This is a genomic window from Nocardia sp. NPDC050713 (assembly GCF_040654315.1).
Classification (GTDB): domain Bacteria; phylum Actinomycetota; class Actinomycetes; order Mycobacteriales; family Mycobacteriaceae; genus Nocardia.
On record NZ_JBFAHS010000021.1, the window covers coordinates 57,672 to 115,342 of the forward strand.

The 57,671-nt window shown below is 69.5% G+C and carries 45 protein-coding genes, 1 tRNA gene and 1 pseudogene (2 of these 47 cut by a window edge); 22 read left to right on the top strand and 25 right to left on the bottom strand.

Translation table 11 applies throughout. The features are described 5' to 3' along the window. The 3 genes in view from AB0H49_RS30555 to AB0H49_RS30565 are tightly spaced (at most 12 nt apart) and all read right to left on the bottom strand, a layout consistent with a single transcriptional unit that may run on beyond the window. A protein-coding gene (locus tag AB0H49_RS30555) for a VOC family protein (RefSeq protein WP_357256265.1) crosses the window boundary here: on the bottom strand, nt 1–513 show its 5' portion. Its footprint begins 237 nt before the window's first position; the window shows 513 of its 750 coding nt (coding positions 1–513); its start codon is at nt 511–513; the stop codon falls past the left edge of the window. Nucleotides 514–522: 9 nt separating this feature from the next. Then, nucleotides 523–843, bottom strand: a complete 321-nt coding sequence (locus AB0H49_RS30560; RefSeq protein WP_355003907.1) for an MGMT family protein — start codon at nt 841–843, stop codon at nt 523–525. A 12-nt stretch (nt 844–855) separates the two neighbouring features. After that, nucleotides 856–1,632 (bottom strand): alpha/beta hydrolase, encoded by a 777-nt coding sequence (locus tag AB0H49_RS30565; protein WP_357256266.1) that lies wholly within the window; start codon nt 1,630–1,632, stop codon nt 856–858. A 252-nt stretch (nt 1,633–1,884) separates the two neighbouring features. On the opposite strand from AB0H49_RS30565, the gene AB0H49_RS30570 reads away from it, so the two are divergent. Together AB0H49_RS30570 and AB0H49_RS30575 are read left to right on the top strand one after the other, a co-directional pair. Next, nucleotides 1,885–5,889 (top strand): PD-(D/E)XK nuclease family protein, encoded by a 4,005-nt coding sequence (locus AB0H49_RS30570; RefSeq protein ID WP_357256303.1) that lies wholly within the window; start codon nt 1,885–1,887, stop codon nt 5,887–5,889. Then, on the top strand, nt 5,886–9,479 hold the full coding sequence (locus AB0H49_RS30575; RefSeq protein WP_357256267.1) for a UvrD-helicase domain-containing protein: 3,594 nt from the start codon (nt 5,886–5,888) through the stop codon (nt 9,477–9,479). Before AB0H49_RS30570 ends, AB0H49_RS30575 begins: the two co-directional genes overlap by 4 nt. 7 nt (nt 9,480–9,486) lie before the next feature. On the opposite strand, the gene AB0H49_RS30580 is transcribed toward AB0H49_RS30575, so the two are convergent. Further along, a complete protein-coding gene (locus tag AB0H49_RS30580) occupies nt 9,487–9,888 on the bottom strand; it encodes a hypothetical protein (RefSeq protein WP_355003903.1) in 402 nt (133 codons plus the stop codon). A 140-nt stretch (nt 9,889–10,028) separates the two neighbouring features. Here AB0H49_RS30580 and AB0H49_RS30585 point away from each other — a divergent pair, with 140 nt between their 5' ends. Together AB0H49_RS30585 and nudC are read left to right on the top strand one after the other, a co-directional pair. Beyond that, nucleotides 10,029–11,090, top strand: a complete 1,062-nt coding sequence (locus AB0H49_RS30585; RefSeq protein ID WP_355003902.1) for a potassium channel family protein — start codon at nt 10,029–10,031, stop codon at nt 11,088–11,090. Nucleotides 11,091–11,115: 25 nt separating this feature from the next. Further along, nucleotides 11,116–12,015 (top strand): NAD(+) diphosphatase, encoded by a 900-nt coding sequence (gene nudC / locus AB0H49_RS30590; RefSeq protein WP_355003901.1) that lies wholly within the window; start codon nt 11,116–11,118, stop codon nt 12,013–12,015. A 3-nt stretch (nt 12,016–12,018) separates the two neighbouring features. Here the strand turns inward: nudC and AB0H49_RS30595 are convergent, their stop codons facing one another. Next, nucleotides 12,019–12,249: a mycoredoxin gene (locus tag AB0H49_RS30595; protein WP_067789586.1), complete on the bottom strand. Its 231-nt coding sequence runs from the start codon at nt 12,247–12,249 to the stop codon at nt 12,019–12,021. A 122-nt stretch (nt 12,250–12,371) separates the two neighbouring features. Here AB0H49_RS30595 and AB0H49_RS30600 point away from each other — a divergent pair, with 122 nt between their 5' ends. From AB0H49_RS30600 to AB0H49_RS30610, 3 genes are all read left to right on the top strand, one after another. Further along, complete coding sequence (locus tag AB0H49_RS30600; protein ID WP_355003900.1) at nt 12,372–14,525, top strand: ATP-dependent DNA helicase UvrD2; 2,154 nt, start codon at nt 12,372–12,374, stop codon at nt 14,523–14,525. 112 nt (nt 14,526–14,637) lie between these two features. Continuing rightward, nucleotides 14,638–14,994, top strand: coding sequence for a hypothetical protein (locus tag AB0H49_RS30605; protein ID WP_357256268.1), 357 nt, complete (start codon nt 14,638–14,640; stop codon nt 14,992–14,994). A gap of 140 nt (nt 14,995–15,134) precedes the next feature. Further along, a complete protein-coding gene (locus tag AB0H49_RS30610; protein WP_355003898.1) occupies nt 15,135–15,425 on the top strand; it encodes a WhiB family transcriptional regulator in 291 nt (96 codons plus the stop codon). 156 nt (nt 15,426–15,581) lie between these two features. Here the strand turns inward: AB0H49_RS30610 and AB0H49_RS30615 are convergent, their stop codons facing one another. The 3 genes from AB0H49_RS30615 to AB0H49_RS30625 all read right to left on the bottom strand — a co-directional run bounded on the left by AB0H49_RS30615 (nt 15,582) and on the right by AB0H49_RS30625 (nt 19,345). Beyond that, nucleotides 15,582–16,925 (bottom strand): AarF/UbiB family protein, encoded by a 1,344-nt coding sequence (locus AB0H49_RS30615; protein WP_357256269.1) that lies wholly within the window; start codon nt 16,923–16,925, stop codon nt 15,582–15,584. Nucleotides 16,926–16,983: 58 nt separating this feature from the next. After that, on the bottom strand, nt 16,984–17,850 hold the full coding sequence (locus tag AB0H49_RS30620) for a hypothetical protein (RefSeq protein ID WP_357256270.1): 867 nt from the start codon (nt 17,848–17,850) through the stop codon (nt 16,984–16,986). 88 nt (nt 17,851–17,938) lie between these two features. Further along, the gene (locus AB0H49_RS30625) at nt 17,939–19,345 is read right to left on the bottom strand and encodes a zinc-dependent metalloprotease (protein ID WP_357256271.1); all 1,407 of its coding nucleotides are present in this window, start codon (nt 19,343–19,345) and stop codon (nt 17,939–17,941) included. 160 nt (nt 19,346–19,505) lie between these two features. Here AB0H49_RS30625 and AB0H49_RS30630 point away from each other — a divergent pair, with 160 nt between their 5' ends. Further along, complete coding sequence (locus tag AB0H49_RS30630; protein WP_357256272.1) at nt 19,506–20,531, top strand: PDZ domain-containing protein; 1,026 nt, start codon at nt 19,506–19,508, stop codon at nt 20,529–20,531. 12 nt (nt 20,532–20,543) lie between these two features. Here AB0H49_RS30630 and AB0H49_RS30635 read toward each other — a convergent pair whose 3' ends face one another. Then, complete coding sequence (locus AB0H49_RS30635) at nt 20,544–21,134, bottom strand: PPA1309 family protein (RefSeq protein ID WP_067789502.1); 591 nt, start codon at nt 21,132–21,134, stop codon at nt 20,544–20,546. A gap of 202 nt (nt 21,135–21,336) precedes the next feature. Here AB0H49_RS30635 and AB0H49_RS30640 point away from each other — a divergent pair, with 202 nt between their 5' ends. Continuing rightward, the gene (locus AB0H49_RS30640) at nt 21,337–24,321 is read left to right on the top strand and encodes a UPF0182 family protein (RefSeq protein ID WP_357256273.1); all 2,985 of its coding nucleotides are present in this window, start codon (nt 21,337–21,339) and stop codon (nt 24,319–24,321) included. Between the two features lie 82 nt (nt 24,322–24,403). Here the strand turns inward: AB0H49_RS30640 and AB0H49_RS30645 are convergent, their stop codons facing one another. Beyond that, nucleotides 24,404–24,958 (bottom strand): transglycosylase family protein, encoded by a 555-nt coding sequence (locus AB0H49_RS30645; RefSeq protein ID WP_355003892.1) that lies wholly within the window; start codon nt 24,956–24,958, stop codon nt 24,404–24,406. A gap of 624 nt (nt 24,959–25,582) precedes the next feature. On the opposite strand from AB0H49_RS30645, the gene AB0H49_RS30650 reads away from it, so the two are divergent. Next, a tRNA-Met gene (locus AB0H49_RS30650) sits at nt 25,583–25,656 on the top strand. A 64-nt stretch (nt 25,657–25,720) separates the two neighbouring features. Here the strand turns inward: AB0H49_RS30650 and AB0H49_RS30655 are convergent. Beyond that, on the bottom strand, nt 25,721–26,326 hold the full coding sequence (locus AB0H49_RS30655) for a hypothetical protein (protein ID WP_357256274.1): 606 nt from the start codon (nt 26,324–26,326) through the stop codon (nt 25,721–25,723). 204 nt (nt 26,327–26,530) lie between these two features. Here AB0H49_RS30655 and AB0H49_RS30660 point away from each other — a divergent pair, with 204 nt between their 5' ends. From AB0H49_RS30660 to AB0H49_RS30680, 5 genes are all read left to right on the top strand, one after another. Next, nucleotides 26,531–27,265 (top strand): hypothetical protein, encoded by a 735-nt coding sequence (locus AB0H49_RS30660; RefSeq protein WP_357256275.1) that lies wholly within the window; start codon nt 26,531–26,533, stop codon nt 27,263–27,265. 94 nt (nt 27,266–27,359) lie between these two features. After that, nucleotides 27,360–27,866 carry a YbhB/YbcL family Raf kinase inhibitor-like protein gene (locus AB0H49_RS30665; protein WP_357256276.1) on the top strand — a complete coding sequence of 169 codons (507 nt, stop codon included), beginning with the start codon at nt 27,360–27,362 and terminating at the stop codon, nt 27,864–27,866. A 649-nt stretch (nt 27,867–28,515) separates the two neighbouring features. Further along, nucleotides 28,516–30,258, top strand: coding sequence for a fatty acyl-AMP ligase (locus AB0H49_RS30670; protein ID WP_357256277.1), 1,743 nt, complete (start codon nt 28,516–28,518; stop codon nt 30,256–30,258). Nucleotides 30,259–30,292: 34 nt separating this feature from the next. Then, complete coding sequence (locus tag AB0H49_RS30675) at nt 30,293–30,574, top strand: acyl carrier protein (protein ID WP_355003887.1); 282 nt, start codon at nt 30,293–30,295, stop codon at nt 30,572–30,574. Continuing rightward, the gene (locus tag AB0H49_RS30680) at nt 30,571–34,959 is read left to right on the top strand and encodes an aminotransferase class I/II-fold pyridoxal phosphate-dependent enzyme (protein ID WP_357256278.1); all 4,389 of its coding nucleotides are present in this window, start codon (nt 30,571–30,573) and stop codon (nt 34,957–34,959) included. Before AB0H49_RS30675 ends, AB0H49_RS30680 begins: the two co-directional genes overlap by 4 nt. Before the next feature lie 75 nt (nt 34,960–35,034). On the opposite strand, the gene AB0H49_RS30685 is transcribed toward AB0H49_RS30680, so the two are convergent. Further along, nucleotides 35,035–36,390 carry a lipase family protein gene (locus AB0H49_RS30685; RefSeq protein WP_355003885.1) on the bottom strand — a complete coding sequence of 452 codons (1,356 nt, stop codon included), beginning with the start codon at nt 36,388–36,390 and terminating at the stop codon, nt 35,035–35,037. A gap of 230 nt (nt 36,391–36,620) precedes the next feature. Between AB0H49_RS30685 and AB0H49_RS30690 the strand changes: the two genes are divergently transcribed. After that, on the top strand, nt 36,621–37,094 hold the full coding sequence (locus AB0H49_RS30690) for a DUF2231 domain-containing protein (protein ID WP_357256279.1): 474 nt from the start codon (nt 36,621–36,623) through the stop codon (nt 37,092–37,094). Here the strand turns inward: AB0H49_RS30690 and AB0H49_RS30695 are convergent. Then, the gene (locus tag AB0H49_RS30695; protein ID WP_357256280.1) at nt 37,089–37,898 is read right to left on the bottom strand and encodes a nuclear transport factor 2 family protein; all 810 of its coding nucleotides are present in this window, start codon (nt 37,896–37,898) and stop codon (nt 37,089–37,091) included. The two genes, AB0H49_RS30690 and AB0H49_RS30695, sit on opposite strands and share 6 nt — an antisense overlap. Before the next feature lie 111 nt (nt 37,899–38,009). On the opposite strand from AB0H49_RS30695, the gene AB0H49_RS30700 reads away from it, so the two are divergent. Then, nucleotides 38,010–38,801 carry a methyltransferase gene (locus AB0H49_RS30700; RefSeq protein WP_357256281.1) on the top strand — a complete coding sequence of 264 codons (792 nt, stop codon included), beginning with the start codon at nt 38,010–38,012 and terminating at the stop codon, nt 38,799–38,801. Nucleotides 38,802–39,063: 262 nt separating this feature from the next. Then, nucleotides 39,064–39,876 (top strand): amino acid-binding protein, encoded by an 813-nt coding sequence (locus tag AB0H49_RS30705; RefSeq protein ID WP_355003881.1) that lies wholly within the window; start codon nt 39,064–39,066, stop codon nt 39,874–39,876. A 111-nt stretch (nt 39,877–39,987) separates the two neighbouring features. On the opposite strand, the gene AB0H49_RS30710 is transcribed toward AB0H49_RS30705, so the two are convergent. Next, entirely contained in the window at nt 39,988–40,230 is a 243-nt protein-coding gene (locus tag AB0H49_RS30710; RefSeq protein WP_357256282.1) for a hypothetical protein, read from the bottom strand. Between the two features lie 27 nt (nt 40,231–40,257). Continuing rightward, a pseudogene (gene ctaD / locus AB0H49_RS30715) lies at nt 40,258–41,930 on the bottom strand (cytochrome c oxidase subunit I). A 181-nt stretch (nt 41,931–42,111) separates the two neighbouring features. Between ctaD and AB0H49_RS30720 the strand changes: the two are divergent. After that, a complete protein-coding gene (locus tag AB0H49_RS30720; RefSeq protein ID WP_355003879.1) occupies nt 42,112–43,407 on the top strand; it encodes a cytochrome P450 in 1,296 nt (431 codons plus the stop codon). Nucleotides 43,408–43,416: 9 nt separating this feature from the next. On the opposite strand, the gene AB0H49_RS30725 is transcribed toward AB0H49_RS30720, so the two are convergent. The 7 genes from AB0H49_RS30725 to AB0H49_RS30755 all read right to left on the bottom strand — a co-directional run bounded on the left by AB0H49_RS30725 (nt 43,417) and on the right by AB0H49_RS30755 (nt 51,960). Then, nucleotides 43,417–44,022 carry a DUF1963 domain-containing protein gene (locus tag AB0H49_RS30725; RefSeq protein WP_357256283.1) on the bottom strand — a complete coding sequence of 202 codons (606 nt, stop codon included), beginning with the start codon at nt 44,020–44,022 and terminating at the stop codon, nt 43,417–43,419. A gap of 130 nt (nt 44,023–44,152) precedes the next feature. After that, nucleotides 44,153–45,499: a DoxX family protein gene (locus AB0H49_RS30730; RefSeq protein ID WP_357256304.1), complete on the bottom strand. Its 1,347-nt coding sequence runs from the start codon at nt 45,497–45,499 to the stop codon at nt 44,153–44,155. 168 nt (nt 45,500–45,667) lie between these two features. Beyond that, nucleotides 45,668–46,555, bottom strand: a complete 888-nt coding sequence (locus AB0H49_RS30735; protein WP_357256284.1) for an alpha/beta hydrolase — start codon at nt 46,553–46,555, stop codon at nt 45,668–45,670. Between the two features lie 135 nt (nt 46,556–46,690). Beyond that, on the bottom strand, nt 46,691–48,367 hold the full coding sequence (locus AB0H49_RS30740; protein ID WP_357256285.1) for a class I adenylate-forming enzyme family protein: 1,677 nt from the start codon (nt 48,365–48,367) through the stop codon (nt 46,691–46,693). A 29-nt stretch (nt 48,368–48,396) separates the two neighbouring features. Then, nucleotides 48,397–49,437, bottom strand: coding sequence for an NAD(P)-dependent alcohol dehydrogenase (locus AB0H49_RS30745; protein WP_357256305.1), 1,041 nt, complete (start codon nt 49,435–49,437; stop codon nt 48,397–48,399). Beyond that, a complete protein-coding gene (locus tag AB0H49_RS30750; RefSeq protein ID WP_357256286.1) occupies nt 49,437–50,588 on the bottom strand; it encodes a serine hydrolase domain-containing protein in 1,152 nt (383 codons plus the stop codon). Before AB0H49_RS30750 ends, AB0H49_RS30745 begins: the two co-directional genes overlap by 1 nt. A gap of 4 nt (nt 50,589–50,592) precedes the next feature. Continuing rightward, entirely contained in the window at nt 50,593–51,960 is a 1,368-nt protein-coding gene (locus tag AB0H49_RS30755; RefSeq protein WP_357256287.1) for an NAD(P)-binding domain-containing protein, read from the bottom strand. A gap of 172 nt (nt 51,961–52,132) precedes the next feature. Here AB0H49_RS30755 and AB0H49_RS30760 point away from each other — a divergent pair, with 172 nt between their 5' ends. Both AB0H49_RS30760 and AB0H49_RS30765 read left to right on the top strand, forming a co-directional pair. Beyond that, nucleotides 52,133–52,774 (top strand): TetR/AcrR family transcriptional regulator, encoded by a 642-nt coding sequence (locus tag AB0H49_RS30760; protein ID WP_357256306.1) that lies wholly within the window; start codon nt 52,133–52,135, stop codon nt 52,772–52,774. 275 nt (nt 52,775–53,049) lie between these two features. Further along, nucleotides 53,050–53,805 carry a DUF6319 family protein gene (locus AB0H49_RS30765; RefSeq protein WP_357256288.1) on the top strand — a complete coding sequence of 252 codons (756 nt, stop codon included), beginning with the start codon at nt 53,050–53,052 and terminating at the stop codon, nt 53,803–53,805. Between the two features lie 156 nt (nt 53,806–53,961). On the opposite strand, the gene AB0H49_RS30770 is transcribed toward AB0H49_RS30765, so the two are convergent. From AB0H49_RS30770 to AB0H49_RS30780, 3 genes are read right to left on the bottom strand one after another with little or no spacing between them, the layout of a single operon-like run. Further along, entirely contained in the window at nt 53,962–55,515 is a 1,554-nt protein-coding gene (locus AB0H49_RS30770) for a GGDEF domain-containing protein (RefSeq protein ID WP_357256289.1), read from the bottom strand. Further along, a complete protein-coding gene (locus AB0H49_RS30775) occupies nt 55,515–56,084 on the bottom strand; it encodes a hypothetical protein (RefSeq protein ID WP_355003871.1) in 570 nt (189 codons plus the stop codon). Before AB0H49_RS30775 ends, AB0H49_RS30770 begins: the two co-directional genes overlap by 1 nt. A 5-nt stretch (nt 56,085–56,089) precedes the next feature. After that, nucleotides 56,090–56,674: a pyruvoyl-dependent arginine decarboxylase gene (locus tag AB0H49_RS30780; protein ID WP_355003870.1), complete on the bottom strand. Its 585-nt coding sequence runs from the start codon at nt 56,672–56,674 to the stop codon at nt 56,090–56,092. Between the two features lie 172 nt (nt 56,675–56,846). Here AB0H49_RS30780 and galK point away from each other — a divergent pair, with 172 nt between their 5' ends. Then, nucleotides 56,847–57,671: the 5' portion of a galactokinase gene (gene galK, locus AB0H49_RS30785; protein WP_357256290.1), read on the top strand. 285 nt of this gene lie beyond the right edge of the window; the window shows 825 of its 1,110 coding nt (coding positions 1–825); the start codon lies at nt 56,847–56,849; its stop codon lies beyond the right edge, outside the window.

The window sequence follows — 57,671 nt, forward strand, 5'->3', positions numbered from 1 at the left end:
CCCGAGTCCCGTCGCCGAACGCAGACCCGCCAACCGCGGGCCGCAGTGCGCGACCGGCCAGCCCGAGGCGGTCGACCAGAACGCGGCGAGCCGCGCCGGATCCAGCGTGTCCACCACGATGGCCGCCACCGCGCCGGTGTCCACGTACTGCTCTCTCGGCTCGAGCACGCAGAACTCGTTGCCCTCGGGGTCGGCGAGCACCACCCACGGCACGCCGCCCTGACCGATGTCGACGTGCCGCGCGCCGAGCGCCAGCGCCCGGTCCACCTGGACCCGCTGGTGGTCCAGCGAGCGACTCGCCAGGTCGAGGTGCAGACGGTTCTTGCCGCTCTTCGCGGTGTGCGCGGGCAGGAAGGTCAGTGCGATGTCGAGGCCGTCCGGGTCGGGCGCGGCGACGTCGACCTCGTCGGGCCGGTCGACGGTCACCGACCAGCCCAGCAGCTGAGCCCAGAACTCCGCGACGACGCGCGGCCGCTGCGCATCGAAGACGACACACACCAGGCGGGTGGACATGATTCCACGTTAACGCCTTGGCGCATCCCGAACTTCGGGAAACCGGAAACGCGCCTCACGCAGATTCACCCTGCCGTCCTCGATCGGCACGTCCTCGGCGGCGAGCAGGCGCAACTGACGGTCGGCCAGATGCGCGGCGGGCTTGCCGCCTGCCCGGAGCACGCGGTGCCACGGCAGGTCGGCGGCGTCGGTGCGCATGATCCAGCCGACCGTGCGCGGGGTCGAGAGCCCGGCCGCCGCTGCGATGTCGCCGTAGGTGGCGACCATGCCGGGCGGAATGCTCGCGACGAGCTCGCGCACCAGCTCGATCTGCGCGTCGGAAGTCGGCACGGCGCATTCCCCCTAAAGCGCTGCGCGGATCAGGGCCGCGGTCTCGGCCGGACGCGCTTGCGCGACCATGTGGTCGCAGTCGAATTCGTGCACGGTCAGCCGCGGCCCGAGGTGGGCGGCCAGGGCCGCGCGGAACTCGGCCGTCACGAACGGCGGCTGCACCTTCATCGCCTGCACGAGCACCGTGGGCAGCTCGGCGGGCGGCAGCACGAACGCACGCGCCAGCTGACCCCAATAGGAGATGACGGCGGGCAGGCTCAGCCGCCAGCCGACCCTGCCGTTCTCGGTGGGCACCAGGTGCTCGGCCAGCTCCGCCTCCAGCAGCCGGGATTCGACGTCGTGCCAGGCGCTGGCGAGCTTGTCCCTGCGCGCGTGCTCGATGTCGGCGTAGTCGGGGTACTCGACGGTCCGCGCCGCGATGTCGGAGAGCAGGCCCGCGTCCTCCGCGATCGCGGGATCCAGCAGGACGAGCCCGCGCACCAGCTCCGGGTGCCGTGCGGCCAGGTGCACGCCGACCGCGCCGCCGAAGGAGTGGCCCACCACCAGCACCGGCCCGTCGGCCTCGGCGGCGAGCAGTTCGACGAGGTCGGCGACGATGGTCTCGAAATCCCACGGCGGCAGCGATGTCGACCGGCCGTGTCCGCGCAGGTCCGGCGCTACGACGCGGACCTCGGGCAGGTGCTCGGCGGCCAGCGCGGCCCAGCGGTGCCCGTGCCCGGTGAGCCCGTGCAGGGCGAGCACGGTCGGTCCCGAGGCGGGACCGAAGCGGTGAACGTGGAGAGTCGACACCGGGCCATTCTGTCGGGTGGGGCGCGGCACGTCATCCCGGACGGTGGTCGGCGGTGGTCGACGCCCCGGTGTCGCGGAGGTGGCCGTGACGTGGACAACGTCCGGCCGGAGCGGGCCTGCGGCGTGTCGGCCCCGTCTGTTGCAATAGCCGACGTGGTGCGATCGGATAGCGCGGTGCGACTTGTTCGCCGGAACGCAACGGCACCCCGGGCGCGGCTCTGGGGCGCCGACGTGCGCCCACTGCTCGAGGCCATGGCGGGTCCCGCTCCCGCGCGCCCGGGGTGGCAGCCGTGGCAGGTGCTCGGCGGACCGGGTACCGGCAAGACCGCGCTGCTCACCGACCTCGCCGCCGCGCGTATCGCGGCCGGAGCCGATCCGGAATCGGTGCTGCTCCTCACCCATTCGAAGCAGGCGGCGGCAACCGTGCGCGACGCCATCACCGCGCGGCTGAGCGGGACCGGACCCGACGGCGAAGGCGGCGTCCCCGGTGCGACGAGAGAGCCGCTGGTGCGCACCCTGCACTCCTACGCCTTCGCGGTGTTGCGCAGGCACGCCGCCGCGCACGGTAATCCGCCGCCGCGTTTGCTGACCGGTGCCGAGCAGGATGCCGTGCTGCGCGAGATGCTGCGCGGCGACCTCGACGACATCGCCGACGGCGCGACCGGACTGTGGCCGGAGCGATTGCAGCCCGCGCTCGGCCTCGCCGGGTTCGCCGAGCAGTTGCGCAACCTCATGCTGCGGGCCACCGAGCGCGGCATCGGCCCGGAGGATCTGGTGGCGCTCGGCGGCGAGCACGGCAAGCCGGAATGGGTGGCGGCGGGCCGCTTCGCACAGCGCTACGAGCAGGCCATGCTGCTGCGCTGGTCGGTCGGCGTCGAGGCGCCCGAGGCCACCGCACCCGCGCTGGACGCCGCGGAGCTGATCGGCGCGGCCTTGGACGCGCTGGCCGCCGACCCGAACCTGCTTGCCGCCGAACGGTCGAGGATCGACTATCTGCTGGTCGACGACGCGCAGCATCTGGATCCACAGGCGGCGCTGCTGGTCCGCGTCATCGGGGCGGCGGCGCACTGCGCGGTGGTCGCGGGCGATCCGGATCAGGGCGTCTTCGCCTTCCGCGGCGCCGACCCGCGGTTCGCGGCCGACCCCGGTGGGCCGGAGGAACGGCGCATCGTCTTGCGGCACAACCACCGGTCCGGCCCGCAGGTGCAGCTGGCCGTCGCCAGGGTCGCGGCCAGGTTGCCCGGCAGTGCGCCGCAACGCTTTCCGCTGCCCGACCGCGCGTCGGCGCCCGCGGACGACGGCGCCGCGGTCCGTGTCCGCGTGCTCGCCACGCCCGCCAAGGAGGCGGCGCTGATCGCCGACCATTTGCGGCGCGCCCACCTGACCGGTGGGGTGCCGTGGTCGGAGATGGCCGTGATCGTCCGCTCCGTGCCGCTCTCGCTGGCTCCGCTGCGGCGCGCGTTGCTCGCGGCGGGCGTGCCGGTGCGGCAGCCCGCGCTGGATGTGCCGTTGGCGCGGCGGCGCGGCGCGGCGTGGATGCTGCTCGCGCTGCGCGCGCTGCTCGCGGGCGAACGGTCGCGCCGGGCAGGGGAGGAGATGTTCTCCGCCGAGGACGCGCTAGATCTGCTCTCCGGTCCGCTGGGCGGCGCGGACCAGATCACGCTGCGGCGATTGCGTCGCGGTGTTCGACGCGCGGTGCTGGAGGTGGAGCGTAGGTCGGCGAAGCGCGCGGAGGGGGAGGCGTGGGCCGCGGCGGTGGAGTCGGAGGAGGTGCCGCTGCCGGAGGGCGCGCCGCCGCCGGACGATGCGCCGCCGCCGGACGATGCGCCGCCGCCGGACGATGCGCCGCCGCCGGACGATGCGCCGCCGCCGGACGATGCGCCGCCGCCCGACGATGCGCCGCCGGACGATGCGCTGCCCGATGGGGCGTTGCCGCCGGAAGAGGCGCCGCCGGATTCACTGGCGCCGGGTTCGCTTCCGCCGGACGACGCGCCGTCACCGGACAACGCGCTGTGGCTGGACGAAATGCCCCGACAGGGGGACGCGCCGCCGTCGGACACTGGTCCGTCGGAGGACGCGCCATCGTCGGACTCGGCAGTGCGTCAGGACTCGCCAGACGATGCGCTGGCGCTCGGCGGGCGGTCGGGAGATGACGTGCCCCCGTCGAACGTACGCCGCCCCGCCGACACCCGGACCCACATGGCAACGAACTCCGCACTGCCGCAAGAGTTCCCGCCGGACGATGGCGATCCAGACGTCGACGACACGGAGTGGTCCGCCGTCGACCCCGACTGGATCGTCAGCGAATCCGAGTGGCGCGAAGCCGATCTCGAATGGGGCCTGGAGGTCGCCGAGCACGCGGACGACAGCTCCACGCCGAGCCGTCCCGGCCAGGACCGGCCCACCTCGGATCGTGACGGCGCGGCAAGCAGCGGCGAAACCACGAGCGACGTAGCACATCCCAGCCCGCTCGACCAGTCCTCGGCCGAGGTCCTGCGCGACCTGCTGGTCGGCATCGGCGATCGCGCACTGCTCGACCGCCTCACCGACGTCGAGGCCGCCCCGTTGCGCCGCGTGCTCGACGCCTTGGATCGCGGCCGCAAGGCGCGCAGGCGGGCCACCGGTCTGGAGGACGTGCTGTGGGCGCTGTGGACCGCCTCGCGCCTGGAACGGCGCTGGGTCGCCCAGTCCGAACGCGGTGGCGCGGTCGGCATGCAGGCCGACCGTGATCTCGACGCCGCAGTCGGCCTGTTCGACGCCGCGGCCGCCTACGTCGATCGTATTCCCAGGGCCGGTATCGAAGGTTTTGTGGAATACCTTGTGCAGCAGGAGATTCCGCAGGACACCGCCCCGCTGACCGCGCCGGGTGACGCGGTCGCCCTGCTCAGCGCGCACGCCGCGGCGGGCCGGGAGTGGGACGTGGTCGCGGTCGCGGGCGTCCAGGAAGGCATCTGGCCCAACCCCAGGCCGCGCGGCACCCTGCTGCACACCGAGGATCTGGTCGATCTCGGCGCGGGCATCGGCCTGGCGGGCGAGCAGGTCAGCCGCGCCGCGCCGATCCTCGCCGAGGAGCGCAGGCTGCTGCTCGTCGCGTGCAGCAGGGCCCGGCGTTCGCTGCTGGTGACGGCGGTCGAATCCGTCTCGGGGGAGCGAGATCTGGTGCCCTCGCGCTTCCTCGCCGAGCTGCTCGGCCACGACGACGACACCGAGGCCGGTGTGCTGCCGGTGGCCGATCCTGGCCGCGCCCTCGTCATGCACTCGCTGGTGGCCGAGCTGCGGGGCGTGGTCTGCGACGCCGAGGCCGACCCGGAGCGTCGCCGCAGGGCCGCGCACCAGCTGGCTCGGTTGGCGCACGCCGGTGTGCGCGGCACCCATCCCGAGGAGTGGTACGGCACAGCCGAACTCAGCTCCCTGCGTCCGCTGTGGGACGACGAGGAGACCGCGGTCGCGCTGTCGCCGTCCACCGTGGAGCTGCTGCGCACGTGTCCGTTGCGCTGGGCGCTGGAACGGCACGGCGGCACCGACGGCGACAACCCGCACGCCGTCAAAGGCAACCTGGTGCACACGCTCGTGCAGGCGCTGGCGGGCAAGGTGCCCGAGGCGCAGGTGCGCGCGGCGCTCGACCGGGCTTGGCAGGCCATCGATCCCGGCACCGGCTGGCATTCCCGCCAGGAGCTGCGGCGCACCGAGGCCATGCTGGAGACGTTCCTGGCCTGGATCCGCAACACCCGTGGCGAACTCACCCAGGTCGGGGTCGAGGTGCCCGTCGACACCGTGCTCGCGCCGCGCGGCGACGGTGAACCGCCGGTGCGGATCAAGGGCAGGGTGGACCGGCTGGAGCGGGATGCCATGGGCCGCTTCGTGATCGTCGACGTGAAGACCGGCAAGACGCCGATCAGCAAGCAGGCCGCCGCCGACCACGCGCAGCTGGCGACCTACCAGGTGGCGGCCGCGCTCGGCGCGCTGGACGGATCGAGTGCCGAGAACGATACGGCGCCAACGGAAACCGTCGGCGAACCGGGTGGCGCCCGTCTTGTGTACGTGGCCAAGCCGAGCAGCAAGGAGGGCGCCACCCAGCGCATGCAGGAGCCGCTCGACAGCGGGGCGCTGGACAAGTGGCGCGACACCATCCACGACGCCGCCGCGTCCACCCGCGGCCCGAGCTACCTCGCCATGCGCAACGACGGTTGCCGTCACTGCGCGGTCGCGGGCAGCTGCCCGGTGCAGGACACCGGAAGGCAGGTGACCGACGAGTGAGTCACCCCGCGGTGTCGCCGCTGCGGATCGCCGAGGCGCTCGGCCTGCCACCCCCGACCGACGAACAAGCAGCGGTGATCGCCGCGCCCCCCGGGCCGACCCTGGTGGTGGCGGGCGCGGGCGCGGGCAAGACGGAGACCATGGCCGCGCGCGTGGTGTGGATGGTGGCCAATCGGCTGGTGCTGCCCGACCAGGTGCTCGGCCTGACCTTCACGCGAAAAGCCGCGCAGCAGTTGACCGCTCGCATCCGCACCCGCTTGGCCCGGCTGGCGGGTTCACAGCTGCTGCGTGATCTGGACGCGTCGGGGGAGTTGCGCGCCCAGCTTTCCGGTGCCGAACCCGAGATCAGCACCTACCACTCCTACGCCGGTCGGCTGCTCACCGAGCACGGCCTGCTGCTTCCGGTGGAGCCGTCGGCCACGCTGCTCACTCAGACGCAGCTGTGGCAGCTCGCGCACCAGGTGGTGCGGGCCTGGGACGGTGACCTGGACACCGATCGCACACCGGTGTCGGTCACCGAGGCGGTGCTCGCGCTCTCCGGTCAGCTCGCCGAACACCTGGTGGAGGCCGAACAGCTGGCCGAGGCGCACACCGAGTTGGAGAAGCTCGTGCACACCCTGCCAGCGGGTCCGCGTCAGCGTGGCGGGCCGAGCCAGGCGCTGTTGTCGATCGTGCAGGTGCAGCGCGAGCGGGTGGCGTTGCTGCCGCTGGTCCACCAGTTGGCCGCCGCGCTGCGCCGCCGTGGTGCGCTGGACTTCGGCGCCCAGATGTCGCTGGCGGCGCGGCTGGCCGCCGAGCACCAGGAGGTGGCGACCGCCGAGCGACGCAGGTTCCGCCTGGTGTTGCTCGACGAGTACCAGGACACCGGCCACGCCCAGCGCATCCTGTTGGCGGCGCTGTTCGGTGGGGAAGCGCCCGCGGCCTCCGAGCTGCGGCCCGAAACAGGTGGCGCAGCACGGCGTTTGGCGGTGACCGCGGTCGGCGACCCGATGCAGTCCATCTACGGCTGGCGCGGCGCGTCGGCCGCCAACCTGCCCCGTTTCGCCACCGACTTTCCGCTGGCCCCCGGCGTGCCCGCGCCGATACTCCCGCTGCTGACCAGCTGGCGCAATCCGCCCGAGGCGCTGGCCCTCGCCAACCTGGTCGCCGGGCCGCTGCGCCGCACCGCGCTCGACGCGGGCGGGGTGACCGTCGACGCGCTGCGCGCCAAACCCCATGCCGAGCCGGGCGTCGTCGCGGTGGCGCTGACCGAAACCGTTGCCGAGGAGCGCGATTGGGTTGCCGAGCGGATCGCGGCCGAATGGTCCGCGCGACACGCGGCGGGGGAGCCGCCGCCGACCTCGGCGGTCCTGGTGCGCCGCAACGCCGATGCGTCTCCACTCGCGGAAGCGCTACGCGATCAAGGGCTTCCGGTGGAGATCGTCGGTCTCGGCGGCCTGCTCGCCACACCGGAGGTGGCCGACATCGTCGCCACCCTGCGCCTGATCGCCGAGCCCGCCGCGGGCAGCGCGGCCGTGCGCGTGCTCACCGGCGCCCGCTGGCGCATCGGCGTCGCCGATCTCGCCGCGCTCGCCAAGCGCGCGCGGGAGCTGTCCATCAGCAGACTTTCCGGCGGTGCGAACGACGAGATCACCGACAGCGCCGCGCTCGCCGCCGCGCTGCGGGAGGTGGCCCCGGAACCGGCCGAGCAAGCGGGTCTGGCAGACGCGATCGCCGATCCCGGTCCGCCGGAGAACTATTCGGCCTCCGGTTACGCCCGCATCGAGGCGCTCGGCAAGGAACTCGCCGCACTGCGCGAACGCAGCGGCCAGCCCTTGGTCGAACTCGTGGCCGATGTGGAGCGCACCATCGGCGTCGGCGTCGAGACCCAAGCCCGCCGCGCCATGGCCGGTACTGGAGCGGGACGCGAACACCTGGACGCGTTCGCCGAGGTCGTCGCGGGCTACGCCGCCGACACCGGCGCCACGCTGAGCGGTCTGCTCGCCTTCCTCGCCGCCGCCGAGTCGGTCGAGAACGGGCTGGAGCCGGGCGAGGTGGAGGTCGCCAAGGACCGCGTGCAGGTGCTGACCGTGCACGCGGCCAAAGGGCTGGAATGGGAGATCGTCGCGGTTCCGCACGTGGTGCGCGGCGTCTTCCCCTCGGGCGCCGCCTCGGCGACGTGGCTCGGCGCGCTGGCCGAGCTGCCCACCTCGCTGCGCGGCGACCGCATCCAGGACGACGCCGCCGAAGGCGTGCCCGTGCTCGACCTGTCGGACCTGTACGACCGGGCCGACCTGGAGGCCGCCATCAAGGCGCACAAGGGCGCGCTGGACCGCAGGCGTCTCGACGAGGAACGGCGGCTGTTCTACGTCGCGCTCACCAGAACCGAACGGGTGTTGCTCGTTTCGGCGCACCACTGGGCCGAGACCGGCTCGACGCCCAAGGGGCCATCGGACTTCCTGCTGGAGCTGAAGAACGCGAGCGAGTCGGCCGACGGGCCCGCTTTCGGCGTGCTCGACATCGCGAGGTGGGACGATCCGCCCGAGGTCGACGCGGCCAATCCGTTCACCGACAATCCGGCGACCGCCGAATGGCCGCGCGATCCGCTCGGCCCGCGCCGCGACCCGATCGAGCAGGGCGCCGCCCTCGTCCGCACCGCACTCGCGGACCTGCGCGCCAAGCCCGCCGAAGCCCGGACTACCGCCGCGCGACAGGAGCGATCCGCCGCGCCGTCCGAGGCAGCCGCGCCGGTGCTTGAGGCCGAACCGGGCGCACTGTTCTCGATCGACGAACTCCGCTCGCCCGAGGACGATTTCGCCCCACCGCCCGACGACTTCGAGCCGCCGCCGGACGAGTTCGCGCCGGTGGACGAGGCGGTCGACCCGGACGACCCGGAGGGCTGGGCCGCCGACGTGGACGCGCTGCTCGCCGAGCACGAGGCGAGCCTCGCCGCGGCCCAAGAGGTGGAACTGCCCGGTCAGATTCCCGCCACCGCCCTGGTGGAGATGCGCGCCGATCCCGCGAAACTGGCTCGGCGGCTGCGTCGTCCGCTGCCGTACCCGCCGAATCCGTTGGCCCGGCGCGGCACCGCGTTCCATGCCTGGGTGCAGCGCTGGTTCGCGGGCACCAGGCTGATCGGGCTCGACGAACTGCCCGGCGCGGGCGAACCCGATCCGCACGACGCGAGCGTCGACGCCGAACTGGCCAGGATGCAGGACGCGTTCCTGAATTCGCCGTGGGCGCACCGCAGTCCGCTAGACGTCGAGGTGCCCTTCGAGACCTCGATCGCGGGCACCGTGATCCGCGGCCGCATGGACGCGGTCTTCGCCGAACCCGGTGGCGGCTGGACCGTCGTCGACTGGAAGACCGGCGCCGAACCCGGACCCGCCGACGAACCCGCGGTGGCCATGCAGCTGGCCATCTACCGGTTGGCCTGGGCCCGCCTGATGGCCGCGCGCCACGGCGGCACCGAACACGAGATGCTCGACACGATCGGCGCCGCTTTCCATTACGTGCGCTCCGGGCGCACCATCGCTCCCGCGGAGTTGCCCGGACCAGAGGAACTGGCCGAGCTCATCCGCTCGGCCGCGCCGGTCAGACAGGACGACTGACTCGGCACTATCGGCTACGGCGCGCGACTTTCCACGCCGTGGTGACCAGCGGAATCTGCAACGGCAGCCGCAGCAGCGTGCCGATCTTCAGCGCGGGAGACGCCTTCTCGCTGCGGGCCGCGTCCACGGCCATCTGCACGTTCGCGGGAAACACGACGACGAACAGCAGCGCGGCGAGTCGTCCGCCGAGCCGCCTGGTGCGCGGCGCCGCGAGCGCGGCCGCCACACCGAATTCGGCGACGCCGGAGACATAGGTGTAGTCGCGCGCCCGGCCGGGCAATGCACGGGGAATCGTCGCGTCGAAGAATTTGGGCGCCACGAAGTGCATCACTCCGGCGCCGAACAGTAAGGCTGCCAGTAGCAGCGCGGGCCGTCGGCCCTCGTCGGTGGTCGGTCGAATGTCTGCCATGGGTAGTCACCCTGGCATTCACCGAGTGTTCGCGTCGAGTCCGAGCGGTGCGACGCGGACCCGGTAGGCTCCCGTGCTGTGCCGGAGGGAGAAACAGTGCCGGAGGAAGACCGCGGCGAACGGGCGAGCGGGTGAGTGCGATGCTCGGTGATTTCGGAGACCGCGCAAGGGTGGGCTTGTCGACCCGTCCGGACTTCGCGCTGGTCGGTGTGCTGCGCATTCCGGAGACGCAGATCAGTCCATGGGTTTCGCTGAGCCGCAGGATCGCGTTCGCCATCGCACTGCTGTTCACCGCGGCGACCGTGGTGTATCTCGGACGGGCGGGCTACCGCGACAACACCGGCGGCGAACTGTCCTTCCTGGACTCGTTCTATTACGCGACGGTGTCGCTGTCCACCACCGGCTACGGCGACATCACCCCGGCTTCGCCCGAGGCGCGGCTGGCGAACATCATCATCATCACCCCGCTGCGCATCCTCTTTCTCATCGTGCTCGTCGGTACCACCATCAGCGTGCTGACCGAACGATCTCGCCAGTCATTCAAGATTCAGCGTTGGAGGCGCAGCGTGCGTAATCACACCGTGGTCGTCGGATACGGCACGAAGGGGCGCACCGCCATCGACGCCATGCTCGGCGACGGCGTGCAGCCCGCCGACATCGTGGTGGTCGACACCGACATGGTCGCGTTGGAGCGCGCCGCCAACGCGGGCCTGGTGACCGTCAACGGCTCGGCCACTCAGTCCGACGTGCTGCGACTGGCCGGCGTGCAGAACGCCGCGTCGGTGATCGTGGCGGCCAACCGCGACGACACCGCGGTGCTGGTGACGCTGACCGCCCGCGAGCTGAACAAGAAGGCCAAGATCGTGGTCGCCATCCGCGAGGCCGAGAACATTCACCTGCTGCGCCAGTCCGGCGCCGACTCGGTGGTCGTGTCCTCCGAGACCGCGGGCCGCCTGCTCGGCATCGCCACCACCACACCGACCGTGGTGGAGATGATGGAAGACCTGCTCACCCCCGAGCAGGGTTTCGCGGTGGCCGAGCGCGAGGTGGAGCCGAGCGAGATCGGCGGCTCGCCAAGGCATCTCAGCGACATCGTGCTCGGCGTGGTGCGCGACGGCGACCTGATCCGGGTCGGCGAGCCGGAGGTGGACGCGATCGAGGCGGGCGACAAGCTGCTCTACATCCGCCGCACGGCGAAGTGACGCCGTCCGGAAGTAGTCTCGAAGCGTGTCATTTCAGCTGAACGCCATCCCCCTGCTGTCCCGCGCCGCGGTCGATCGAGCCGAGGAGATCCGCGCCGACGAGAAAGCGCTCGAGGAGGGGTGGGCCAAGGCCGGGCTGCTCCGCATCACCCGGCGGGGGCAGGTGCGCTTCGAGGGCGGTGCGCTGGTACTGGACGCGGCCGTCGAGCTGTCCGCCGAGCCGAATCCGGCGGCGGTGTTCCTCGGTGTCGCCGAGGGCAGGCACCTGTGGGCGGTCCGCGACAACGAACTCACGGGCGAACTCACCGACCTGCGCGTCGTCGCGGGCGAGCTGGACGACTTCACCGCCGGACTGCTCTCCACCGCGATGGCGCTGCTGAACTGGCACGACAAGTCGGCCTTCAGCGCGTACGACGGTTCGGCGACGTCGGCGGCCAAGGGCGGCTGGTCGCGGGTCACCGAGAGCGGTCACGAGGAGTTCCCGCGCATCGACCCGGCCGTCATCGTCCTGATCCACGACGGCGGCGACCGGGTGCTGCTCGCTCGCCAGCACGCCTGGCCGAATACCTTGTTCTCGCTGCTCGCCGGTTTCGTCGAAGCGGGCGAGTCGCTGGAGCGCTGTGTGGCGCGCGAGATGCGCGAGGAGGTCGGCCTCGACGTCCGCGACATCCACTACCTGGGCAGTCAGCCGTGGCCGTTCCCTCGGTCGCTGATGCTCGGCTTCGCCGCGGTCGCCGACCCGGAGCAGCCGCTGACCTTCTCCGACGGCGAGATCGCCGAGGCGCACTGGTTCACCAGGGCCGAGGTGCGCGAGGCGCTCGCGGCCGGGGATTGGTCCGGCCAGCGCGAGGGCGTGCGACTGCTGCTGCCCGGCTCCATCTCGATCGCGCGCACCATCGTCGAATCGTGGGCGGCGCTGGACTGAGCGTCAGGCCAGGGCGGCGAGGGTCTGCTTGACGGTGGCCAACGACGGGTTGGTCGCCGTCGAGCCGTCCGCGAACTTCACCGTCGGCACCACGTGATTGCCGTTGTTGACGCTGCCGACGAACTCGGCCGAGGCCGGGTCCTGCTCGATATCGATCTCGACATAGCTGATACCGGACTCGTCCAGCTGCTTCTTCAACCTGCGGCAGTAGCCGCACCAGGTGGTCGAGTACATGGTCAGAACGGGGTTCACGTCAGTCACGGATCCATTCAACGCTGTACTACCTCGTCCTGTTCCACGATGTCCGGTATTTCGCGGGTGCGGACGGCGGCGGCCGGTTGTCGGACCGTGCTGCCATGATGGTGCCCGTGCCCGCTATCGACCTCGACGCCCTGGACCCCGAACAGGCCGCCGCCGTCCGGGCGCCGCGCGGGCCGGTCTGCGTGCTCGCGGGCGCGGGCACCGGCAAGACCCGCACCATCACGCATCGCATCGCGCATCTCGTGTCGGCGGGGCACGTCAAGCCCGACCAGGTGCTCGCGGTCACTTTCACCGCGCGCGCCGCGGGCGAGTTGCGCGGCCGGTTGCGCGCGCTCGGTCTCGGCGGCGAGGCGACTCGAGTGCAGGCACGGACTTTCCACGCCGCGGCGCTGCGCCAGTTGAAGTACTTCTGGCCGCAGGTCGTCGGCGACGTGCCGTGGCGGCTGTTGGATGGCAAGTTCGCGGTGGTGGCGCAGGCGGCGCACCGGGCCGGGCTGAGCACCGCGACCGAGAGCGTCCGCGACCTGCTCACCGAGATCGAATGGGCCAAGTCCTCGCTGCTCGCCCCGGAGGACTATCCGGCCGCGGCCGCCAAGCAGCACCGGGAGCCGCCGTACGCCGCGGCGCGGGTGGCCGAGGTCTACGCGGGCTACGAGTCGCTGAAGGCGTCCGCGGACGGCCTGCTGCTCGATTTCGACGATCTCCTGCTGCACACCGCCGCCGCGCTGGAGGACTACCCGGCCGTCGCCGACGAATTCCGCGGTCGCTACCGCAGTTTCGTCGTCGACGAGTACCAGGACGTCACGCCGCTCCAGCAGCGGGTGCTCGACGCCTGGCTCGGTGATCGCGACGATCTGACGGTCGTCGGCGACGCGAACCAGACGATCTACTCCTTCACCGGCGCCACCCCCAGCTACCTGCTCGACTTCTCGCGGCGTTTCCCGGACGCTACAGTCGTCCGATTGGAGCGCGACTACCGTTCGACGCCGCAGGTGGTATCGCTGGCCAATCGGGTGATCGGCGCCGCGCGCGGCCGCATCGCGGGCACTCGGCTCCAGCTGATCGGCCAACGCCCGGACGGTCCGGAGCCGGAGTTCACCGAGTACGACGACGCACCGGCCGAGGCGGCGGGCGTCGCGAACGAGATCAAAAGGCTGATCGCGGCGGGCACCCCCGCGGCGGAGATCGCCGTGCTCTATCGCATCAACGCCCAGTCCGAGGCCTACGAGCAGGCACTCACCGAGCGCGGCATTCCTTATCAAGTGCGCGGCGGCGAGGGATTCTTCCAGCGCGCCGAGGTCAGGCAGGCCGTGCAGGCGCTGCGCCAGGCCGCCGCCCGCGATGATCTGCCCGATCAGTCCCGGCGCGGTGCGGCCCTGGTCACCTTGGTTCGGGCGGTGCTCGCCCCGGTCGGCCTGACCGCGACCGAACCCGCGGGCGCGCAAGCCCGCGAGCGGTGGTCGTCGCTGGTCGCGCTGGTCCGGCTGACCGAGGAACTGGTCGAGCACGACGCCGACCTGGAGCTGCCCGGCCTGCTGGGCGAGCTGGCCGCCCGCGCCGAGGCCAGGCACCCACCGACCGTGCAGGGCGTGACGCTCGCCTCGCTGCACGCGGCCAAGGGGCTGGAGTGGGACGCGGTCTTCCTGGTCGGGCTCGCCGACGGCACGCTGCCGATCGCGCACGCGCTCGCCGACGACGGCTCGGTCGGCGATCAGGCCGCGCTGGAAGAGGAACGCAGGCTGCTGTACGTGGGCGTGACACGGGCGCGCGAGCATCTGCGGCTGTCCTGGGCGCTGTCGCGCGGTGAGGGCAGCAGGCGCACCCGCAGGCGTTCCCGTTTCCTCAACGGTCTGGTGCCCGACGATTCCCCCGCGTCGCGGATCGCGGCGTCGACCGGGCGTCCCGAGCACAACGGGATACGCCCGTCCTGCCGGGTCTGCGCGAAGCCGTTGATCGGCACCTACGCCACCATGCTGGGCCGTTGCCGTCGCTGCCCCGCCGAACTGGACGCGGCGCTGTTGGCGGCGCTGAAGGAGTGGCGCGCCGAAAAGGCCGAGGCACTGCGGGTTCGGGAGTTCGTGGTGTTCACCGACACCACGCTCACCGCGATCGCCGAGCAACTGCCCGCCGACGACCGTGCACTGGAAGCGATCCCGGGCATCGGGGCGAAGAAGATCGTCGACTACGGTGCCGACGTGCTCGCGATCGTCGCGTCGCGAGTCCGGTCGACATCACAAAACCGCAGGTAGAAAATAGGTTGTCGGTTCCGTCGACATTGCATATGGTGGGAATCACGCACCGGGAGGGCATTCCGGCGCGCGAAACTGAACGACACAACGAGAACAGGAGGGAGGCAGACCAATGAACGGCATCAACAACTTCGGCGCCATCGGCGTTGCGGTCGATATGTCCATGTCGGCCTCCCGGGGGATCCTCGCTTTGCAGGGGATCGGTCTGTCCTCGGTAAGTGTGTGCGGTTTTGGTACGCCGGCGACGATTTCGCCGGCGCATCGGCCGATTCACACCCTTCTCCAGGACAAGCCCAGCGGGGGCTGGCAGCCGACCGCCAATGCGGCCGTCGGCGTCGTCGCTCGCGAAGCCGGCTATGAGCCGGTGGCCGAGCCCATGGCAGACATCGATCTGCTGCCGGCAGCACGCCTCCGCACCGCACACCCAGCGACCGTGATCAGGAATCGACACAGGTGTCGACCTAGGTAGGGGACCCACCCCAGACCTCCTGGCCACGGCTCGCACGAAGCGAAACCGTGGCCAGTACTTTTAAGCGGCCCTTCAGCCGTTTGCCACCGGTTTCGTGGACAACTAACGAACCGCTGCAAACCGAACTGAAGGAGAACAACGTGTTCCCCGCAGAGAGCTGGCCGCAGGCCACCGCTGTCACCCGGGAGGTCACCAAGGTCCTGCCCTGTCGAGCCGGAGATCCCGATCTCTGGTTCGCGGAGAGCCCGGGCCAGCTGGAGCAGGCCAAGGCGCTGTGCGCGTCTTGCCCGATCCGCAAGGGCTGCCTGACCGCGGCCATCGATCGGCGCGAGCCTTGGGGCGTATGGGGCGGTGAGATCTTCGACCAGGGTGTCGTGATCGCCCGCAAGCGTCCGCGCGGTCGTCCGCGCAAGGTCGCGGTTCCGGCGTGAGAGCCGGGCCCTGGCCTCTCCTCCCTCCGGTCGCTGAGGCCCAACCGTCCGATCCGGATCCCAGCCGGGCCCAGGAACGAGAAAGCAGACGAGCCGCTCACCTCGAGATCAGGTGGGCGGCCCGTTTGCGTTGTGGGGGAGTGTTTTTCGCGCCGGTCAGCTGGCCGAGCGTTCGTCGCGCAGGCCGGGCAGCCAAGTCGCGGCCAGCTGCATGAACGGCACCTCGGCGTCCAGCTGGGCCAGGATGCCCACCGAGCCGCCGAGTACCCGGAAGATCATTACGTGTTCGGCCGGAAGTTGCAGCGCCCGAGCCGTTTTCATCTCCGCGCTGGTGAAGTCGGTCGCCTTGCCCGCGACGCGCTGCATCCACCGGCGGGTGAAGTGGAACGAGTCGGTCTTGATCGGATCGGCGAACGGCCGCAGATAGTCGGCGATTTCCTTATGGGTGACGGTGCGGCCGGGGATCACCCATCCGTTGTCGTACATCAACTGGGTCAGCCCGTCGTAGTCCTCCTCGACGGCCATCGCCAGCATCCGCCCGAGAATCTCGGGGAAACCGTTGGGCAGCGGCGCGCACGCGCCGAAATCGATCACGGCCAGCCTGCCGTCGGCCAGCGCCATGAAGTTGCCCGGATGCGGATCGGCGTGCAGCAGTCCGACGGTCTCGGGCGAGGAGAAGTGGAAACGGCCCATCAGCAGCGCGACCCGGTTGCGCAGGGTCACGGTGCCCTCGGGATCGTCGGCGCCCGCCTTGATGATCTGGGACACCGGAGTTCCCTCGAGCCATTCGGTCACGATCACCTTCGGCGCGGAGGCCACCACCTTCGGCACCACGATCTCCGGGTGTCCATCGAAGGCCTTGGCGAACGCACGCTGGTTCGCGGCCTCGTTGCGGTAGTCCAGCTCCTCCTCGGTGCGCTCGGTGATCTCGGCCAGGATCGGCTTGACGTCCGCGCCGGGGATCACCGAGGAGATCAGGCCGGTCATCCGCGACAACGTCTTGAGGTCGGCGCGCAGCGCCTCGTCGGCGCCCGGGTACTGCACCTTCACCGCTACGGTGCGACCATCCGACCACTCCGCCTTGTGCACCTGTCCGATGCTCGCCGAGGCGGACGGTGCGTCCTCGAAGGAACGGAAGCGCTGCCGCCACTGGGTGCCGAGTTGCTGATCCAGCACCCGGTGCACCGTCTCCGCGGGCATCGGCGGTGCGGCGGCCTGCAACTTGGTCAGCGCGTCGCGGTAGTGCTCACCGAACTCCTCGGGAACCGCGGCCTCCATCACACTCAGCGCCTGCCCGAACTTCATCGCGCCGCCCTTGAGCTCGCCCAACACGGTGAAAAGCTGTTCGGCGGCCCGCTGGTTCAGCTGCGCGCTGATCTCGCCCTTGTCACCGCCCGCGAGCCTCTTGCCGAAGCCGACGGCGGCCCGACCGGCGATACCCAGCGGAATCTTGGCTAACTTGGCGTTTCGGGACGAGCTACGGCGCACGATCTCAGACACCTCCCCATCATGGCCGAAGCACCCGGAGCTTTGCCATGGCAATTGCGAGTTTTCGATCTCACGTTGCGCTTCCCGAGCCGATCGTGCGACAACCACAGGCGGCGTGTGGCGCCCAGTACCTTCGCTGGAGCAGGTGCGAATCGAGGTCCAACTCGAGCGTGGCGTCCAGCGTCGCGGGAGGTCGGCGCGGCGAGCAGTCGAGGATCGCCTCGAGTTCGCCGAGCGCGAGCGCCGCCGTCGCCGCGATGGCGGCGGGCGAGGCGTGCCCGACCCGGCCGAGCAGCTGGGCGGCGAGGTGGGGCCACTCCGCGTCGTAGTCGACCCGCGTCAGGTCGGCGCAGCGCAGGCAGCTGGTCTCGCCGGGCAGGACCAGCGGACCGACGACACCCGTTCCGTCGCGCACGCGCACCGGGAGATGCGGAATGCGGTGCAGCACAAGTTCGCTCGCCAGACGCGGGTCGGTGACCACGGTGTCGGCGAGCACCACGAGATCGTCGGCGCGCGGTCCCGTGACCACGGCCTCCGGTGCGTCCCCGCGCGACCGCACCGGGCGGATGCCGACGCGGCGCAATCCCGCCGAGATCGCGTCCGAGAGCGGGCCGAGGCCGTGTACCCGCACCGCGCGGATCGGGCCGGGACGATCTCGCGGCTGCACCAGTAGCCCCGCGGCATCGATCTCCTCCAGCAGCGTGACGGCGCGTTCGGCGGCGACGCCGTTGCGGCCCGCTTGCCACAGGATCTGCGGCCGCGTTCGCAGCCCATCGAGCAGACGGAGGAAGCCGAGCACGGCCTGGGTGTCCAGCTCCGGCGGTTCGAGGAGCAGTGCGCGTTCCGGATCCCAGCCGAGCTGGACCACCCCGGACGGGCGAACGAGGATCGTCACCCGGGGATGCAGCATCGGGCCCTGCGGGCGCAACGTGGTCATGGCAAGCAGTATGCGCACCACGCCCCACGCGAACGGGCGCGAAACCGGTGGTTATCCACAGGAATTCGCGCTGTTCACAGGGGAATTCTCAGGACTTGTCGTCGCCCTTGTTCAGGTCCGGTCCGTCGCCGCCCTCGCCCTCGGCCTCCGCGCGCTCGCGCGCCTCGGTCTCGGCCAGCTGCGCCAGCGGGTCGTCGAACGCGGTCGTTCCGCCGCCGATGACCGAGTCGATGAAGCCCGCGGGGGTGTCCAGGTCCTCGGAGTCGGGCAGCAGGTCCGGATGCGCCCAGACGCCGTCGCGGGCGTCGATACCCGCGTCGGTGGTCAGCCGCCGCCACAGCTGCGCGGCCTCGCGCAGCTTGCGCGGCCGCAACTCCAGGCCGACCAGCGTGGCGAAGGTCTGCTCGGCGGGCCCGCCGGTAGCGCGGCGGCGGCGCAGCGTCTCGGCGAGCGCGCCCGCGCCGGGCAGCCGGTCGCCGACCGCGTCGGTGACCACGACCTGCACCCAGCCCTCGATCAGGGCGAGCAGCGTCTCGAGCCGTTCCAGCGCCTGCTTCTGCTCCGGTGTCGTCTGCGGTTCGAACGCGCCCTGCGCCAGGATCTCCTCGAGCTTCGACGGGTCGGTCAGCGACATCGGGTCGATGCCCTGGGCGGCCTGCTCGAGCGCGGAGAAGTCCATCTTGATGCCGCGCGCGTAGTCCTCCACCGCGCCGAGCACCTGCTGACGCAGCCACGGCACGTGCGCGAACAGCCGCTGGTGGGCCGCCTCCCTGGCCGCGAGGAACACCAGGATCTCGCTCTCCGGCTGTTCCAAGCCCGCGCTGAACTCCGCGATCGCGGTGGGCAGCAGCGCGCCGGTGCCGGTCGGGCCGAGCGGCAGACCGATATCGGTGGAGGTCAGCACCTCCTTGGCCAGCTGGCCGAGCGCCTGGCCGAGCTGCGAGCCGAACGCGAGACCGCCCATCTGGCCGAGCATGCCGACCATCGGCGCGGCGAATTCCCTGGCCTCCTCGGGTAGTTGCGCGGTCCACATGCCCGAGATCTGCTCGGCGACCGGGTCGCACAACCGCTTCCAGGTGGACAGCGTCTCCTCGATCCAGTCGTTGGCCGTCCACGCCACGGTCTTCGTCGCGCCCGCGGGCAGCGTCGTCGCGTCGTCGAGCCAGAGTTCGGCGAGGCGCGCCGCGTCGGCCACCGCCTGCTGGGTGCTCGCCGAGACGGGCGTCACAGCCGAGCCGAGCTGCTGGCGCGCCAGACGCTTGGCGACGTCGTAGTTGACCGGACCCGCGGACGCGCCGCCGGGTTGTCCCATGCCACTGAGCATTTGACCGAGCGAGGTCAACATCTGGCCGAGCTGCGCGGGATCGAATCCGGCCGCGCCGCCGCCGATCGGGAAGCCGAACGGATTGTTCGCCCCGGGACCGTTCGGCTCTTCGCCGCGCTTGCGCGGGTCATCGTCGTCACGGTTCGAGAATCCGAACGGGAAGTCAGTCATGCCTCTAACGTTACGCGCGGACAATCGGCGCGTGACGTGGGCGGCCCGTGCTCGACCAGCTGGCACGCCCTTTACGCGCACAGCGAACGACCGCGCGGCGCGCGCACGGATTCCGCGCCTGCACCGTCCGCCGCCGTGGAGGATCACTATGGTGGGCGGGGTGAATCGTCGGATCCTCACCCTCCTTGCCGCGCTCGTTCCGGTGCTCGTGCTCGGTGTCATCGGCACCGTGGTCAAGGTGCCGTTCGTCGCGCTCGGACCCGGGCCCACCTTCAACACGCTCGGCGAGGTCGACGGCAAGCAGGTCGTCGACGTGGTCGGCGCCGAACTCGATCCGGCGAGCGGGCACCTGAACATGACCACGGTGGCGGTGCGCGACGGACTGAACTTGTTCGAGGCGTTCGGCTTCTGGGTCAGCGGCCAGCACGGTCTGGTCCCGCGCGCCGAGGTGTATCCGCCCGGCGTGCCGCGTGAGGAGATCGACAAGTCCAATCAGCAGGAGTTCAAGGACTCCGAGGGCAATGCCGAGGTCGCGGCGCTGCACTACCTGAAGCTGCCGACCGTCGTGCTGATCCGCAATGTCGGCGACGACGCTCCCGCCAAGGACGCGCTGCGCCCCGGCGACGAACTCGTCAGCGTGAACGGCGCGCCGATCACGACGCCCAAAGACCTGGTCACCGCGGTCTCCACGCAGCCGCCGGGCAGCCAGTTGACCGTGGTGTTCCGCCGCGACAACGCCGAGCAGACCGCGACGATCACCCTCGGCGCGCGCCCGGACGATCCGGCCAAGGGCTACCTCGGCGTCACCCCGGGCGAAGGCGCGCTGCCGCCCATGCAGGTCACCTTCAACCTGGCCGACATCGGCGGCCCGTCGGCGGGACTGATGTTCAGCCTCGCCCTCATCGACAAGCTGAGCCCCGGCGACCTGGACGGTGGCAAGTTCGTCGCGGGCACCGGCACCATCGATCAGGACGGCGCGGTCGGCCCGATCGGCGGCATTCAATACAAGATGATGGCCGCGCGCGAGGCGGGCGCCGAGACCTTCCTGGTGCCCGCGGCCAACTGCAACGAGGCCAGGCAGCGCACTCCCGAAGGCTTGCGCCTGGTCAAGGTGGAGACCCTCGAGGGCGCGGTGCGGTCGCTCGAGTCGATGAACGCGGGCGCCGAGGCGCCGAGCTGCGGCTGATTCCGCGGCTGATCAGTCCAGCGTGTGGTGCAGCGCCTCGATGAGGTTCGGCGCCAGGTTCGGGTAGGTCCGCAGGTCGAGGTCACCGAAATCGTCCTCGTCGTCCTGCGGGCGCACCTGCAACAGCGACAGCGACGCGCCGTCGCGCAGCACAGCGGCGAACAGTCGCGCCTCGCGACGGCCCGGGTGCGCCTCGGCCGCGGCGCGGGCCGCGGCGTCGGCGGCCTCGTGGTCGGCGAGCAGCGGTGCGAGCGCGTCGTCGAGGGTGCTCTCGGCGTCCGGCGGCAGCACCACGATCTCCTGCACCAGCACACAACCTTTGACGGCGGGCGGCCAGCTCGTGGTGGCGAGGAATTCGTCGAGCGCCATCGAACCGCCGGTGATGTCGTCGGGCAACGGCTCCTGCGCGATCGGAGTCAGCTCGTCGCCCTGGTCGATCTGATCGAGCAGGCCGGGTTCGGCCGCGACCAGATCGGCGGTCGGCACCAGCGCGAACATCTGCGGCGGACGGCCCCAGCCCTCGGCGTCGGCGAACTCCGCGACTTCCCGGACGGCGCGGGACAGGACAAGCTCGGCGTGCAGATCGGCGTTCACGGTGGACATCCTCGCATCACCACCGCGAGCCGATCGGCGAAGCCACCGAAATCGATTCCGGCGAGCTCACCGAGGCCACACACGACGTCGCGATGTCCGTTTCCGTAGAGTGGGCGCCAGACGGTCCGCGAGGACCGAACCGCAACGTCGGAATGCGGCGCACCGACCGAATATGCCGGTTGGGCGCCGCCGGACCCTGGAGAGTGGCACCGTGGGCATGCGGCCCCCAACCGGCTTACCTTCGTTGTCCCGACGCAGCCGCGTGCTGCTGGTGGCGGCCATCATCCTGGCGGCGTTGCTGCTGTTGGGGCCACGGCTGACCGATACCTATACCAACTGGCTGTGGTTCGGTGAGGTCGGTTTCCGCGACGTGTATCTCACCGTGCTGCGCACCCGCATCCTGCTGTTCCTCGCGGTCGCGGTGTTCGTCGGTCTCGTGGTCTGGCTCGCGTTGCTGCTCGCCTATCGGACGAGGCCGGTGTTCGTGCCTGCCGCGGGGCCGAACGATCCGATCGCGCGCTACCGCACCACCGTGATGAGCAAGCTCAAGCTGTTCGGCATCGGCATCCCGGTGCTGCTCGGTCTGCTCTCCGGCCTGGTGGCCCAGTCGAACTGGGTGACGGTGCAGCTGTTCCTCAACGGCGGCTCGTTCGGCGAGACCGATCCTCAGTTCGGCCTCGACGTCGGTTTCTACGCCTTCGATCTGCCGTTCTACCGGATGGTGCTGAACTGGCTCTTCGTCGCGGTGGTCATCGCGTTCTTCGCGAACCTGGTGACGCACTACATCTTCGGCGGCCTGCGGCTGAGCGGTCGCGAGGGCACGCTCACCAAGCCCGCGCGCATCCAGCTCGCCGTGCTCGCCGGAATCTTCGTGCTGCTCAAGGCGATCGCCTACTGGTTCGACCGCTACGAGCTGCTCTCCAGCGCGCGCAAGGAACCCACCTTCACCGGTGGTTCGTTCACCGACATCAATGCGGTGCTGCCCGCCAAGCTGATCCTGCTGTCCATCGCGGTGATCTGCGCGCTGGCGTTCTTCGCGGGCATCGTGCTGCGCGACCTGCGCGTGCCCGCCATGGCCGCCGCGCTGCTCGTGCTCTCCTCGATCCTGGTCGGCGCGGTGTGGCCGCTGGTGGTCGAGCAGTTCTCGGTGCGCCCGAACGCCGCGGACAAGGAGTCGGAGTACATCGAGCGCAACATCGCCGCGACCAGGCAGGCGTTCGGCATCACCGACGACAAGGTCGATTACCAGAACTACAAGGGCGACGGCACCAAGAACCCGCGCGACGTTCCCGCCGACCGCACCACCATCTCCAACATCCGGCTGCTCGATCCGAACATCCTGTCGCCCACCTTCACTCAGCTGCGCCAGCTGAAGAACTTCTACGGCTTCCCCAACCCGCTCGACATCGACCGCTACACCATCGACGGTGAGGTCCAGGACTACATCGTCGCGGCGCGCGAGCTGGAGCCGCAGAGCCTGAAGGACAATCAGACCGACTGGATCAACCGGCACACCGTCTACACCCACGGCAACGGCTTCGTCGCCGCCCCGGCCAACCGCATCAACAAGGCCGCGGCCAAGGACGCGACCGTCGCGGGCAGCAGCGACAGCGGTTCTCCGGTCTTCGACGACGGCCCGCTGAGCTTCGTCAGCGACATCTCCACGCCGCAGGACCGCCAGGCCATCAAGGTCGACCAGCCGCGCATCTACTTCGGTGAGCTGATCTCCCAGTCCGACGCCGACTACGCCATCGTCGGCGCGGCCGGGCAGCCCGCGCGCGAATACGACCTGGACAACGTGCAGTACACCTACACCGGTTCCGGCGGCGTGCCGATCGGGTCCTGGTTCAACCGGCTGGCCTTCGCCGCCAAGTACGCCGAGCGCAACATCCTGTTCTCCGGCGCCATCGGCGACGACTCGAAGATCATCTTCAACCGCGATCCGCGCGAGCGGATCGAGAAGGTCGCGCCCTGGCTGACCGCCGACGGCAACGCCTACCCCGCGGTGGTGGACAAGCGCATCGTCTGGATCGTCGACGCCTACACCACGCTGGACAACTACCCGTACGCGCAGAGCACCTCGCTGGAGGGCGCGGTCGAGGACAGCGTCGACAAGAAGACCGGACGGCTGCTGCCCCGCAAGGAGGTCAGCTACATCCGCAACTCGGTGAAGGCCACCGTCGACGCCTACGACGGCACCGTCACCCTGTACGAGGTCGACTCCGCCGATCCGGTGCTGAAGGCCTGGCGCGGGGTGTTCCCGAACGCGGTGAAGCCGGAGGGCGACATCTCGCCGGAGCTGCGCGCGCACTTCCGCTACCCGGAGGACCTGTTCAAGGTGCAGCGCGAGATGCTCAGCAAGTACCACGTGAACGATCCGCGAGAGTTCTTCACCAACAACGCGTTCTGGTCGGTGCCGAGCGATCCGACGATCGAGGGCGGCACCTTCAAGCAGCCGCCGTACTACGCGTTGGTCGGCGACCCGAAGAGCGGACGGCCCGAGTTCAATCTGACCAGCGCCATGGTCGGCTTCAACCGGCAGTACCTGTCGGCCTATATCTCGGTGAGTTCGGATCCGGGGAACTACGGCAAGTTCACGGTCTTGCAGCTGCCGACGGATTCGCAGACGCAGGGTCCGCAGCAAACGCAGAACACGATGACCATCAACGACGAGGTCTCGCGCGACAAAACGCTGTTGCAGGGTTCCAACAAGATCAAATATGGCAATCTGCTCACCTTGCCGATCGCCGACGGCGGCATTCTCTACGTCGAGCCGCTGTACACCGAACGCAACAGCGGACCGAACACCTCGACCTTCCCGCAGCTGGCCCGCGTGCTCGTGAGCTATCGCGATCCCGCGACCGGGTCGGTGCTGGTCGGCTACGAGCCGACGCTCGCCGCGGCCCTCGACAAGATCTTCCCTGGCAGTGGCAGCGCCGCGACGGCGCCGGGAGTCGAGACGCCGAACCAGCAGGGAACGACCCCGCCACCGAACCAGGGGGCGACCCCGCCGCCACCGAACGCCCAGGGCACCACCCCGCCGCCGCCGAACGCGAAGGACGCGGCGGTCCTGGAACTGGACGCGGCCCTGCGCAATGTGCGCGACGCTCAGCGCAGCGGTGATCTCGCCAGTCTCGGTGCGGCGTTCAGCAGGTTGGAGCAGGCGATCAAGGCGTACGAAGCCAGCGGTCGCTGAGCCTGAAATAGAAAGCGGCGCTGCCATCCCCAGTGATGGCAGCGCCGCTTCTGTGTGCTGGTGCGGTGACGGGGTTTCGGCGTCAGTTGCCCAGCGAGTCGATCAGCGCGCTGTGCTGCGACAGCAGCTGCTGGTACTGGCCCTCCAGGCCGTACTGCTTGGCCAGCTCGGCGCCGGTGCTCTTGACCTGCTCGACGACGTCCTGGCTCTGCTCGACCGCGGGGGCGGGAAGCTCGGGCGCGGCGGGCAGCGCGGGGGCGACGGGCTCGGCCTCCGGCTCCGGAGCGGACTGGCCCGCCTGCAGGTACTGGCCGCAGGTCGGCCAGGCGCCGACGCCCTGGGTGGCGAGCACGTTCTCGGCGACCCGGATCTGCTCTTCCTTGCTGGCGTTGTGGGCGTAGCCGGTGCCGCCGTTGGCGGCCCAGGTGCTCTGCGAGAACTGCAGGCCGCCGTAGTAGCCGTTACCGGTGTTGATCCCCCAGTTGCCACCGCTCTCGCACTGTGCGACGCCGTCCCAGTTGTGGGTCGGGGCGGCGGAGGCCGTGGCGGTGGAGAGTGCGAACGGGACGGCAACAAAGGCGCCGGTGATGGCGGCGAGGCCGAGGGCGCGGGTGCTGAACTTCCGGTTCTCAGACATGGTGGTTTCCCTCCCTGCGCCCACCGACTCGACGAGTGCCATCGCGTCCCTGTCCCCAGGAGGTCGGGGATCCTCGAACCGCGGGACAGGGTCGCCGGTGTTCGGCGGTTCGAGTTCGAGCCCATCACGGTTGATCCGGGCCGTGGACCGACGGTAACGAATAAATCTCGGCAGATCACATCTTGATAACTCCGGGAATTGCATGAAGCGAATAACGCGAAAACCGATGTATTCCCAGGTGGGAAATGCCTCGAGTACAGGTTCTGGTCGGTACGTTATAACATCGTTATGTGCGCGAGATCACTGTGAAATAGTGACGGCTGTCACGTTTGAAGCGCGGAACTGGTCGGTTGGCTTCCGGAAAATTGGCCCTCAACGGCCCCCGATGTGCGGCCGAAGCTGCAATGTCCGCTCGCTCGGCGCTGGCCGTCCGCGCCAACATCCACGCCCGCGAACGGCATCGATGCGTTGCCGCTCGATGCGGCGACATGCTCATTTTGGCGTCGACGAGACTGTCGACTTGCCGTGTCCGAACCCTCGGCGGCCCGCTGACCTGCCCGAATGGCCTCCTCGGTAAGCGATTTGCCTTCCCCGCGTAGACGTGTGTAATCTGGTGTTCACCGACGCGGGGTGGAGCAGCTCGGTAGCTCGCTGGGCTCATAACCCAGAGGTCGCAGGTTCAAATCCTGTCCCCGCTACAAAGGACTCGAGGCCGGAGAGATTTTCTCTCCGGCCTCGAGTCTTTTTCGTCTCGGCTCGCGATCAGGGCTGGCCGCTGAGGGCGGCCGACATCGCGTCCATGAACGGCTGGCCGCCCATGATGTAGCCGCCGGCGATCGCGCCGACGACCGCGCCGATGGGTCCGGTGATGATGCTGAAGAAGCCGAGGCCGAGCACCGCGCCGATCAGGCCGCCGAGCACTCCGCCCGCCACGAGCCCGACCACGTTCTTGTTGATCTCCGTGGCGAGGCGCGCCTGCGAGTCGACCGGCTGCATCTCGCCGATCGCCTTCGCGTCGACCGTCGGCGTGAGCGTCAGCTTCCGGCCGTCTTCGCTGATCTCGTTCGCCACCGACAGGCGGTGTCCGGAGAGCTCGTAGGTCAGCGGCACATCGGTGACGACATCGCCGCGGTCGGACTTCAGCACCACCTTCGCCCCGCCCTCGGCGATCTCGAACCGGCCGCTGTCGACGGTCGTGGTGACGATGCGCGAGGCATCGGACAGCGCGGTGCGGTAGCCGACGCCCTGGTCGACACCGGACGCCGAAACCTCCTGCTTTTCAACGGGGTTCGCATGCGCGGTGCCCGCGGCGAAGCCGACTGTGGCGGCGGTCAGGAGTGTCGTTGTGGCAAGCATGCCGAACTTCATGCTGAATTCCTTTTGACGAGATCTCCGGCTCCCGTGGCCGGATGGCGGGTGACTGTATAGCGCGCGGGACATACAGAGTCCGAAAATCTTTGGACTACATCCGCATTCGGCAGGAAATCAGGCATATCGTTGCCCATTCGTGACCTAGTCGGATGACCGAAATGCCCGGATTCGACAACCCGCCCGGAGTCGTGTAAGCATTTCGTGAGTTTCAGAGTGCAAGGTTCAGACTTCAGATCTCGTCAGGGGCGGGGTTCGAAGCGTGACAGCTGTGGAGGGCGAGACGTGTCGCGCCAACGTGTTCGTGCCGGGTTCGCCCTCGCGGCATTCATGCTGGTCTGCGCCCTGTGCACCGGCCTGACGATCATGGTGGCGTTCTCCATGGACGAGCCGGAGCCGATGAGCAGTGCTTCCCCGCAATCTGTCGAGACGACCCGCGCGACAACGGTTTCGGCGACGCCGTCGACAACGCGCGCGCCCGAACCGGCCTACGCGGAACCAATGACCGACGAGCTCAGTCCGGCCAGCAAGGCCCCGACCGCGATTCTGATGAATATCGGCGATTGCGCTGTGCTCGGCGGCGGCGCCGAGGGGATCGAGAAAGCCGCCTGCGGCGGCGGGAATTCCAGCTACAAGGTCTTCGACAAAGTACCCGCCGACGGCAAATGCCCGGCCGACTCCGACCAGTCCTACGGCCAGCGCGTGCGCGGAGTCGAGCATGGATCGTTGTGCATGGATATCGACTGGGTCGTCGGCGGCTGCATGGAACTCGGCGCGGGCAATCCGAAACACATCGATTGCGCCGCGGAGAGCACGGCCAAGGGCGTGCGGGTGCTGGAAGTCAAGCAGGGCGTCACCGACGTCAATCAATGCGCCTCCGGCAATTACGGATTCGTCTACAGCCAACGCCGCTTCGTGGTCTGCGTCGCCGAACTCTGAGGTGGCGGTGGCGCTGCCCATTCGGTGATGCGGTCGGCAGTCGGGCGGCGCGTCTTGTCGGGCGGAAAGCGGCGATCGCGCAATAATCCAGGACGTGAACGCCAATGAGGCACTCCTGACCGCGTTGCGGCGCGAGCGATTGGTCCCGGACCAGATCGACGCATTCGAGGGCGCCGAATTATCGGCGAAATACGGCGGTGTGGCGGTGTCGCCGGGCGGGAAACTCTCGGTCGAGCAGACGGCGAACGCGCCCCATCTGGAATGGCCACTGCCGGACGACGAATCCGCTTCGTACGCGGTTCTGATGTTCGATCCGGACGCGCCGTCGAGGGCGACGTCGCAGGGGCTGTGCTGGCTGCACTGGGCGGTGGGCGACATTCCGGGAATCGATATCGCCCGCGGTTCCGAGATCGTGCCGTACGCCGGTCCGACCCCGCCCCCAGGCTCGGGGCCGCACCGATATGTGCTCGCGGTCTACCGGCAGACGGAAGAAATGGGCGTCCGACAACTCGGCCGCCCGAAATTCGATCCGCTGCGGTTCGCGCATTCACAAGCGCTCGAGCCCGTTGCCGCGAATTTCTTTGTGGCCGAGAACGAATAGCGGACGCCCCACAAAGCGCCAACGCTGCCCGGCGCCAGGCGCCGTGGTGGTCTTCGCCGTCGCGGTCTCGCGCCTTGGCGGTTGAAACGTTCGGCGGGTCCTGGATCCGGCTGCGCGTGCACGCGCATTCGTCGGCTGCTCGAGCGGAGTGATCTTCGATCGGCTGGCGGGACCCGATGGGCGCCTCGGGAGTGGTGCTGAATCCGGTGGCGCCCTGAGCGCGATGTACACGCATCGCGATCGTCTCCACCGTGGCTGAACGAAGCTTCGGCCAGCGATCGTGCAGTTGCCCATATCGAGGGCTCGTCGGCGGTCGCCACGCACCGATCGCGTGCGTGTCCCTCGCAGACGCCGCCGCTACAGCCGCCTCCCGTACGACTCGGTCGATGACCGAACAGGCGCATACATCATGCCTGGTAGTGGGCAGTTTCCACGGCCTCGCGGGCAGGTTTCGAAGCCGCATGTCCGGTGCACCCCGTGCACCCCGGGGCGCGGCGCGGACCCCCGGGGGTGGGTGCGCTCCACACCTTCGGTGCCTATTTGCCAAGAAATCGCGGGCGGACGATAGCTATCGAGGCCGGTACCCGAGACAGACCAGACCTCACCTTCACCCCCGATACACGATCCACCCTCGCCAGGAGTTCACCCGATGCATTCCACCTTCGTCGCACACCTGCGTGGTCAGGCGGCCGCTTACGGCGACACCAGGTCGTACACCTATCTGCGCGAGGTCGGCAGGGAGCTGGTCGAGGAGGTCGCCACCTACCGGGAGTTGGACCGGGATGCTATGGCGCTGGCCGCGTGGCTGGCGCGGCACGACGACGCCGACCGGCCGGTGCTGCTGCTCTATCCGCCCGGCCTCGAGTTCCTGCGCGCCTTCCTCGGCTGCCTCTATGCCGGGGTGATCGCGGTACCCGCCCCCGCGCCGCACGACGAGCGCAGCATCCGGCGCCTTCTCGGCATGACCGAGGACGCGGGCGCCCGGCTGATCCTCACAACGGCCGAATTCCGCGAGCCGCTGGCCGCGTGGCTGCGCGACAGCGACGAAACGGGCATCGCGGTCGCGGCCACCGATGAGCCGCTCGGCGATCCGGACGCGTGGGTCATGCCTGCGATCACCGCCGACACCACCGCCTTCCTGCAGTACACCTCGGGTTCCACCAGCGAGCCCAAGGGCGTGATCGTCTCGCACGGCAACCTCGTGCACAACGAGGCCGCCATCAGTGCGGCGAATTCCATCGAGGGCGACGTGACCGTTGTCGGCTGGCTGCCGCACTTCCACGACATGGGTTTGATCGGGATGCTGCTGCAACCGTTGTTCGCTGGCGGCGAGTTGGTCTTCATGTCGCCGATGACCTTCCTGAAGCGCCCGATCCGGCTGCTCGAGGCGGTCGATCGGTACCGCGCGCAGGTCACGGCGGCGCCGAATTTCGCCTACGAGTTGCTCGCCCGCCGGGTGACCGACGCACAGCTCGCGGACCTCGACCTGTCCTCGCTGAGAGCGGTGTTGAACGGTGCGGAACCGGTCCGTGCCCGCACGCTCGACGCGGTGATCGAGCGGCTCGGTCCCGCCGGATTCGCCGTCGACGCCTTCCTGCCCGTCTACGGCATGGCGGAGGTGACGCTCATGGCCACCGCGGCTCGGATCGGGCAGCCGCCGGTATACCTCGACGTAGAACCCGCGGAACTGGAACGTCACCGAATCACCCCTTCGGACAACGGAACTCGCCTGGTGAGCTGCGGTACGGCGGTAGCCGGTCTCGACATCCGAATCGTCGACCCGGTGACCATGCGGACACTGCCGGAAGGCGACGTCGGCGAGATCTGGATCGGCGGACCCAGTGTGGCGCAAGGATATTGGAATCGTCCGGAGGAAACGCGCGAGAGGTTCGCCGCCTACACCGAAGGCGTTGGGCCGTATCTGCGGACCGGCGATCTCGGCGCCCGCCACGAGGGTGAACTCTTCATCACCGGGCGGCTCAAGGACCTGATCATCATGAACGGCCGCAACCTGTATCCGCACGACATCGAGGAGGCCGTGCGCGACGCCCACCCGGCCGTCGCCGACGCGCTCGGCGTCGTGCTCTCGATCGACGCGGGGGATCAGGAACGGCTGCTGGTCGTCCAGGGCGTGCGCACCGCCGCGCTGGGTGAGCTGCCTTCGGCCGAACTGTCCGCCCGGATCAGAGCGATGGTGTCGCGCGGCTTCGACCTGCCAGCGCCGAACGTGGTGCTGGTCGAGCATCGCGCCGTGCACCGCACCACCAGCGGCAAGGTGCAACGCAATTCGATGCGGTCCGCGTTCTTGGACAACACGGTCGACGGCGTGCTGCACGAGGAGATCGAACCGTCCGTCCAGCGTCTGCGCGCCCGAGCTCTCGCCACCGTCTGACCGAAGTATCAACCGACTCAGGAGATCACCGCAGATGAGAACACTTGTGCTGGCCCAGCAGGGCGCCGTCGTCGCCGACTGGATCACCGCCCGGGTCGCCGATCACCTCGGCCGCTCCGCGCGCGATATCGACGAGACCCTCCCGATGGCCGAGCTGGGCCTCGATTCGGTGTCCGCGGTGAACATCTGCGGCGAGATCGAGGACGAGTGGGATCTCGACCTGGATCCGACGATCGTGTTCGAGTACCCGACCATCGTCGACCTGGCCGTGTACATCACCGACCAAGTCGCCGACAGACCCGGGCTCGCCGCATGAGTCGACGCACCGAGCGGATCACGTGCGGGCACGCTCGGGCGGCGGAGCCGAGCGACGCGATCGCGATCGTCGGCATCGACTGCCGCTTCCCGCAGGCGCCGGATGCGCGGGCGCTGTGGACGCTGCTCATGGCGGGCGGCGACGCGGTCGCGGAGGTTCCCAGCCAGCGCTGGCGGGCGGCCGATTTCCACGACCCTGCCGGTGGCCCCGGCCGGGTCAACAACCGCACCGGCGGCTTCCTCGCCGACGCCGACGCGTTCGACAACGAATTCTTCGGCATCGCGCCGCGCGAGGCCGCGGCGATGGACCCGCAACAGCGGCTGCTGCTGCAGGCCGCGTGGCGGGCGTTCGAGGACGCCACCCTGGACCCGCGGCGGCAGGCGGGCTCGAACACCGGCGTGTTCGTCGGTGTCATGGCCAACGAATGGGCCACCGTGCACATGCGCGACTATGCCCGCATCACCCCGCAAATCGGTTCGGGCAACGGCTATTTCATGACGGCCAACCGGTTGTCCTACCAGCTCGATCTGAAGGGGCCGAGCATGGCGGTCGACACCGCGTGCTCGTCGTCGCTGGTCGCCGTCCACCAGGCCTGCGTCGCGCTGCGCGCCGGGGAGTGCGATCAGGCGCTCGCCGCGGGCGTCAACATCGCGGTGACACCGGCGCTGAACGTCTTCTACACGCAGGCGGGCCTGTCCGCGCCGGATGGTCGCTGCAAACCGTTCAGCGGGAAGGCCGACGGCATCGGCCGCGGCGAGGGCGTCGCGGTGCTCGTGCTGCGCAGGCTCGCGGACGCACAGGCGGATGGGCTGCCGATCTACGCGGTGATCAAGGGCAGCGCGGTGAACAACGACGGCCGCAGCAACGGGATCACCGCCCCGAGCCGGTGGGCGCAGCAGCAGGTCGTCGCCGAGGCGTACCGGCGCGCGGGGGTCACCGCGGCGCAGGTCGCGTTCCTGGAGGCGCACGGCACCGGAACGGTGCTCGGCGACATGATCGAGGTCAAGGCGTTGGGCGCGGTGCACGCGGCGCGGCGCGAGCGGCCCTGTGGGGTCGGCTCGATCAAGGGCAATCTCGGCCACACCGAGGGCGCCGCCGGTATCGCGGGGTTGATCAAGGCGGCGTTGAGCCTGCACCACCGCGTCGTGCCGCCCACCAGGTTCGCGGCGGACGAGAACGCGCGACTGCGCATGGCAGAGCACGGACTGCGGCTGCTCGCCGAGCCGACGCCGTTGCCGGAAGGGCGGATTCACGGTGCGGTCTCCAGCTTCGGCATGGGCGGCACCAACGCCCACATGGTGCTCGCGAGCGCTCCGCCGACGCCGCCAACGGTAGCGACGAATGGCGGCGGCGTGATCACGTTGTCGTCGAACGATCGGGAGGGATTGCGGCGCAATGCCCTTCGGTTCGTGGAAGTAGTGGAGCGGGACTCTGCCGCGCTGAGCCGACTGTGCTGGTCGAGCAATGAGGTGAAGTCCTCGGGCCGCCACCGGCTGTCGCTCGTCGTGCGGGATCGCGACCGGGCTGTCGAGGCGCTGCGTGAGTGCGCCGACGACGCCACGCTCGAGGCGCATTCCGGTATCGCGCAACGGCCATCGATCGGGTGGTTGTTCACCGGCCAAGGCGCGCAGTATCCCGGCATGTCACGCGCTCTGCGCGAGGCGTCCCCGGTGTACCGGCGGGCACTCGCCGAGGTGGACGAACGGATGACCGCACACCTGCGCCGTTCGGTGACCGAATTGCTGCTCGGCGACGACGAGATCGTGCACCGCACCGAATTCGCGCAGCCCGCGATCTTCGCGGTCGAGTACGCCATGACCCAGGCGCTCACCGAGCTCGGTGTCGAGCCCGCGTGGCTGCTGGGTCACAGCGTCGGCGAGTTCGCCGCGGCCGCCGTCGCCGGGGTGTTCTCGCTGGACGACGCGTGTCGGCTCGTCACCGCCCGCGGCCGCCTGATGCAGCGGCTGCCCGGCGGCGGCGCGATGCTCGCGGTCCGCGCCATGGCCGACGCGGTGGCCGAGCTGATCGAGGGTGAGCCCGACGTGGCGCTCGCCGCCGTCAACGGTCCGCGCGAGATCGTGCTGTCGGGCGCCGCCGAGTCGATCGGCCGCATCCGTGCGGTGCTGACGGATCGCGGTGTCACGGTTCGCCCGCTGACCGTCTCGCACGCCTTCCATTCGCCGCTGATGGCGCCCATGCGGGACGAGTTCGCGGAGGTCGCACGCGAGTGCGCGTACAACCTGCCGAGCATCCCGATCTACTCGACGTTGCGCGGTCGCCCGCTCGGCGCCGACGAGCCGATGGACGCCGATTACTGGGTCGAACACATCGGTGCCACAGTGCGTTTCGCCGATGCCGCGACCGCAGCGCTGGCCACCGAGCCGACGCACCTGATCGAGGTCGGCCCGAAGCGCACGCTCGCGCCGATGCTCGGCAGGGCCCATCTGGAACTCGCGGCGCCGATGCTGACGCCCTGCCCCGGGCCGCAGGCCGCCGGCGACGAACTGGCGGACACCATCGCCGCGCTCTACCGCGACGGACTCGATCCGCACTGGGACGCGCTGTACGAACCCGCCGACCGGATCAGGCAGCGCGTCGGCGGATACGAGTTCGACACGAGTCGCCGCTACTGGACGCAGGTCGACGTGACGACGACCGCCGCACCTGCTCCGGAAACAACGAACTCCACTCCCGAAACAAGCACGCCCGCAAGGCAGAACACCGAGGAAACCACCATGGATCAACTCATCGCCCTCTTCCGCGAGCAGGCCGCTGTCCTGGCGGCGGCCGCCAAAGCGGAGGTGGCAGCGCAGCCGATCCAGCCCCGGCCGCTCGGCGAGTCAGGGCGAGCGGGCGCGGGTCTCGATGCGGCGGTCGTGGTGCGCGCCGAGGCCGCGCGGGTCAGCGGGTTTCCGGTCGAGAAGCTGAAGGACCGCGAAACGATCTGCGGTGAAATGGGTTTCGACTCGATCATGACCGCCGACCTGTTCAGCGGTCTCGCGCGCAAGGTCCCGGGTCTCGTCATCGAGCCGAGTTGGTTCACGGAGGCGACGACTCTCGGCGACGTGATCGGGCTCGTCGCGTCACACGTGGGCGGAGCCGAAAGCGTCTCGGCGGCAGAGCGTCCCGAGAAGCCCGTGACGGATTTGCCCGATCTCCCGGCGCGATCCGACGTGGAACCGCAGTACCGCATCGCGGATTTCCCCGAAGTGCAGGCGATCTCCGATCGTATCGACATGGCCGAGAAGTTCGGTGTGTCCAACCCCTACTTCTTGATCAACGACGGAGTCACCCGGGACACCTCGGTCGTCGAAGGCCACGAGGTGCTGAACTTCTCCAGCTACAACTACCTCGGTCTGTCCGGGCATCCGGCCGTGACCGCCGCGGTGCAGGACGCGGTGGCGCGGTACGGCAGCTCCGTCTCGGCGAGCCGCCTGCTCTCCGGTGAGAAGACGATCCACGCCGAGCTGGAACAGGAACTCGCCGCGCTGCTCGGCACCGAGGACGCGATCGCGCTGACCAGCGGCCACGCCACCAATGTCACGGTCATCGGGCACATCGTGGGTCCCGACGACCTGATCGTCCACGACAGCCTTGCCCACGACAGCATCCTCCAGGGCTGCAAGCTTTCCGGCGCCACCCGGCGGCCGTTCCCGCACAACGATTTTGCCGCACTGGACCGCATGCTCACCGAGATCCGTGGCCGCTACCGGCGGGTGCTGATCGTGATCGAGGGCGTCTACAGCCAGGACGGTGACATCCCCGATCTGCCCGCGATCATCGAGGTCAAGAAGCAGCACAAGGCTTTGCTGATGATCGACGAGGCGCACAGCGTCGGCGTGCTCGGCGCGACCGGCGGCGGTGTCGGCGAGTACTTCGGCGTCGACCGCGCCGACGTGGAGCTGTGGTCCGGGACGATGTCGAAGGCGCTCGCGGGCTGCGGTGGTTACGTCGCGGGCAGCCGGGATCTGATCCGCTTCCTGAAGTACACCGCTCCCGGGTTCGTCTACAGCGTCGGCATCACCCCGGCCAACGCCGCCGCCTCGCTGGCCGCACTGCGCCAGATGCGTTCGGAGCCGAAAGTTTTCGAGCGGCTGCGCGGTTTGTCCCGGATGTTCCTCGAACTCGCCAAGGAGGCGGGCATCGACACCGGCGACAGCCACGACACCCCGGTCGTTCCCTGCATCATCGGCGACTCGATGAAGACGCTGACGCTGTCGAACGCCCTGCTGCGCAGGGGAATCAATGTCAACCCGATCCTGCACCCGGCCGTGCCGGAGGACAAGGCCCGGTTGCGGTTCTTCATCACCACGTGCCATACCGAAGAGCAGATCCGCTACGCGGTGAAGGTGCTCGCCGAGGAACTCGCGATCCTGCGCGGGTGAGCGGACGACGAGGCTCGGCGCGGCAGTTCACGTCGAGTCGACGTATGGCCCGGCATCGAGATCGGTGCGGTGGACTCAGGCGACTGTTCGCCTCGGCAGCGGGGGCGAGGTCGGTCCGCCGGTCGCGACGATCGGGCGGGAGGCCAGCATCCGGCCGAACAGCTTGGCGAAACGGAAGTGGCCCAAGGCTTCTCGGCGGCCGAAGGCGACCGACCACACCGTGTCGGTGCCGGTCGGGCCGGTGTCGCGCTGGTCGAAGCGGTCGGCGAGCCAGTTCATGGTGAAGGGGGTGCCGATGTAGAGGAGGGGAAGGTGCAGGCTCAGCCGGTCGCGCAGGTACCGGATGGTGGCACCGGCCGCGGCGTAGCGCTCGACGTGCGCGTCGACGTCGGCGACGGCGATGAGTTCGTCGTTGACGCCCTGCAATACCAGCATCGGCATGGCGGGGGCCTGAGCGCCGGGGCGGATGTCGTCGAGGACGTAGCGCATCTCGGGTCGGGCGAGCAGTTCCTCGAACGTGGTGCGGCTGTACTTGTCGATGTTCTTGCCCGCGAACCGCGGAATCAGCTCGAAGGTGGTGCGCGACTCGGCCTGGGCGAGCAGGCCGAGGAACTCGGGGTTCACCTCGTCGAGCAGCAGGCGGTCCAGCGCGGGGTAGGCCCGGCGCAGCGCCGCCACGCAGACGGTGGCGAAACCAGAGAGAAAGGTGCCGTTGAGCCGGGTGAACGCCGATCCGGGATCGCCGACCGGGGAACCGGCCACCGCGCCGACGATCGTCAGCTCCGGCGCGTACTCGGCGGCGAGTTCCGCCGCCCACGCGGTGGCCAGGCCGCCGCCCGAATATCCCCACAGACCCACCGGCGTGCTCGGGCTCAGGCCGAGCGGGGCGAAGTTCAGCGCCGCGCGGACGCCGTCGAGGGAGCGGTACCCCGGCTCACGAGCCACCCCGAAGTGCCCCGACATGCCGCCGTGATCGGGGACCGACACCGCCCATCCCCGCGCCAGCGCCCCGGCGATGACCGGTAGCTCGAGCTGCGGGATCGCGCCGAGTGCCCGAGCCCCACGGCGCAGGGCGTAGGAGGGGAAACAGCGGGAGGAGACGCCGTCGATCGCGCATTGGAACGACACGAGCGAGCGCGGCGCCGTGGGATCGGCTCTCCACGGCAGCAGCACCGTGGTCACCGCGACCTCGGGGACGTTGTTCAGATCGCAGGTCCGGTAGAGCAGTTGCCATGCCGAGATGCGCTGCGGGACGACACCGAACAGTGCGAGTTCGACGCGGCGGGTGCGCAGGATCGCGCCGGGGGAGTACCGGTCCAGGCGCGGCGGCGCCACGTAGAAGGGATCCTGCTCGGGGACCAGCGGCCGCAGCGGATCCGGATACAGCTCGGTGACCGGTGCGGCGGCGTCCTCTGCGATGCCCACGCTCATTCGTGTTCGTCCTTTCACGCGCGCGGCGCACGGCTCGGGCGCCGCGGTGCGGCGGATTCGGTCCGGGATTCCGGCGCGGCAGTCCCATTCAACGTATCGGCCGGAGCTCGGCAGGAAAATTGGCGCGGAAGACGAACCTGGGCTGCCGAATTCTTACGGTGGGGCGCCGCCCGTGAACCATCGCGCCGCGGATTTCGTGGGAACGGGTGACACACGAGGAGGGCGTCCGCATGCAGACGATCAACGGTTTGCCCGCGCATGTGCTGCTGGTGCACGGGGTGGTGGTGCTGGTGCCGCTGACGGCGTTGCTGCTGGTGCTGTCCGCGCTCGTGCCCGCGGTGCGGCGGCGTTTGGTCTGGTTGGTCGCGGCCTTCGCCCTCGTCGGTGCGGTGCTCACCCCGATCACCGCCGACGCGGGCGAGACATTGGCCGAGCGGTTCCCGTCCCCGAGCGACGCGCTGCTAACCCACATCGAGCTGGGACGCACCATGGTGTATTTCGCCGTGGCGTTGCTGGTGGTCGCGGCGCTACTGGTCGCCACCCATCTGCTGGAGCTGCGGGGCCGGGCGATCGGTCGCGGACCGGCGGCGCTGCTGGCGATCCTCGCGCTCGTCGCGGGCATCGCCGCGGGTGTGTTGTGCTACCGCGTCGGAGATTCGGGAGCCCGCGCGGTGTGGGACGTCCAGTCCGCGAGCGCGCTATAGATTCGCGTCGAGAAAGACTGTCACGCCGGTGATGCGGGGGCCGCTCGCCTCGAACTCCACGAATGCCACGCCGTGCGACTCGCCGAGTCGCACGCTCGCGCTGACGGTGCGGCCCGCGGCGATCAGCTTGTCCCACCGCATGGCGCGGGCGCGATTGGTGAACCCCTCGACCGAAATCGGGTTCCCCGCAGGGAATTCCACCACCGCGTGCTCGCCGAGCAGCGCGCGCACGCGGCCGATGTCGGTCCCGGCCGCCGCCTCGAACAGTTGGCGCGTTGTGCGTTTGCCCGGTCTGCCCACGCTCCGCAACGCCCGCATCATGCCCGTCGCGCCGCCGACGCCGAGGTTGGCGATCAGTTGCGGGCCGAGTTTCGCGCCCGCGAGGAGCCCCGGCAGCCCTGTTCGCAGCAGTCGCGCGATCATCGCGGGGAGTTCCCAGTGCGCCGCCAAGCGGGCGATCCGCCAGCCGTCGCCGGTGTCGACCAGGTCGTAGCGCAGGTGCATCGGCACGGTGACGGTGGCGCCGGTGGACATGGTCGTCTCGATGTGCAGGTCACGGACCACCGTCTGCCCGGCGACCAGGTCGCGGTCCACCCGGAACGCGATGGAGTTCGGTCCGATGAAGGTGTCGTAGAACCGGGCGATCGCCGCGCGGCCGATGTGCGCGCGGGAGCCGACCGGGTCGTGCACCGCGGCGTCGTCCGCGAACAGGCCGACCCAGGCGGTCTTGTCGTGCGCGGCGACCGCGCGCGGTGACGCCTGAACGGCCGCCAGCAGGTGTTCGGCGGTCGGGTCCAGCGGCATGAGGGTCCTCCATAGTCTCGCCACGGCTCGGAACCATGGTAGAACATGTTCTAATTTCGGTGCCGCCGAACCGTAGACCGCCCGCGGCGCCCCGTTCGACGAAGGATCTCGATGGACTGGTACACCGGGAACGCCACCTACGACACCGTGCTCGCGATCGCCTTCGCCTTCGCCGCTTTCGTGCTGGTCGGCGGCCTGTTCGCGCAGAGTCCGTACGGGCGGTTCGCGTCGACGAAGGTCGGCTTCAACCTCAATCCGAAGCTGGGCTGGTGGTTGATGGAGCTGCCCGCCACCGTGGTGTTCGCGGTGTTCTATCTGAGCGGGCCGGATCGCTTCGAGCCGACGCCGCTGGTGCTGGCGTGCATCTGGCTGCTGCACTACGGCAACCGCGGCTGGTTCTTTCCGCTCTCGATCCGGCAGGTGCCGGGCAAGCGCAGCAGCTTCAACATCTCCGTGCTGGCCGCGGGCGTCTTCGTGACCTCGCTGCACGGCTACCTCAACGGCGCGTTCTTCAGCCACGACTACAAGAACCAGTACGGCACCGACTGGCTCACCGACCCGCGTTTCCTGATCGGCGTTGTCGTGTACCTGTGCGGGTTCGGGCTGCTGGTGTCCTCCGAGGCGATCGTGCGCAACCTGCGCGACAAGAACGATCCCGGCGCGACCGAGTACCGCATCCCCTACGGCGGCGGCTTCCGCTTCGTGAGCAGCCCGGCCTATCTCGGGGAGTTGATCGCCTGGGCCGGGTTCGCACTGCTGACCTGGTCCCTGGCCGGCGTGGTGATCTTCCTGATCACGGCGGGGAACCTGGTGCCGCGCGCGTTCGCGACGCACCGCTGGTACCGGGAGAAGTTCGCCGATTATCCGACCGAGCGAAAAGCGTTGATTCCCTTCGTGATCTGAGCCCCGTCGGGTTCCGGTCGGGCACACACGGCCACCCTGGCCATCGCCGCGATGCTCGTCGTCGCGAGAACGAGCACGGCGTGTCAGGAAGGTCAGGCGGCCGAAGGCGCAGCGAATGGTGTGGGGTTGCGCACGGTTCGCGGTGGGGTGTGTGCGGCGTCACGGTGAGAGTTGTTGCAGGTCAACGGGTTTGCTCGGAGGTTTCACGTCCGCGTTACAGGTCCGCACGGGAAAGGAAATCTTTCACCAAGATCGTCGGGGGATGAGGCCGATCGCAGCTCGACCCCGTGTGCACGCGCTGGCGTGTGATGTGTGCGGCCGGTTGCCGCATCCGCGACGGACCCGTTTGGCGCTCGCCAAGCTGGCTGCCGTCTTTCCGGTGGAATTGGCGTTGCACGCGCTGGTGATTCATTGGCATCCGCCGTATCTGGTGGCGGTGCTGTTGTTGACGATCACGACCACGATCCTGGTGATCTGGGTGGTGGAGCCGTCGGCGATGCGGTTTCTCGGGTCCTGGCTGCACGGGCCGGAGTTGCGGGACCGCGATCGTGTCGATCGGGCGCCCGCGCTGTGGCGGATACGGGTGCACGTCGACGATCGGCCCGGTCAGCTCGAGGCGCTGGCCGCGCACCTCGCCGATCGCGGGGCCAACATCCTGGCCGTGCACGTGCATCACTTGGAGTCCGGTGTGCTGGACGAACTTGTGGTCGCGACACCCGTTGAAATCACCACGCACGACCTCACCGCGGCGGTCGTTCTGGCGGGTGGCGCGAAGGTGCGGGTGTGGCCCGCGTCCGCGCTGACGCTCATCGATGGACAGACCAAGGCGCTCGCCGTCGCCGCTCGGGTGGTGGCCGACGCGGACGAATTGCCCCTCGCCATAGCGGAATTGCTCGGTGCGCGGTACCTGCCCGGTGGTCTCACGGACGAGCCTGCCGAGGGCACGGCACTCGAGCTGCCGGACGACGAGCGAACGCTGATCTTCCTGCGGACTGATGAACCGTTCACACCGGCCGAGATCGCCCGCGCCCACCGGCTGTACGACTTGGCACGCATCGTCAGCCGCCGCCCCTGACGGACCTTGCTCCCACACACCTCCGATATGCCTCACATAGGCGCCGCCTATGTGGGACGTGCGCTGGATGTGTGGCAGCGTCGGTAGAGCGGTAATGCCTTGCCTAGCGGCTCAGAAATACGCGGGATCGGGCAGCGCCCGCTCGGCCGCGCGTAGTCGTTCGGCGAGGCTGATCAGCAGGTCGATCGATTCGGCCGAAAGGCCGACGCTAGCGCGAACGAGCCGCCTCAGCCGTGGGTCGCTGAGTTCGCCGAGCGACGCGAGGTCGGGATCGGCGGCGTGCGGGTCGAGATGATCGAGATCCACTGGGGCACTCACAATCTGGCGACTGGAATTGGCGACACCGTCGCACAAATTCCCTCGCCGCGCCAGTACGGGTCGTCAGTGCCGACCCGCTTCCGCCTCCATCCGCGCCACCATGTGCGGATAGTGCAGTTCGAAGGCCGGGCGCTCGGAGCGGATGCGGGGGAGCTCGAAGAAGTTGTGTCGCGGCGGCGGACACGGTGTTGCCCATTCGAGCGAATTCCCGTATCCCCATGGATCATCCACCGCCACCGGCTCCCCGTAGCGGTAGCTCTTGAAGACGTTCCAGAGGAACGGCAGCATCGAAGCGCCGAGCAGGAAGGCGCCGAGCGTGGAGACGGTGTTCAGTGTGGTGAAACCGTCGCCGGGCAGGTAGTCGGCGTAGCGGCGCGGCATGCCCTCGGCGCCGAGCCAGTGCTGGACGAGGAAGGTCAGGTGGAAGCCGATCAACGTCGTCCAGAAATGCGACCGGGCGAGGCGTTCGTCCAGCAGCCTGCCGGTCATCTTCGGGAACCAGAAGTAGATGCCCGCGAAGGTGGCGAACACGATGGTGCCGAACAGCACGTAGTGGAAGTGCGCCACCACGAAATAGCTGTCGGTGACGTGGAAGTCGAGCGGCGGGCTGGCCAGGACGACTCCCGAGAGCCCGCCGAACAGAAACGTCACCAGGAAACCGATCGAGAACAGCATCGGCGATTCGAAGGTCAGCTGCCCGCGCCACATCGTGCCGATCCAGTTGAAGAACTTGACGCCCGTCGGCACCGCGATCAAGAACGTCATCAGCGAAAAGAACGGCAGCAGAACGGCTCCCGTCGCGTACATGTGGTGCGCCCAGACGGCCACCGAGAGCACGCCGATCGCCAGCGTCGCGTAGACCAGCGCGGCGTAACCGAAGATCGGCTTGCGGCTGAACACCGGGAAGATCTCGGTGACGATGCCGAAGAACGGCAGCGCCACGATGTACACCTCGGGATGTCCGAAGTACCAGAACAGGTGCTGCCACAACAGGGTTCCGCCGGTGGCCGGATCGAAGACGTGCGCGCCGAGGTGCCGGTCCACCGCGAGCCCCATCAGCGCCGCCGTCAAGATCGGGAAGGCCAGCAGCACAAGCACACTGGTGACGAGGATGTTCCAGGTGAAGATCGGCATGCGGAACATCGTCATGCCGGGGCAGCGCAGGCAGACCACGGTGGTGATCATGTTGACCGCCCCGAGAATGGTGCCGAGACCAGAGACGACCAGACCCATGATCCACAGATCCGCGCCGACGCCGGGCGAGTGCTCGAACAGGCTCAGCGGCGTGTAGCCGGTCCAGCCGAAGTCGGCGGGACCGCCCGGGGTGAGGAAACCGGCCGTCGCGATGTCGCGCCGAACAGGTAGAGCCAGTAACTGAACGCGTTGAGCCTGGGAAACGCCACGTCGGGTGCGCCGATCTGCAGGGGCAGCACCGCGTTCGCGAAGCCGAACACGACCGGCGTGGCGTAGAACAGCAGCATGATCGTGCCGTGCATGGTGAACAGCTGATTGAACTGCTCCGGCGAGAGGAACTGCATGCCGGGCCGCGCCAGCTCGGCGCGCATCAGCAGCGCGATCAGACCGCCGATGAAGAAGAACGTCATCGCGGTGGTCAGATACATGACCCCGAGCACCTTCGGGTCGGTGGTGGTGACCATCTTCCACAAGTAGGAACCCTTGGGCCCCAACCGACTTGGATAGGGCCGAACGGCCTGCAATTGCGTCGTGCTCACGATCGCGCCACCTTCCGAGAACGCCAGGGGCCTGTGGACCGGAGTATGCGCCGCCGTGCCGGGCGACATGCCGAATTCGCCCCGACCTACCCTGGTAGGAGTCGCGTTTGCGACCGGGGTGGGATGTGCGCGCGGCGGCGCGGTCGTACCGTGAAGAGACTTGAAAACCGGATGGGGAGCCGAGATGAAGAGTTGGATTCGATGGGCGGCGATCAGCGGGGTGCCCTCGGTGTTTCTGCGGATGCGGGCGCGGGGCGGTGAACCGCTGGCGCAACTGCTGACCGATCCGCGCGCGCGGGAGAATCCGTATCCATTCGGCGCGCGTATCAGGGCCGAGGGCAGGCTGGTTCGGACGCCCTTCCTCCTGGTCTCCGCCGATCACGACGTTTGTCGGAACATTCTGCGCGACAAGAACTTCGGCACCGCACCGCCGGAGGCGTTGGACCTACCCGCGCCGTTGCGGCGGCTGATCCGAGCGACGGATCTGCGGCTGGCCAGCCCGGTGGAACCGCCGTCCATGCTGATGGTCGATCCGCCTGAGCACACCCGCTACCGCAAGCTGGTGGCCGGTGCGTTCACCCCGCGCGCGGTGGCACGGCTGCGCGACCGGGTCGGCGAGGTGACCGAGGAACTGCTCGACGGCCTCGCGGCGCGCGAAAAAGCGGATCTGATAGGCGATTTCGCACTGCTACTACCGATCGCCATCATCAGCGAGATCCTCGGCATCCCCGCCGACAAGCGCGACGACATGCTGGAATTCGGGAACGCGGGCTCACCGCTGCTGGATATCAGCGTCTCCTGGCGCCAGTTCCGCGGGGCGGTGGCCGCGCTGCGCGCCAGCCAGGACTATCTGATCGGCCACATCCAGCACCTGCGCCGCGAACCGGGCGACAACATCCTCAGCGCCCTCGCGACCGGCGGCGAACTCACCGACCGCGAATTGCTCGCCACCGCGACCTTGGTCGCGGGCGCGGGATTCGAGACGACCGTCAACCTGCTCGGCAACGGCGCGATGCTGCTGCGCGATCACCCCGACCAACTGGATCTGCTGCGCGCCGAACCGGCCCGCTGGCCCGGTGCGATCGAGGAGATGCTGCGCTACGACAGCCCCGTGCAGATGACCGCGCGAACGGCGTTGTGCGACACCAAGATTGCGGGCGAATCGATACGGGCAGGCGAGACTATCGCCCTCCTGCTCGGCTCGGCCAACCGGGACCCCGCCATGTTCCTCGACCCGGACACCTTCGACATCACCCGATCCAACGCCAAGGATCACCTGGCCTTCGGCAGCGGCGTGCATGCCTGTCTCGGTGCGAGCCTGGCGAGGATGGAAGGAGCGATCGCGCTGCGGGGGCTCTACGACCGGTTCCCCGAGCTCCGGCACACCGGACCGGCGACGCGGCGCGGATTGGTGAATCTGCGCGGCTACGAGCACATTCCGGTGTCGACCGGAGTGCAGAGGCGAGTGGTGGTCGGCTAGCCCGTTGTCTCATGTGCACTGGATGCGCAGCCCGGTGCGCCGGGTGTGCGTCCGGCACATGAACAGATACAGAGTTCCGACATCACCCCATGTCGCATCGGTGAGCTCACTCGGCCGGATCTGAAGCAGCAGCTCCATCGGCCGCCCGCATTCTGCGCAGACCGGCGTCTCGTCGCCGCCGTTCGCCCAGTGCGGGTATCCGCCGATCGCCACCCCGGTATTGCGCATGTGCGGTAGTCGGGGGCGTTGCCGCGTCAGATGGAGCGCCGCACGGTCGATGACGTCCCAGTTCGCCCATGCTTCCCGGGATCCGCTCTCACCCGGCACGAGGGCCCACAGCTCAGGGCAGTGCAGGCGCATTCCCACCCCGTCGGGCAGTGACTTCTCCAGGCGTGGCACCGCGTGGCGTTCCTCGAAGTCCGACCCGGTGCCGGACACGAGAACTTTGGGGCGCCGCAGTGCGGTGTAGGAGCGCACGAGCCAACCGCCCTGTTCGCGCTCCCGTCCCCACGGGTAGCACTTCCAGCAGTAGAAGAACGTGAAGAACGAGATGGGGAGCCCGTCGTGCAAGCCGTCGCGGGAGTAGTCGACCTGCGCTACCCCAAGACGACGCAAGGCGGTCGCCGGTGTGGATACCGGCGACCGCCTCGAGCCTCGGTGGCGTTCGCGAGCCGCTACCGCTGACGGCCGCACTGCTCGTCGCGGCAGAACCGCGCTGTCGGCGGCCGCGCGAACCGGACGATGATTACCTGAGCTTGCGCGCCTTCCCAGCCCAATCGACACCCTGATGCCTTGCCGACTCGGCGATTTCGGTTCCCCGGTGCCGCGCGGTTTCGCCCAGCTCCGCGCCCCGGTGCCGTGCGGCCTCGCGCAACTCGGCGCGCCGATGCCTGGCGGTCTCGCGCAGCTCCGCGCGCCGGTGCTTGGCGGTCTCGCCGAACCCGGCCCCGCCCTTCTTGGCGGCCTTCTTCAGTTCGGCGCGGCGCTGCTTGGCCGCCTTCTTCAGCTCGGAACGGCGCTGCCGTGCGGTCTCGCCCAGTTCGGCGCCGCGCACTTTGGCGACCTCGCTCAGCTCGGTGCCGCGCAGCCGGGCGAGTTCACCGAGTTCGGCTCCGCGCAGCCGCGCGACTTCACCGAGTTCGGCTCCGCGCAGCCGCGCGACCTCGCTCAGCTCGGCTCCACGCTGCTTGGCGACTCCACCGAACTCCGCTCCGCGCTCCCGCGCGACCTCGCCGAACTCCGCCCCGCGCCCCTTGGCGCGACCGGCCCACACCCCACCGCGCGCCTTCGCCACCTCGCCGAACTCGTCGCCGCGTTCCTTCGCGATCTCCGCCCACTCCGACCCGTGTGTCTTTGCGGTGTCGGCGAATTCGGCTCCGTGCTCGCGAGCCGCGGCGGCCAGTTCCGCACCGCGCTCCTTCGCCACCGCGGCGATCGCCGCGCCGCGCTGCTTGGCCGCGGCGGCCCAGTCGGGTCCGTGGGTCTGGACGATCTCGGCGAGCTCGGAGCTCTTGGTGGCGGCGGTGCCGCCCAGCGCTTTCGCGCGCTCCGCGACACCGTGCGCCTGCTGGCGCAGCGCCTCACCGTTCGAGTGGTCGGCGGCCGCGCCGAACGGCAGCGCCGCCGAGACGGTGGCCGCCGCGTTGCGGGCCGCGCGCTTGCCGCGCCAGCCGAGGGACGGCTTGCCCTCGGTGTCGGCGCTGGCGATCAGCAGTCCGCCGAGCAGGCTCATGTCCTTGAGGAAGGCGTTGCGTTTGGCGATCTTCCGATCCGGGTCCTGTTCGGCCCAGAAGTCCTGTTCGGTGATGGTGGCGGGCACGACCGTGGCCGCCAGTACGAGCGAGGCGAGGCGCGGTGCCTTGCCCAGCGCGAGCAGCACGCCGCCCGAGACCTGCGCGATGGCGTTGATCCGCACCACGGTGGCCGGGTCGGCGGGCAGCTTCGCGGCGACATTGTCCGGCAGCGAACGCTCACCCCGTTCGACCAGCGTCGCGGCGGCCTTCGCGCGCGGTTCGGGATGAATCAATGTGTCGACCCCATCGGCGACGAAGGCGGTCGCCAGCAGTGGTCGGGCTAGTCGGCGCAGCAACATGAACGTCAACCCTTTCCTCGATGGCTTATCGACCGGGTTCCCGTGGCATAGATCGCCAAACACCAAGATCAGCATACGCCCGTGCGCGATCCCGCCTGGGCGAAAAGTGCTCGTCAGCCGCTTGCCGGGCACACCGTCGCCGCTGCTGTGCCCGGACTTCGCGTTTCGTCAGGAACTGCGCGGCAGCGAGTCGGCGCGCGGCGCGTGCGGTCGGCGGCCGCCGTGCGGGCGGATCGCGGGGGCGGCGAGGAACTCGGTGATCGCGGTCGTCACTGCCGCCGGGTCCTCCACCATCGGGAGGTGGCCGCAGTCGGGAAGCACCACGCGGGTGTGCGGGCGCAGGGTGCGGTCGAGGACGGCGCCCGCCGAGGCGGACAGGATGTGGTTCTGCTTGCCCCAGATCGTGCAGATCGGCGGAAAAGCCGGGCCCGGGATGAACTCGTCGAGGACGCGGAAGTTCGGAAAGTCCTGCACCAGGCCGTGCAGCGCCTGCAACCGGCCGCGATCGCCCCAGTGCGCCTTGAGCCGCCGCGAATGCTGCATGCCGAGGCGGCGCCCGCGTGCGCCGAGCTGGTTGGCGATGATCAGCGAGATCACCCGGTCGGGCAGGGCGAGCCGCTTGGCGAGCGGCCCCAGCGGCAGCTTGCCGTCCACCCAGGCCAGTCCCGCGGATTCACCCTTGCGCACGGTGTTGCGGGTGAGCGGGCTGACCAGCACCAGCGCGCGCACGTTCGACGGATGCGCCATGGCGTAGCCGAGCGAGGTGGCGCTGCCGAGGCAGTTGCCGATGAGGACGACGTCGGACAGGTCGTGCGCGTCGAGGAAGGCGCCGAGCATGCGCACGTACTCTTCGAGCCGGTAGCCCGTGGCCGGTTGATCGGATTCGCCGTAGCCCGGCAGATCGAGTGCGAAGACCTCGTGCTCGCGCTTGAGCGCCGCCGCCTGATCGTCCCAGATATGTCGCTGCGTTCCCGCGTTGTGCAGCAACACGATCGGCGGCCCACTGCCGATACGGTCGAAGACTACGGTCCGGCCCTGGTGCGCGAAAGTCGCCACGTCGCCTCCTTGCGAGTGGTGCGTGCATGCGAACGTGCACGCCTGATTCCCAAGGTAGACCCGCTATGGTGGCGGGTCGAGACCCCGGATCGCGGGTAGTTCGGACCGGTCGGTTCGCTTATGGGCCGCCTCGTGTCACCCGCTCACGTCGGCGATGGCCTCGGCAATGCCCGCGCGAACCACCTTGCCGGTCGCGTTGCGGCTGAGTGGGGTGGTGGTGAGACGCCAGCTGGCGGGCACCTTGTAGTAGGCCAGCCGCTCACCGGCGAACTCGCGCAGGTCCGCTTCGGTGACCGTCGCTCCTTCGCGCACCACCACGAGGGCGGCCACCTGCTGACCCAGATCGGCGTCCGGAACGCCGACCACGGCGCTCTCCTCGACGTCCGGGTGTTCGTCGAGACACTGCTCGACCTCGGTCGGATAGACGTTCTCACCGCCGCGCAGGATGAGGTCCGACCGCCTGCCCGACAGCCGCAGCCTGCCCTCCTCCAGGATCCCGATGTCGCCGGTGCGCAACCAGCGATCCGGGGTGATCGCCGCCGCGGTGGCCTCGGGATCGTTCCAGTAGCCGAGCATCACGTACGGGCTGCGCACCCAGATCTCGCCCTCGACGCCCTCGCCGACCGGCTCGCCGAGCGGGTCGTGGATCTCCAGGCTCACCCCGATCACCGGGCGGCCGACCGTGTCGGGGTGCGCGGCGAGCTCGGCGGGGGCGGCGATCGTCGCGGCCGTCGAGCATTCGGTCATGCCGTAGCTGGTCACCAGTGCGGTCCGCGCGACAGGCAGCCGTTGCCGCAGTCGCTCTTGCAGCGCCGCCGAAGAGGGCGCGGAGTTGAGCGAGAAGGAGGCCAGCGAGGACACGTCGTAGGCCTCGAGGTCCACCTCGAGCAGCCGGGTGGCCATGGTCGGCATCGCGCCCCAGTTGCTGATCCGTTCCCGTTCGATCAGCCGAAGCACCCGGTCGGCGTCGAACGCGCCCTGGTAGATGACGGCCGTGTCGCCGGTGACCATCCGCGGCAGCACCAGGTTGTGCAGGCTGGCGATGTGGAACAGCGGGGAGGTGAGCAGGAAGCGCCTGCCCTTGGGGCTTCCGTCGTCCGCCCCGCCTGCGAAGGCCGCGGCGAGCGCGTCGTTGAAGCGGTGATAGTCGATGACCGCCAACAGGTTTCGGTGCGTGTGCACCGCGCCCTTGGGTCGTCCGCTGGTGCCGCTGGTGTACAGGATGACGGCCGGATCGTCCTCGGCGACGGCGGCGTCGGGCAACTCGCCCGCCGCGAACTCGGCGACCAGCTCCGGGACGTCGCGCTCCATGGTGAGCACCGGCACGTCGACGCCGAGCTCGGCGACTCGTGCGGCGCGCTTGGCGTCCACGATCAGCACCGTTGGCTCGGTGTGCGCGAGACCGTAGGCGATCTCGCGCGGCGTCCACCACGCGTTGTAGCCGACCGCGATCGCGCCGAGGCACTGCGCGGCCCAGAACGCCACCACCCACTCGGGGGTGTTCGCCGCGAGGATGCCGACGCGGTCGCCCTTGCCGACGCCGTAGCGGTCCCGCAGCGCCCTGGCCAGCGCGCCCACCTCGGCCGCGTGCTCGGCGTAGGAGAGCCGCCGGTCCTCGGTCACCAGGTAGTCGCGGTCGCCCAGCGCGGCCGAGGCGGCGAGCACCTCGCGCAGCGCGCGGCCGCGGTTCTTCAGCACCGGCAGCGGCGCGCCGAGCACGTCCTCGACCGTCGTCTCGAAGGGGCCGCCCGGCCCGGTGAGCCGTCCGATGACCGTCGCGGCCAGCGCCTGCGGATCCATGGATTTCGTCATTCTCTGTTCCTCGTCGTTCGTGCGCGGGTTCACGGGATCAGCACCGCCCTGCCGCGGATTCGCCCGTTCGCCAGGCGGTCGAGCGCCTCGCGGCCGTCGTCCAGTGGGAAGACCTCGACCTCGACCCGGAGTCTGCCCGATCGAGCCAGCGCGACGGACTCGATCAGATCGGATTTGGTGCCTCCGTAGGACTTTCGCACCGTCGCGCCCCACGGCCAGCCGGGACCGCCCGCGGGCGCCGCGGTGAGTTCTGGCGCGCCCGCGCCGAGCCCGACCATCCGGTACGCGCCGTTGGGCGCCACGCATTCGACCGCCAGGCGCGCGGTCTGGTCGGCGCCGACGAAATCGAACACCGCCTCCGCGCCGCGCCCGCCGGTCCGGTCGAGAATGGCCGCGGCGGTCCCGGAATCGGCCAGCAGTCCTTCGGCGGCGCCGTGCGCGCTCGCCAGCGCGAGCTTGTCCTCGTGCACGTCCACCGCGATCACCCTGGCGGCCGTGGTGGCGGCGAGGATCTGCACCGCGACGTGACCGAGGCCGCCGACACCGATGACCACGGCCGTCGCGCCGGGCCGCAACTGGTCGCGTGCGCCGTCGATCGCGTGATAGCTCGTCAGCGCCGCGTCGGCGAGCGGCGCGGCCTGGGTGAAGTCGAGATCGCCGATCGGCACGAAAGATGTTGCGGGAACGCGGATGTACTCGGCCATGCCGCCGTCGGGCCCGAGCCCGGGACAGGGCGGCATCGCCGCGCGACCGGCGGCAAGGCACACGTTCTCGTTGCCGCGCACGCACTCCCGGCACACGCCGCAGGACCAGCACAGGTAGACGACGCCGCGATCACCGACGGCCCGGCCGGTCACCCGATCGCCGATCTCCGCGACGGTGCCCGCGATCTCGTGGCCGAGTGTGAGCGGGTCCTCGCGCAGCTGGAACGGTATCTCCAGCACGTGCAGGTCCGAATGGCAGATGCCCGCCGCTCCGACCCGAAGCAGCAGATCGTCGGGCCCGATCGCGGGCATCGGCACCTCGCGCATTTCCAGCGTGCCGGGGCCGGTGAGCTGGAGCGCTCGCATCATGCCGCCCCCTCCCGCACGGCCGCGTACGTGGCACGCAGATAGGCGTCGGCGCGGGCCGAGCCCATGATGCCCGGCTCCATCTTGTTCATCGTGTAGGCGAAGGTCAGGCGGTGGTCCAGGTCGTTCACCACGATCGCCCCGCCGTAACCGGCCCACCAGCACACCCGCCCCTCGGGCACGGCGGGCGCGGCCTGCGGGTGCGGCAGGCCGTAGCCGATGCCGAAGCGCAGCGGAACCAGCAGCGCCTGGTCGACGCCGTCGGACTGCTGCTCGAAGATCAGGTCGATGGTCTTGTCCGACAACAGCTTCCGTCCGTCCAGCGAGCCGCCGCAGGACACCAGGGACTGCACCCGCGCCACCGAGCGCGCGTTGCCGTGGCCGTTGACAGCGCCGATCTCGGCCTCCTGCCACCCCGGGGTGGCGGTCTCGGCGATGTCGAGCAGCGGACTCGTGAGCGTCCTGACCAGAATGCTGTCCTGGTCGAGCGCCGACATGTCGAATTGCAGTGCGGGCGGCGGAATCAGCCGGGCGATGCGGTCGTGGTGCTCGGGGCCGGTGCCGATGTGGAAGTCGGCGCCGAGCGGCTCCGCGAGTTCCTCGGCGAAGAAGCGGCCGAGGCTGCGTCCGGTGACGCGGCGGATCACCTCGCCGACCAAATGTCCGTAGTTGAGCGCGTGATAGCCCGACGCGCTGCCCGGCTCCCACCACGGCGGCTGGGCGGCAAGACGTGCCGCGGCCGCTTCGGCGTCGTAGATGTCCGCCAGGTCGATGGGCGGCTGCCATCCCGAAACACCGGAGGTGTGCCCGAGGATGTGTCGAATCTCGATGTCGGCCTTGCCGTTCTGGCCGAACTCGGGCCAGTAGTGCGCGACCTTCTGGTGCACGTCGAGCTCGCCGCGATCGACGAGCAGCAGCGCGCACAGCGCCGTCATGGTCTTGCTGATCGAGAAGACGTTCACCAGGGTGTCGGTCCGCCACGGTGCCGTGCGGTCCTCGTCCAGGTGCCCGCCCCAGATGTCGACCACCGGCTCGCCGTCGACGGTCACGCAGATCGACGCGCCGAGCTCGGCGCCGGAGTCGAGCTGACGCTCCAGCTCGTGCCGGACGCCGTCGAAGCGGTCGGTGCAGTATCCCGAGATCTCACTCATGGCCTCACACCCGATCCAGCGCTCGGGCGGACACCGGCAGCGCGTGCCCGGCCGCGGCGGCGCGCTTGGCGCCCCTGGCGATCTCCCGCCGCAGATCGCGCACGTACGGCTCGAATTCGACCTGGATCGTGTGGCGCGGTGAGTTGTAGTAGCGGCCGGCGCGCGCGGTCTCCGCCGCGCGGATGTCCTCCCGCATCCCGTCCGGATCGGGCGGGAGGTAGCGCCCGGTCAGATAGGCGGCGACCAGCTTGCTCTGCTGCTCGGCGAAGTTGACCAGCGTGGGCAACGGCTGGGCGAGACCGAGGTAGAAGAGGTTGTCGATGCCCGGTTTCATCATCTGCTTGAACAGCGGGAGCCGATTGTCGCTGTCCGGCACCAGTTCCGGGTCGCTGAAGAACGGGAAGCTGATGTGATAACCGGTCGCGCAGACGATCACGTCCACCTCTTCGGCGCTGCCGTCGGCGAAGCGCACCCGCGGCCCTTCCAGCGCGGTGATGGCGGGCTTGAACGCGATATCGCCGCAGCCCGCGCGGTGCAGGAACTCCTCGCTCGCCGAGGGGTGCGCTTCGAACGGTTTGTGATCGGGCGCGGGCAGACCGTAGAACTCCATGTCGCCGCGGAACTTTCGGACGAAGCGCTGCTTCAGCTTCAACGCGAGCTTGCGCGGCATCCACGGCGGCACCCGGCGTTTGTCGCCCACTTCGCCGTGCACGTATTTCGGTAGCACCCACACGCCGCGCCGGGCCGAGACCATCAGCCGGGCGGCGAGGAAGCGCTGGGACAGCTCCGAGGCGATGTCGAGCCCGGAGTTGCCCATGCCCACCACGACAACTCGCTTGCCGCGCATGTCGACCGGGTCGAACGGGTCGTTGTAGGCGTGGCTGTGCATGAGCACGCCGTCGAATTCGCCTGGGTAATCCGGCATTCTGGGATCCCAGTGGTGTCCGTTGCACACGATGAGCGCGTCGTAGGAGCGGGTGCGGCCATCGGAAGCCGTCACCAGCCAGGCTCCGTCGGGCTGCCGTTCGGCCGCGGTGACCTTGGTTTCGAACAGGATCTTGTCGCGCAGGCCGAAGTGGTCGACGTAGTTCTTGAAGTACTCGAACAGCTGCGAGTGGTGCGGGAAGTCCGGCCACGATTCCGGCACCGGATAGTCCTCGAAGGCCAAGCGCCACTTGGACGTATCGATGTGCAGGCTCTGGTAGCAGGCCGACATGCCGTTCGGGTTCTTGAAATACCAGTTGCCGCCGACCTCGTCACCCGCCTCGAAACAGTCGAACGGAATGCCGTGGTCCTGCAGGCGTTTGGCGGCGGTGATACCCGATGGTCCCGCGCCGATGACGCATACCCGGGGAAGTTGCTGAGAAGTCAAAGTCGATGTCCTCGTCTGGAGCTGCCGGCGTCGGGGCGAGCGATGGTGGCACCGCGGAACCCGTTCGTCGCCGAAGTGACGTAGGCAACAAATTAACACTCGATAGACTCACTGTCTAGTGAGTGACAAGATGTCTATTGATAGCGCCGACGAGACGGAGTTACCGTTCACCATGCCGACCAAGTCGAACCCCTCCGGGCTAAGCCTGCGCGACGAACAGAAACTGCAGACCAGGGCCAAACTGCTGGAGGCCGCCAAGACGCTGTTCTGCGCGAACGGGTACGCCGCGGTGCGGGTCGACGAGATCGCCGCCGCCGTCGGGTGCAGCCGCGCTACCTTCTACCTGCACTTCACCGGCAAGCTGGACATCTTGCGCGCGGTCGCCGCGCAATCCACCGCACCCACCGCGCTGCACTTCTACGAGGACCTGGACCGGGTGCTCGACATCGGTACCCGCGAGGCGTTCGTCGGCTGGCTGTCCAGGGCCATCGACTGGTTCCACGAATACAAGGACCTGCTGCCCGCGTGGGACGAGGCGACCACGCTGGAACCCGAGTTCCGCGAGATCGCCAGGCAGGGCATCGCGGCACTGCCCAACGCGATGCCCTCGTACCTGTCCCGCTGGCCCGCCGATCGGGTGGACGAGGGGCGGCTGCGCGTGGAACTGCTTGTCGCGCAATTGGAACGGTTCTTCACCCGGTGGGCGATGCAGGGCACCATCGATGTCGACGCCGAACAGGCTGCCGAAGTGCTCGCCGACATCTGGTTTCCCGCACTGCAACCGCCTGCCGCGCGTAACGGTCGCCAGACGTAGGCGTACCTCCGCATTCGCTCCGGCCGTGCGCGGGCTCTATGGGCGGACTGCGTCCGGCGGTGCCGATCGGGCGTACCTCCGCATTTGCTTCGCCGTGCGCGGGCTGAGGATGGCCTGCGTCCGGCAGCACCGAGTTACTCGACGTAGCCCGGTGTTTGCTGTCGGGGATCGGGTTGGCCGGGGAGGTGCGAATTCCCGACGCCGTGCGAATCTGTCGGTGGCGTGCGGCATCATCTGTGCACGCAGACATCCACGAAGACCGCTCGGAGTGCCCCATGCCGTCGCCAAGAACCAAACCCAAGCCGTTGTCCGACACCGAGATCGAGCAGATCGCCGCGGAGATCGCGGGCGGCCGCCCGCCGATGGTCTGGTTCACCGCCGCCGCCGTCGGTGTGCCCGAGGGGCGTTCGGGCAAGGTGATCGCGCTCGGCGATCCGTCCGACGGTGATTTCCTGCAGGTGCGGCCGACGGGGTCGAAGGATGTACTGTCCTTTTCTCCGACCGAAGTGACGCTGACCAAGCCGTCGCGCGACCGGGCGGCGGCCGCACCACCCAGCCAGCCGAAGTCGACAACAAGGAAGGACTCGACCGTGACCCAGCCGTCGACCACGACGAGCGCACCGGCGCCGACCGCCAGCCCCGCGCCGGTTACCCCAGCGCCGAAACCCGTTGCGCCAGTGTCGGAATCGAGCGGATCCGCCGCGACCGCGTCGAAGCCGGCGACCGCGCCGAAGCCCGCCAAGGCCGCGGCGGCCCGCAAGGCGAAGGCCGCGGAAGTCACGGTGACGCTGTCCGGCACGGCCGACGGCGAGTGGACGGTCGAGGTGGTGAACGGAAAGAAGCGCTCGGTGCGCGGGCTGCCGGTGAACAGTTCCGCGGTCGCGCAGGCGGCCAAGATCTTGCACCCGGAGGTGGCCGAGGTGGTCGCCGGAGTCCTGGAGGCGGCACGGGGCGCGCAGCTGGCGAAGGTCGAGCAGTTGCGGGCCGAGCTCGAAGAGGCCAAGCGACTGCTGGACGAACTGACGGACTGAGTCCCGGCTCGTTCGGAGCTGCCGGGTAGGACGCGTTCCCGGGTTGCTCGGCGGCGTCCGGGTCGTTCGGCGGCGTCCGGGTCGTTCGGCGGCGTCCGGGTCGTTCGGCGGCGTCCGGGTCGTTCGGCGGCGTCCGGGTCGTCTGATGTCTCGGCGTCAGACCGCGGTGCTCTCGGCATTCGAGCGCCAGGTCCGGGATGTGGGCTCAGGCGCTGCGGTCGGGCGGCCCGCGGGCAGGTGCGGGTGGCGCAGATCGTCGTGGAAGGCGTAGCCGAGCGAGTACTCCTTGGCGTGGTACATCGCCGAATCCGCGTCCCGGATCAGGTCGTAGACGGTGGCCTCGGGGGCGCGCGGACTGTCGCACGCGATGCCGACGCTCGCGGTGATAGGCACTTCGCCCGCGCTCAGTTCGAAGGGGCGGACGAAGGCCCCAAGTAGTCGCTCGGCGAGCACGGCCGCGTCCTGCCTGCCGAGCGGAGCGAGCACCACGAACTCGTCCCCGCCATAGCGGGCGACCGCGTCGTCGCGGCGTACCACCCGCCGGATCCGGGAGGCGGCGTTGGCGATCAGCTCGTCGCCGACGGCGTGGCCGTAGCTGTCGTTGACCATCTTGAAGCCGTCCAGGTCGATGAACAGCAGGCACAGCGGCTGGTCGCGCCAGTGCGCGCTGTTGCGGTTGAGCGCGCGCAGCAGCGCCGACCGGTTCAGCAGGCCGGTCAGCATGTCGTGGTCGGCTTGGTACTGGGCCCGTCGCTCGCTGCGGGCGCTGCGCTGGATGGCGCGTTCGCTGCGCACCAGCACGCCGATCAGCAGCAGCGCGAACAGCGAGGACACCACCGCCCGGTCGAGGGCGCCGAGACTGGAGCCGACCACCGGCACCAGCGACGCCACGATCAACGCGACCGCGATGAAACTGGCGCGCTGCCTGGAATGGTGCGGATGGATGTGGCGCGGCGCCCCGAGACTCGCCATGGTCGGGTGCAGCGCGGCGATGCCGACAGCGGCGTAGGCGATCAGCAGCGGCGTCAGCAGGACCTCGTGGCCGATCGAGGCGGTGCCCGCGGTCTCCAGGCTGTAGCCGAGATCGCCGACCAGCACGGCGACCATGGCCAGGTGCAGCAGCCGCAGCGAGGTTTCCGAGCGGGTCGCCGTGGCCACCGAATGGGCGACCAAGGTCAGCAGCAGGGCGTCGAGGACCGGATACGACGCCGCGACCACCGTGGTCAGGGTGGCGGCGCGCGATTGCAGGATGGGGGAGATGAGGAAAGTCCAGGAGGCCAGCAGCGCCCCGAGACCGATCAGCGCCGAATCGAGCAGCAGATCGTAGTTGCCGCGGACCTGTCTGGGCCGCAGCCAGAGCGTGGCCGCCACCCCGATGCCCAGATAACCGGCCAGCGTGCAGATGTCGTCGAGCGGGCTGATCGAGGCGTCGGCGAAATCGCGCAGCATGGTGCCGAGCGCGAAGAGCACCGCCGACAGCGACAGCAGATACCACGGCAGCGGCTGTGCCGGGCGATGGCGAAGCAGTCCCGCCCCGATCATGGTGAGCGCCCCCGCCACCACCGCCAGCATCGTCAGCAGGGCGAGCGCGCGGGACTGGAACACCAGCGGCACCGAGATCAGCGCCGTCCAGCCGCCGAGAAGCGCCACGCACCAGAGGTTTCCGGTACAGTAGCCGCGGTCGCTCGCCTGCGCTTCGCTGGATGTCATCAGCCCCCCTTGGTCGCTCCGTCCCCGGTGAACTGTGCGGCGTAGTACGTCTGTGAATCCTCCACCGCGACTTCGACGTTCGTCTGCTCATCGAGCACCGCGCGAATGCTGTCGGCGAACGAGAGCTGAGTGTTGTTGTACGAGCAGATGTCCCAGCCGACCGCGGCACGCTCGGCCACCAATGTCTGGACAACTGATTTGATCATGGCATGGAAGGCGGCCCCTTGTCGTGCACTTGGCGCAACAAGGGTGAATCCCGCGTAGTAGATCGCGTCGCGCGCGGCGTGCTCGGGATAGCGCGCGGCGAAGTAGTCCGGGCTGATCCACGGCACCGTCTCCAAATGCCTGGTCAGCGTGGTCAGTCCGATCGGCTCGCCGGACGCGGTGCGCGCGACGTGCTTGTGCACCCGTGGGTCGACCATCTCCTCGCGGAACTCGTCGCGGTGCAGCACCTGCCTGGCGATGGCCTTGGCGCGCAGCGGGCCGAACGCCTCTTCGTAGAGGCGGTGGAACATCTCGATCCGGTCGTCCGGGATCGTGGTCTCGACGGTGACGTGCACCTCGCTCATCGCCGTCAGCTCCAAGAGGTCGTGTGGTAGGCGGCAAGCGCCACCGCGCAGGCCGGGTCGCCCGCACAGCGGGTCTGGGCGAGCGAGAGCTGCACCGGGCCGAAGCCCTCGGGCCGGTGGGCGGTCATGTCCGCGAGGCTGGCGCGGATCAGCCCCTCGACCTCGACCGCGGTCTCGCCCTCGTGCTCGACGAAAAGCCCCGCTCCGGAACCGTCGTCGCGCAGCGCCCAGCCGACACCCGCGGCGGCCGAGCGGCCGACCTCCTCGGTGTGCTGCGCGGCGTAGACGCAGTAGAGCCGATCACCCCAGGGGATCGGCTTGCGGACACGGGCGGTGCGCTCCAGCATGGCGCGCGGCGGGATCACCGACGACAGGCGAATCAAGTTCGCATCACCCACTCCCAACTCACGCAGGGCCGCGTCGAACGCCGACAGCGCTGTCGGGCCCACCCCTGTCGCCGCGCCGATCTCGATCCTCAGTGGCGCCCCGGGGATCCGCCGGTTGTCACGCTCCGGCCTGCCCAGGGGCGGAAGTAGTCGATCGATCCACTGCAGCCCGAGCAGGCCGCTGCGTGGGGTGGTCTGAATCATAGTGCCCTCCCAAAACTCTCGGCCTAATTTGCAGGCCGATATTGCTTCGAATTCGACTGTGCGGCACGAACGTGAATCGCGCACGCGCACCGGCCGAAAGCGATGCTGGGGCGGCGTGTCTCGTAACGTGTGGCGCGACGAACCAGCTCCGAGTCGATCGAGCGAGGCAACAGTGCGGACATGGGTGGCACCGGGCCGGGTGAACATCATCGGCGAGCACACGGACTACAACGACGGTTTCGTGTTGCCCATCGCGTTGCCGCTGGTGACGCGGTGTGCGGCCGAGGCGACCGCCGACGGGCTCGTCCGCGTCGAATCGCGGCAGCGCCCCGGCGAGTCGGTGCGGATCGGAATCGACGAGCTCGGCGATGCGCGGAAGCGGCTGCCGGTTTGGGCGCGGTATCCGCTCGGCGTGGTCGCCGAGTTCGTGCGGCGCGGGCACACCGTTCCCGGCCTCGTGCTGGAACTGGACGGCGCGGTGCCGATCGGCGCGGGACTGTCGAGTTCGGCTGCGCTGTCGTGCTCGGTGGCGGTGGCGCTGCGGGAGCTGTGCGCGCCCACCGTCGCCGACCGCGAACTCGTCGATATCGCCCGCGCCGCCGAGAACGACTACGCGGGCGCGCCGACCGGCGTGCTCGACCAGTCCGCGGCCGTGCTGTGCACCGCGGGTCACGCGCTGTTCCTCGACGTGCGCCGGTTCACCAGTGGCAACGGGGGCTACGAGCAGATTCCCTTCGACCTGGCCGCTTTCGGCTTGGAGCTCTTGGTGGTCGACACCGGCCAGCCGCACGAACTGGTCGACGGCGGCTACGCGCGGCGGCGCGCACAGTGCGCGGCGGCCGCGGCCGAACTCGGTGTGCCCGCGCTGCGCGACGCCGAGGCGGCGGATCTCACGCGCATCGTAGACCCGGTCGCTCGGCGGCGGGCGCGCCACGTGATCACCGAGAACGCCCGCGTGGTGGCGGTTGCCGAGAAATTGCGCCAGGGGGCGGATCCG

Coding starts and splice junctions, on each gene's coding strand:
- AB0H49_RS30625 (WP_357256271.1), bottom strand. CDS start 19,345: ATGACTGACTTCCCGTTCGGATTCTCGAACCGTGACGACGATGACCCG.
- AB0H49_RS30620 (WP_357256270.1), bottom strand. CDS start 17,850: ATGACCACGTTGCGCCCGCAGGGCCCGATGCTGCATCCCCGGGTGACG.
- AB0H49_RS30705 (WP_355003881.1), top strand. CDS start 39,064: ATGAGGCCGATCGCAGCTCGACCCCGTGTGCACGCGCTGGCGTGTGAT.
- AB0H49_RS30780 (WP_355003870.1), bottom strand. CDS start 56,674: ATGATTCAGACCACCCCACGCAGCGGCCTGCTCGGGCTGCAGTGGATC.
- AB0H49_RS30775 (WP_355003871.1), bottom strand. CDS start 56,084: ATGAGCGAGGTGCACGTCACCGTCGAGACCACGATCCCGGACGACCGG.
- AB0H49_RS30745 (WP_357256305.1), bottom strand. CDS start 49,437: ATGCGAGCGCTCCAGCTCACCGGCCCCGGCACGCTGGAAATGCGCGAG.
- AB0H49_RS30675 (WP_355003887.1), top strand. CDS start 30,293: ATGAGAACACTTGTGCTGGCCCAGCAGGGCGCCGTCGTCGCCGACTGG.
- AB0H49_RS30730 (WP_357256304.1), bottom strand. CDS start 45,499: ATGTTGCTGCGCCGACTAGCCCGACCACTGCTGGCGACCGCCTTCGTC.
- AB0H49_RS30655 (WP_357256274.1), bottom strand. CDS start 26,326: ATGAAGTTCGGCATGCTTGCCACAACGACACTCCTGACCGCCGCCACA.
- AB0H49_RS30765 (WP_357256288.1), top strand. CDS start 53,050: ATGCCGTCGCCAAGAACCAAACCCAAGCCGTTGTCCGACACCGAGATC.
- AB0H49_RS30635 (WP_067789502.1), bottom strand. CDS start 21,134: ATGTCCACCGTGAACGCCGATCTGCACGCCGAGCTTGTCCTGTCCCGC.
- AB0H49_RS30690 (WP_357256279.1), top strand. CDS start 36,621: ATGCAGACGATCAACGGTTTGCCCGCGCATGTGCTGCTGGTGCACGGG.
- AB0H49_RS30585 (WP_355003902.1), top strand. CDS start 10,029: ATGCTCGGTGATTTCGGAGACCGCGCAAGGGTGGGCTTGTCGACCCGT.
- AB0H49_RS30670 (WP_357256277.1), top strand. CDS start 28,516: ATGCATTCCACCTTCGTCGCACACCTGCGTGGTCAGGCGGCCGCTTAC.
- AB0H49_RS30720 (WP_355003879.1), top strand. CDS start 42,112: ATGAAGAGTTGGATTCGATGGGCGGCGATCAGCGGGGTGCCCTCGGTG.
- AB0H49_RS30605 (WP_357256268.1), top strand. CDS start 14,638: ATGAACGGCATCAACAACTTCGGCGCCATCGGCGTTGCGGTCGATATG.
- AB0H49_RS30580 (WP_355003903.1), bottom strand. CDS start 9,888: ATGGCAGACATTCGACCGACCACCGACGAGGGCCGACGGCCCGCGCTG.
- AB0H49_RS30700 (WP_357256281.1), top strand. CDS start 38,010: ATGGACTGGTACACCGGGAACGCCACCTACGACACCGTGCTCGCGATC.
- AB0H49_RS30760 (WP_357256306.1), top strand. CDS start 52,133: ATGCCGACCAAGTCGAACCCCTCCGGGCTAAGCCTGCGCGACGAACAG.
- AB0H49_RS30770 (WP_357256289.1), bottom strand. CDS start 55,515: ATGACATCCAGCGAAGCGCAGGCGAGCGACCGCGGCTACTGTACCGGA.
- AB0H49_RS30695 (WP_357256280.1), bottom strand. CDS start 37,898: ATGCCGCTGGACCCGACCGCCGAACACCTGCTGGCGGCCGTTCAGGCG.
- AB0H49_RS30600 (WP_355003900.1), top strand. CDS start 12,372: ATGATGGTGCCCGTGCCCGCTATCGACCTCGACGCCCTGGACCCCGAA.
- AB0H49_RS30685 (WP_355003885.1), bottom strand. CDS start 36,390: ATGAGCGTGGGCATCGCAGAGGACGCCGCCGCACCGGTCACCGAGCTG.
- AB0H49_RS30595 (WP_067789586.1), bottom strand. CDS start 12,249: ATGTACTCGACCACCTGGTGCGGCTACTGCCGCAGGTTGAAGAAGCAG.
- AB0H49_RS30680 (WP_357256278.1), top strand. CDS start 30,571: ATGAGTCGACGCACCGAGCGGATCACGTGCGGGCACGCTCGGGCGGCG.
- AB0H49_RS30645 (WP_355003892.1), bottom strand. CDS start 24,958: ATGTCTGAGAACCGGAAGTTCAGCACCCGCGCCCTCGGCCTCGCCGCC.
- AB0H49_RS30570 (WP_357256303.1), top strand. CDS start 1,885: ATGGCGGGTCCCGCTCCCGCGCGCCCGGGGTGGCAGCCGTGGCAGGTG.
- AB0H49_RS30750 (WP_357256286.1), bottom strand. CDS start 50,588: ATGAGTGAGATCTCGGGATACTGCACCGACCGCTTCGACGGCGTCCGG.
- AB0H49_RS30740 (WP_357256285.1), bottom strand. CDS start 48,367: ATGACGAAATCCATGGATCCGCAGGCGCTGGCCGCGACGGTCATCGGA.